This is a genomic window from Cryobacterium sp. TMN-39-2 (assembly GCF_004402745.1).
Lineage (GTDB): Bacteria > Actinomycetota > Actinomycetes > Actinomycetales > Microbacteriaceae > Cryobacterium > Cryobacterium zongtaii.
Genome location: NZ_SOFX01000012.1, coordinates 1 through 56,651 on the forward strand (window position 1 = coordinate 1; position 56,651 = coordinate 56,651).

The window sequence follows — 56,651 nt, forward strand, 5'->3', positions numbered from 1 at the left end:
ATCTCTTTCGCGGTATCCCCTAGAAAGGGACCCTACGACCGAGGTTTTTGGCATTTGACATTGTGCACGCTGTTGAGTTCTCAAGGATCGGACGCACCCAGCCGCCGGCCAATTGACCTTTGCACTGAGGCACTTCGATGTTGTTCTGTTTCCGTCAAGTCCGGCAGTTCGAATGAATTCGCTGCCAACACTTGGAAGTGGTCCCGCTTGAGGCCGGGAAGCTCTTCGGCTTTCCGCACCTGTGGGGTGACAAGAGATGACATTACGCGGGTTCCAAATGCCCCGCAATCCCGGGAGCATCCCGGGCGTGTCGCAGATAGACACCCGCCCGCAATGCGGCCGTAACCTGCCGGTCACACAGCGGGCTGGCGGGGTCTATTCGACGAAAACGCCGGCGAGGGTCTTCTTGCCACGACGGAGCACGGCCACTCCCCCGGGCAGGACCGATCCCTCAACGGTGGCCGTCTCATCGGTGACCTTCACGTTGTTCAGGTAAACGCCGCCCTGGCCGATCGCGCGGCGGGCTTCACCCAGGCTCTTGGTCAGTCCGGTGTCCACGAGTAGCTGCATTACCTGCGCCTGCGGGAACGTCGTGGTGTTCGGCAGCGCCCGAAGCGCCGACTCGAGGGTTTCGGCATCAAGATCGGCGAGCTCACCCTGACCGAAGAGGGCCTGCGTGGCCCGAATGGCCGCATCCGTCGCCGAGACACCGTGCACCAGGCTGGTCACCTCGTAGGCGAGGGTGCGCTGGGCTTCGCGCTTGAACGGCTCGGTGGCCACCAGCTCCTCGAGCGCATCGATCTGCACGCGAGTGAGGAACGTGAAGATCTTGAGCCGGGCGATGACGTCGGCGTCGTCGGTGTTCAGCCAGAACTGGTACATCGCGTACGGGCTCGTGAGAGTGGGATCCAGCCATACCGCGTTCCCCTCGCTCTTGCCGAACTTGGTTCCGTCGGTGTTCGTGATCAGCGGGGTGCCGATCGCGTGCACGCTCGTGCCCTCCGCGCGGTGGATGAGGTCGGTGCCGCTGGTGAGGTTGCCCCACTGGTCGCTGCCCCCGGTCTGCAGCACACAGCCGTGGCTGCGGTAGAGCTCGAGGAAGTCCATGCCCTGCAGCACCTGGTAGCTGAACTCGGTGTAGCTGATGCCCGCGTCGGAATTGAGCCGGGCGCTCACCGCATCCTTCTTGAGCATGGTGCCCACCCGGTAGTACTTGCCGATGTCGCGCAGGAAGTCGATCGCCGACAGCGGCGCCGTCCAGTCGAGGTTGTTCACCAGGGTGACGGCGTTGTCGCCCTCGGCGCTGAGGAAGCGGGTGACCTGAGCCTGCAGGTAGCCGACCCACTCGTTGACGACCTCCGGAGTGTTCAGCGTGCGCTCCGCCGTGGGGCGCGGGTCGCCGATGAGCCCGGTGGACCCGCCGACGAGCCCAAGCGGCCGGTGGCCGGCTAGCTGCAGCCGACGCATCAGCAGGAGTTGAACCAGGTTGCCGAGGTGCAGGCTGGCCGCGGTGGGGTCGAAGCCGCAGTAGTACGTGATCGGGTCTCCGGCGAGCAGGGCGCGCAGCGCCGACTCATCGGTGGAGACGTGGACCAGGCCACGCCAGGAGATTTCCTCCCAGACGTCGGCGAAGGTGGGATCGTTGGCTTGCTGAGCAAGGATGCTGGGGTCTGACACGAAGCCAGATTACCAGCGCAGGCGGCCGGGTTCTCGGGATTCAGCCTCCGACACGGGCCGGATATCAAGCCCTGAAGCTAAATACAGCTGGATTAATGCTTGAACCTTGATTAGGCTGTGATTAGGACGGAGGCTTAACCCATGTTTGTGATTACCGCCGATCAAATCGACAGCCGCCATGATCGTGATCGCGCCAGCGACATGATCGCCGAGCTGGTGCAGCGCCACGCCGAGGCTTTCACGCTGCCCCCCGACCAGACCTCCGGCGACGAGATCCAGCTCCTCGTCGCCACGGCCGCCGACGCGTTCGCTATTGTGCTCGATCTGCACCGCACCGGATTCTGGAGCGTCGGGGTGGGCGTCGGCCCGGTGCGTACCCCGCTGCCGGCCACCACCCGGCAGGCCACGGGTGACGCGTTCATCGCCGCCAGGGCCGCGGTGACCCGGGCCAAACGGGCCGAGGCCCGCTTCGCGCTGGACACCCCGCCCGCCGCGGGCCGGCCCGGAACTTCGACAGCCACGGAAGTGGAGGCACTCGTGACGATGCTGCTCCTGCTGCGCCAGCGTCGCAGCGGTGAGGGGTGGGAGGCGGTAGACCTGCTCGAGAACGGGCTCGCGCAGACCGACATCGCCCGCAGGCTCGGCATCTCCACGGCCGCGGTGAGCCAGCGGGTGAAAAGCGCGCAGTGGAAGGTGGAGCGCGCCGCGCACCCGGCACTGGTTAGGCTGCTAGACAATCTTGACAGTGGCACCCTCACCAGTGACACCCTCGACAACGACACCCACGACAGCGACACCAGTGAAATGGATGGCCTCCGCCGATGAATGCCCTGACTTCCCTCGACGTCGTGCAGTACCTGTACTGGGTGCTCCTGCTCCTGGTCACAATGGCCTCGTTGATCCTGGCCGTCCTCGCCTTCCGGCTGGGAAAGCAGCCGTTCGCGATCGCGTCGGCCGGGGCGTTGGGCGGGGCCCTGCTGCTCGCCGCCCTCCCCCTCGGCGAGGCGCCGGTGGTCTTCGGGGTGGTCATCGGCCTGGCCGCGCTTGCGCTGGCCGTGATCGGCGGCGGTCCGGCCGCCGTACTGGCCCTGCAGCTGGCCACGAAGAACTCGGTGGCGCCCGGCAGCCACGGCGGCATCCTCGTCGGCACCGCGTCCTCCCCCGCCGCCGACACGGCATCCGTCGGCGATGCGGTCCCGTCGACTGCGGTGCACGAGGTGCTGCGCGGCGGTCTCACCATCGGCATCCTGGAGCGTTTGGCCGTCGCCGGCGCGATCCTGGCCGGCTTTCCCGAGGCCCTCGCCGTTGTCGTCGCGATCAAGGGCGTCGGCCGTTTCACCGAGCTGGCATCCTCTGAGGCGCGCGAACGGTTCATCATCGGTACCTTCGCCAGCCTCATCTGGGCGTGCGCCTGCGCCATCCTTGTGAGCCTCGCGCAGTCCTGACGTCGGCTGCGGCCGCCCGCACACCTGAAAACAAGCCCGGCCCGCAGGATCATCCTGCGGGCCGGGCTTGTTGGTTGCGGGGTGCTTAGTCTTCGAGCACCGCGTCGAGGGTGATCTCCACGCCGGTGAGCGCCTTGCTGACCGGGCAGTTCTCCTTCGCGGCCTGCGCCGCGGCGAGGAAGGTCTCACTGTCGATGCCGGAAACCTCGCCGGAGACGGTGAGGTGGATGCCGGTGAGGCGAAAGCCACCGGCGGGGTCGGCACCGAGGGTGACATCCGCGGAGACGTCCAGGGCCTCGATGGTTCCGCCGCTGGCGGCCAGTTCGGCGGAAAGCTGCATGGAGTAGCAGGCGGAGTGGGCGGCGCCGAGCAGTTCCTCAGGGCTGGTGATCCCATTGGCGTCGTCAGCGGCGCGCCGGGGGAACGACACGTCGTGGGTGCCGAGCTGCGAGCTCGTCAGTTCGACCTGGCCTGCGCCGTCGTCGAGAGTTCCGGTCCAGGCTGTGCGGGCGGTACGTGTGGGCATTGATGCTTCCTTCTGTGTCGCTTTTCTGGGGATAGCCAGAGTAACTGGCCGGTAGGTATGAGAATCATTGGGGTGCGTGCGGATGCCGTCGGTACGCGGACACCGTCCGGTCCCCCGGAATCCAGAACCGCCAGGCGTACTCGGTGCCGCCGCCGGGGCCGCTCACTCCGGTCCGCGGGCCGGTCTGCACCGCCGGAGCCTCCTCGGCCAGGCTCAGCTCGAACGGTTCGGCGCCGAGGTCGGCACCGTCCTGGTGCAGCCCGATTCCCAACGCCTGGGTGAGGCGGGCCGGACCGCGCGCCAGGTCCCGCACAGCCACCGTCGGACCGCGACGGGCGCGAGCCGCCTCGTGGCCCGCCACGATCTCGCCGGCCCGCAGCAGCACCGCCGACGCCTCGCCCTCGGGAGAGCAGACGATGTTGGCGCACACGTGCATGCCGTAGCTGAAGTACGCGTACAGGTGACCCGGCGGCCCGAACATGGTGGTGTTTCGATCGGTGCGCCGACGGAAGGCGTGCGAGCCGGGGTCCGTTCCGGCCAGGTACGCCTCCACCTCGGTGATGCGCAGCACGGTGTCGCCGTGCCGGAGCAGGCCGCCCAGCAGCAGCGGAGCCACGTCGACCGCGCCCCGGGCGAACAGGTCAGGGTCGACGGTCATCCGCAGCGTTTTCGTCGGGGCGTGCCGGTGCTCAGCGGTACGCTCAGCGAGCCAACGCCGTGGCCAGGGAATGCACCCGGGCCACCAGGGCGGCGCGCTGCTCGGCGACCCGCACGGGCGCGGTGCCGGCCTGGCCGTCACGGCGGTTGACCGAGCCCTGGATGGTGAGCACCTCGCGCACCTCGGGAACGAGGTGCGGCGAGATCTCCGCGAGTCCGGCGTCGTCGATCTCATGCAGGTCGAGGCCCTGGGCCTCGGCGACCTTCACCAGGGTGCCGGTGATCTCGTGCGCGTCCCGGAAGCTGACGTGCCGTTTCACCAGCCACTCCGCAACATCCGTGGCCAGCGAGAAGCCCTGCGGCGCCAACTCGGCCATGCGCTCGGTGTGGAAGGTAATCGTGGCGATCATGCCCGTGAACGCGGGCAGCAGCACCTCGAGGGTTTCGATGGAATCGAAAACCGGCTCCTTGTCCTCCTGCAGGTCGCGGTTGTACGCCAGCGGCAGGCCCTTGAGAGTGGTGAGCAGCCCGGTGAGGTTGCCGATCAGCCGACCGGACTTGCCGCGCGCGAGCTCGGCGATGTCGGGGTTCTTCTTCTGCGGCATGATCGACGACCCCGTGGAGTACGAGTCGTGCAGCGTGACGAAACCGAACTCGCGGGTGTTCCAGAGGATGATCTCCTCGGCCAGGCGGGACAGGTCGATGCCGATCTGCGCCGTGATGTAGGCGAATTCGGCCACCAGGTCGCGGCTGGCGGTGCCGTCGATGGAGTTCTCCACGACGGCGCCGAACCCGAGTTCGGTGGCGATGAGGGTCGCGTCGAGGCCGAGGGTGTTGCCGGCCAGCGCGCCGGAGCCGTACGGGGAGAAATTCGCCCGCTTGTTCCAGTCGGTGAACCGTTCGAGGTCGCGCACCAGCGGCCAGCAGTGCGCGAAGAGGTGGTGGGCCAGCAGCACCGGTTGCGCGTGCTGCAGGTGCGTGCGGCCGGGCATGATGGCGGTCTCGTTCGCCTCGGCCTGCGCGGCGAGGGCGTCGATGAGGTCAACGACGAGCCGGGCGATGACGGCGGCGTGGTCGCGCAGCAGCATCCGCACCAGGGTGGCGACCTGGTCGTTGCGGCTGCGGCCGGCGCGCAGCTTGCCGCCGAGTTCGGTGCCGACGATGTCGATCAGCCCGCGCTCCAGCGCCGAGTGCACGTCTTCGTCGGTCGCGGCCGGCTGGAACCGGCCATCGTTGACGGCCTCATCGAGGGTGTCCAGGCCGGCGAGCATGCCGGCCAGTTCGTCCTCGGTGAGGTAGCCGGCAGCGGCCAGGGCACGCGCGTGGGCGCGCGACCCGCGGATGTCGTACCCGGCCAGCTGCCAGTCGAAATGGGTGGATTTGCTGAGGCGCGCCAACTCCGGCGACGGTCCGCCGGCGAAGCGGCCGCCCCAGAGGGCGCCCGCCTCACCCGCACGGTTGATGCTCGTGTCGCCGGTCATGCCGGGACCTACTTCGCGGCCTGGTCGCGGCGGGCCGCGATCTTGCTCGGCAGGCTCCACAGCTCGATGAAGCCCTTGGCCATCGACTGGTCGAACGAGTCGCCGGTGTCGTAGGTGGCCAGGTCGAAATCGTACAGGCTCTGCTTGCTCTGACGCCCGGTGACGACGGCGGTGCCGGCGTGCAGCGTCATCCGGATGTCGCCGGAGACGTACTTCTGGGTGTCGTCGATGAAGGCGTCCAGCGACTTCTTCAGGCCGGAGAACCAGAGGCCGTCGTAGACGAGCTCGCTCCACTTGGCTTCGACGCCGCGCTTGTAGCGGGCGACGTCGCGCTCGACGGTGACGTTCTCGAGCTCTTCGTGCGCCGTGATCAGGGCGATTCCGGCCGGGGACTCGTAGACCTCGCGGCTCTTGATGCCCACGAGACGGTCTTCGACGATGTCGATGCGGCCGACACCCTGGTCCCCGGCGAGCTTGTTCAGCAGCACCACGGCCTCGAGCGGGGTGACCGGCTTGCCGTCAACGGCAACGGGAACACCCTGGTCGAAGGTGATGATGACCTCGGTGGCCTCGCGCGGGATGGACGGGTCCTGCGTGTAGGTGTAGAGGTCCTCGATCGGCGCGTTCCACGGGTCCTCCAGGAAGCCGGTCTCGACGGCGCGACCCCAGACGTTCTGGTCGATGGAGTACGGGCTCTTCTTCGACTGCGCGATCGGCAGGTTGTGCAGCGCGGCGTACTCGATGGCTTTGTCGCGGGTCAGCGCGAAGTCGCGCACCGGAGCGAGCGAGGTGAGCTCGGGGGCCAGGGCGGTGACGGCGGCTTCGAAGCGCACCTGGTCGTTGCCCTTGCCGGTGCAGCCGTGCGCGACACTGTCGGCGCCGAGGGCGCGGGCGGTGGCGGCGAGGTGCTTGGCGATCAGCGGGCGGCTGATCGCGGAGACCAGCGGGTACCGCTTCTGGTACAGCGCATTGGCCTTAAGCGCCGGGACGATGTAGTCGTTAGCGAATTCGTCCTTGGCATCGACGACGATCGACTCCACGGCGCCGCAGTCGAGGGCGCGCTGTCGGATGACATCCATGTCCTCGCCCTCTTGTCCGACGTCGACAGCCAGTGCGACGACCTCTTTGCCGGTGGCGTCCTTCAGCCAGCCGATGCCCACCGAGGTGTCAAGGCCCCCGGAATATGCCAGTACAACCCGCTCAGCCATGGTTCTCCTTCATAAGTTTTGCGTGATTCAAGTTTATTGGTGGTGCGTGCGAGCAGGCGGTTAGCGCGCGTTGTGCGCGAGCAGCCAGACGAGCAGCGCCTTCTGGGCGTGCAGGCGGTTTTCCGCCTCGTCCCAGATGATGCTCTGAGGACCGTCGATGACGTCGGCCGTGACTTCGTAACCACGGTCGGCCGGCAGGCAGTGCATGAAGTGCGCGTCGGGTTTGGCCAGGGCCATCAGGTCGGCGTCGACGCGGTAGCTGCCGAGGGAGCCGAGCCGGATGGCCTTTTCCTCTTCCTTGCCCATCGACACCCAGGTGTCGGTGATGACGACATCAACGCCGGCAACGGCCGCGGCCGGGTCGGTGAACAGGGCCACGGAACCGCCGGTCTGGGCGGCGATGGCCTCCGCGTCGGCGACGACCTGCGGGTGGGGGGTGTACCCGGCCGGCGAGGCGATGCGCACGTGCATGCCGGCGGTCGCCCCGGCGAGCAGGTAGGACTGCGCCATGTTGCAAGCGCCGTCGCCGAGGAAGGTCAGGGTCTGACCGGCGAGGTCGCCGCGGTGCTCCCGGATGGTGAGCAGGTCCGCGAGCAACTGGCAGGGGTGGAAGTCGTCGGAGAGCGCATTGACCACGGGCACCGTGGTGTTCAGGGCCATCTCTTCAAGGCCGGCCTGGCCGTAGGTGCGCCACACGATCGCGGCGACCTGACGCTCGAGCACCCGGGCGGTGTCAGCGGCGGTTTCCTTGCCGCCGAGCTGGCTGCTCGCGGTGCTGATGATCAACGGGCTGCCGCCGAGGTCGGCGATGCCGACGGCGAACGAGACCCGGGTGCGGGTGGAGGACTTGTCGAAGATCACGGCGACAGTTTTCGGTCCGGCCAGCGGCTGGACCGAGAATCGGTCTCGCTTCAGTTCCAGGGCCAGATCGAGGATCTCGGCCTGTTCGGCCGGAGAAATGTCGTCGTCGCGCAAGAAATGGCGGGTCACGGGGTCACTTTCGCTGAATTCTGAGGTGTAATGCGGGATTCCTCCACCTTATCTCGTGGCGGGTTACCTAGTGGCGGGCACGAGACCCGAACTGGTCACACGGGCCAGGGCCGCCTGAAAACGCTCGTCGAAGTCGGCCAGCTCGGCATCACCGACGATCAGTGGCGGTGCGATCCGGATGCTGAATTCGTTCGCGGCGTTCACGATCAGGCCTTCAACCAGCGCGGCGGCGGCCAGCTTGAGGGCCACCGGTTCGCTCAGGCCGATGCCCAGCAGCAGCCCGCGGCCACGCACTTCACTGATCAGGGGCGAATCCATGCCGATGAGGAGCTCACGGATCTCCTCGCCGCGACGGGCGGCGTTGCCGACGAGGTCGTCGCGTTCGATGACGCCCAGCACCGCATTGGAGGTGGCCGTGACGAACGGGTTGCCGCCGAAGGTAGAGCCGTGCTGGCCGCGGAGGAACAGGTCGCTGGTGTCGCCGAAGGTGACGAGCGCTCCGATCGGCACTCCCCCACCGATGCCCTTGGCGACCGTGACGGCATCCGGCAGCACGTTGGAGTGTTCGTAGGCGAACCACTTGCCCGTGCGGCCGGCGCCGGTCTGCACCTCGTCGATGATGAGCAGCACGCCGTGCTGGGTGCAGAGCTCGCGGGCACGGTGCAGGTAGCCCTCCGGCAGGTCGATGACGCCGGCCTCACCCTTGACGGGTTCGAGGAACAGTGCGGCGACGGTGTCGTCCAGTTCACGCTCGAGGGCGGCGATGCTGGTCTCGATGTGCTGCACGCCACCGGGAACGGGTTCGAACGGGGCGCGCATCAGCGGCTTGCCGGTGAGGGCGAGCGCGCCCATGGTGCGGCCGTGGAACGAGTCGTTCAGCGCGAGGATCCGGCTGCGGCGACCGCCGGCGGTGTTCAGCCGGGCGAGCTTGAACGCGGCCTCGTTGGCCTCGGCTCCGGAATTGCAGAAATAGACCCGGCCGGCGTCGCCCGCTCCGGTGAGGCGTTTGAGCCGCTCGGCCAGCTCGATCTGCGACGGCGAGGCGAAGTAGTTGGAGATGTGCGCGAGGGTGCCGATCTGCTGCTGGGCGGCGGCGACCATGTCGGGGTGGGCGTGGCCGAGGGAGTTGACGGCGATGCCGGCCAGGAAGTCGAGGTATTTGGTGCCGTTCTCGTCCCAGACGTAGCAGCCCTCACCGCGCACCAGCACGGCCAGCGGGGGCGACAGGGTTTTCATCATTGCGTCTGCGTAGCGTTCGTGCAGGGTCATGCGGGAACCACCTCAGTACCGATACCGCTTCCGGTGAAGATTTCGACCAGGATCGAGTGCGGCACTCGACCATCGATGATCGCCGCTTTGGCGACGCCGCCCTCTACGGCGTCCAGGCAGGCTGTCATCTTGGGGATCATTCCCGATTCGAGATCGGGAAGCAGGGTGCGGAGCGCATCGACGTCGATGACCGATACGAGAGAGTCGCGGTTGGGCCAGTCGCTGTACAGGCCGGCAACGTCGGTGAGGATCACGAGCTTGGCGGCGTTCAAAGACACGGCGAGGGCAGCGGCGGCGGCATCCGCGTTGACGTTGAGCGACTGGCCCGGCACCTCAACGTCCGGCGCGATCGACGAGACCACCGGGATCCGGCCGGCGCTCAGCTGCGCGTGCACGGCCTCCGGATCGACGCCGATCACGTCACCGACCAGGCCGAGGTCCACCTCTTCGCCGTCGATGACGACACCGCGGCGGCGTCCGCGGAACAGGCCGGCGTCTTCGCCGCTGAGGCCGGCGGCGAGGGGGCCGTGCGCGTTGATGTGGCTGACCAGGTCGCGGTTGATCTGTCCGGTGAGCACCATCCGCACCACGTCCATGGCCTCGGGGGTGGTGACCCTGTAGCCACCGCGGAATTCACTCTCGATACCGAGGCGGGCGAGCATCGCGGAGATCTGCGGGCCGCCGCCGTGCACCACGACGGGGCGGATGCCCGCGTAGCGCAGGTACACCATGTCCTCGGCAAACGCGCGCTGCAATTCCTCGCTGACCATGGCGTTGCCGCCGAACTTGACGACGATGATCTGGTCGTGGAACTTCTTCAGCCAGGGCAGAGCCTCGATCAGCGTGGCGGCCTTGACCTTCGCCTCCGCGGGGGTGTTGTCGACGTCGTCGAGGGTGGGAACCTGCGGCGGTGCGGCGGGAGTGGCGGTGCTCATCGGCTCGGTGCTCATCAGCTGGAGTACGCGCTGTTCTCTTCGACGTAGTCGTGGGTGAGGTCGTTGGTCCAGATCGTGGCGCCCGCGGTGCCGGCGTGCAGGTCGATGACCACCGAAACGGCGCGCGGAGTGAGGTCGACCAGCTCGCGCGGCTGGTCCGGCTCGCCCGCCGTGCAGACCTGGATGCCGTTGATGGCCACATCGATGCCATACGGGTCGAATGCCGCGTCGGCCTCGGGGATGGTGCCCACCGCGGCGAGCACCCGGCCCCAGTTGGGGTCGTTGCCGTAGATCGCGGCCTTGAACAGATTGCTGCGCGACACGGCGCGGGCCACCGTGACGGCCTCGGTTTCGGACGCGGCGTTACGCACCGAGATGGCCACATCGTGCGAGGCGCCCTCGGCGTCGCCCTGAAGCTGCAGGGTCAGGTCGCGGCACAGGTTGGTGAGCGCGGTGGTGAATTCTTCGGGGTCCGCGTCGACGCCGCTGGCGCCGGAGGCCAGCAGGCTGACGGTGTCGTTGGTGGACATGCAGCCGTCGGAGTCGAGCCTGTCGAAGGTGACTCTGGTGGCTTCCCGCAACGCGGCATCCAGCTGTGCGGACGACAGGACGGCGTCGGTGGTGATCACCACGAGCATGGTGGCCAGGCCGGGGGCGAGCATCCCGGCGCCCTTGGCCATCCCGCCGATGGTCCAGCCGGCCGGGGACACCTGGGTGGCCTGCTTGGGCCGGGTGTCGGTGGTCATGATCGCCTGCGCGGCGGCGAGGCCGGCGGCGGCAGAGGATGCGGCGGCGTCCTTGAGTGCCACGCCGGCGTCGAAGACGCCCGCGGTGATCTTGCCGAGGTCGAGCTGCTCCCCGATCAGGCCGGTGGAACAGACCAGTACGTCGCCGGAGGAGACCTGGAGCTGTTCGGCGACGGCCTCGGCCGTGGCGTGGGTGGTCTGGAAGCCGATGCTGCCGGTGTAGCAGTTGGCGCCGCCGGAGTTCAAGACGATGGCGCTGACGCGGCTGTCGCTCATCACCTGCTGGCTCCAGATGATCGGGTTGGCCTTGCACCGGTTGCTGGTGAACACCGTCGCGGCGTTGGCGAGCGGGCCGAGGTTGGCGACGATGGCCAGGTCGAGGCCACCGGACTTCTTGAGGCCGGCAGTGACGCCGGCGGCGGCGAATCCGGCGGGGGCGGTGACGCTCACGGGGCAACTCCATTCGTGCTGAGACCCCGGGTTTCGGGCAGCCCCAGGGCAATGTTGGCGGACTGGATGGCGGCGCCGGCGGTGCCCTTGACGAGGTTGTCGACGGCGGTGACCGTGACCACCCGGCCGGCGGCTTCGTCGATCGCGAGGCCGATGAGCGCGGTGTTGGCGCCGAGAACGTCGGCGGTACGCGGGAACTGGCCGGTCGGCAGGACGTGCACGAACGGTTCGTCGGCGTAGAGGGATTCCCAGGCGTGGCGCACGGCGGCGGCGCTGGTGCCGGGTACCAGTCGGGCCGTCGAGGTGGCGAGGATGCCGCGCGACATCGGCACGATCACCGGGGTGAACGACACGGTGGGCCCGGTCGCGCCGGCCCAACGCAGGCTCTGCTGGATCTCGGGGATGTGCCGGTGGCTGCCGCCGACGGCATAGGGGTTGGCGGAGCCGAGGATCTCGGCGGCGAGGTTGGGCACCTTGAGGCTCTTGCCGGCGCCGGAGGGGCCGACGGCGAGCACGGCGACGATGTCGGCCGGTTCGATCACGCCCGCGAGGATGCCGGGGGCCAGGGCGAGCGCGACCGTGCTGGCGTTGCAGCCGGGCGCGGCGATGCGGCGGGCGCCGATCAGCCGGTCACGTTGCCGGCCGCCGGCGACGGGCAGTTCGGGCACACCGTATGCCCAGGCGCCGAAGTAGTCGCCGCCGTAGAACGCGGACCAGTCGGCCTCACTCTCGAGGCGGTGGTCCGCGCCGCAGTCCACCACGAGGGTGTCGGCACTCAGTTGGGCGGTCAGTGCCCCGGATGCGCCGTGCGGGAGGGCGAGGAAGACGACGTCGTGGCCGGCCAGGGTGGTCGCATCCGTGTCGGCCAGCACGAGGTGGGACAGTGAGCGCAGGTGCGGTTGCACGTCGACCAGGCGCTGGCCGGAGTTGCTGTGCGCGGTGACCGTGCGCACCTCGAAATCGGGGTGAGCGGCCAGCAAACGCAGCAGCTCACCGCCCGCATACCCGCTGGCGCCCGCAACCGCTACCGAAAAGACCATGGACCAAACCTACCCGGACGCCAGCACAGCCCGACAATCGCGCATTGCCCGATGAAGCCGTCGCGGCACGCGCAAGTCCCCGCGGCACGCGGTCGCCCCCAAGGCACGCGGTAGCCCCCACGGCACGCGGTAGCCCCCACGGCACGCGTCGGTGCCGGCGGCACGCGCCAGGCCCCGCGGCACCCGCAACAACACGTGCCGCCGCGCCCAAGACATGCCACGACTCTCAACACGTGCCGCGACCCTGACCGACCGCGCTAACCTCCCGCGGCGCGCTAACCTCCCGCGGCACGCGTAAGCTCCGGCGGCACGCGCCAGTCCCCGCGGCACCCGCAACAACACGTGCCGCCGCGCCCAAGACATGCCACGACTCTCAACACGTGCCGCGACCCTGACCGACCGCGCAAGCTCCCGCGGCGCGCTAACCTCCCGCGGCGCGCTAACCTCCCGCGGCACGCGTAAGCTCCGGCGGCACGCGCCAGGCCCCACGGCACCCGCAACAACACGTGCCGCCGCGCCCAAGACTTGCCACGATGGTCAACACGTGCCGCGACCCTGCCCGGCCAGGTCAACCCGGTTGGGCGACAGGAGGCCGGGGCAGGGCCGCGTCGAATCTACTCGCGTAGGTGCGCTCCGTAGCGGGCGGCGGCGAGCTGCACGCCGGCCAGCTTCGCGTCGCTGGCCTCTGCGGCGGTGAGGGTGCGGTCCGGCGCCCGGAACCGCAGCGCGAACGTGAGCGACTTCTGCCCGGCCTCGATGCCCGTTCCGCGGTAGTCGTCGACCAGCTCGATGCTTTCCAGCAACGTGCCGCTGCCCTCGCGCACGGCCGTGAGCACGTCGCTGGCCGGAACCTGCACACCCACCACGAGCGAGAGGTCCTGGGTGGCGGCGGGCTTGGTGCCGATCACGGTGGCCTGCAGCTCCCCGGTGACCTGGGCGAAGACCGCGGACAGGTTCAGCTCGACGACCGCGACCACGGCGGGCAGGTCGGCGCCGCGGGCCACGGCGGGCAGCAGTTCGCCTGCGAAGCCCACCGACAGCTCGCCGGCATCCGTGCCCACGAACAGCTCGGCGGTGCGGCCGGGGTGCATCGCCTTGTGGGCGCCCTGGCGCACGAGGATCGGCAGGCCGACGGCGAGGCCGATCTGCGCGACGGCGGTGAGGGCGTCCTGCCAGGATGCCGCGATGGGTGCCTGGCCGGGCTGGTGGCGCACGGTGTTGCCGAGCAGCACGATGCCGGCGGTGAACGGCTGCGGCGGGATGCCGGCGTTCAGTTTCGCCTCGAGTTCGGCGCTGGGACGCACCGCGGCCGGCGGCACGACGGCGCTGCCGTAGCTGACGCCCTCGACCGGGCGGAAGACCGAGCCGAGCTCGAAGATCGCCAGGTCGGTCGAGCCGCGGGACAGGTTGCGGTGTGCGATCTGCAGCAGGCCGGGCAGCATCGAGGTGCGCATGAACGGGGCCTCGCCGTCGAGCGGGTTGGCGACCTTGATCTGCGGAACCGTGCTGCTGGCGGGGTCGCCGAACAGGTTGTTCGCCTTCTCGGCGACGAACGGGTAGGCCAGCACCTCGGTGTGGCCGGTGGCGGCGAGCACCGTGGCGACCGAGCGCTTGAGCTGCTGGGTGCGGGTGAGGCCGCGGCCGGGCGGGGCGATGGGCAGCACAGACGGGATGCGGTCGTATCCGACGATGCGGGCGACCTCCTCGGCGAGGGTCCACTTGTCGGTGAGGTCCGGACGCCAACTCGGCGCGGTCACGGCCAGACCGGTCGCGGTCTCGGTCATCGAGGCGCCGATCTCGGCCAGCGAGGTGCGCACCTCCTCGCGGGTGTACTCCAAGCCGATCAGGCCGGAGACGAAGCCGGTGGGCAGGTCGATCGGGGCACGCTCCGGGGTGGCGTCGTGCAGCGAGCCGAGTCCGTCGGCCACTCCCCCGGCGAGCTCCTCGAGCAGCTGCACCACGCGGGCGGCGGCCACTGCGGCGACCTCGGGGTCGACCCCACGTTCGACCCGGCGGGACGCTTCGCTGGGCAACTTGTGCCGGCGGGCGGTGCGCGCGATCGACACCGGGTCGAAGTTCGCGGCCTCGATGAGCACATTGGTGGTGCCGTCGCCGATCTCGGTGGTCGCTCCGCCCATCACGCCGGCCAGGCCGATGGGGCCGGAACCGTCGGTGATCAGCAGGTCTTCGGGGTTGAGGGTGCGGGTGACGTCGTCGAGGGTGACGAGCTTCTCGCCGGGCTGCGCGCGACGCACGACGAGCCCGCCGGTGAGCTTGTCGAGGTCGTAGCCGTGGATCGGCTGGCCGAGTTCGATCATCACGTAGTTGGTGATGTCCACGATCAGCGAGATCGAGCGGATGCCGGCCAGCTTGAGCCGGGCGATTAGCCAGGCCGGCGACGGCCGGGTGGGGTCGACGCCGCGCACGACGCGGGTGACGAAGACGCTCGCGCCGATGCGGTCGCGGATCGGGGCGGTGTCCTCGATCGAGACCGGGAAGACCTCGGTGGACGCTGTCGCGGTGACGGCCAGGGCCGGGTCGCGGAAGGTCGCTCCGGTGGCGTGCGAGTACTCGCGAGCCACTCCGCGGATCGAGAAGGCGTAGCCGCGGTCGGGGGTGACGTTGATCTCCACGGCGGAGTCGTCCAGGCCCAGCAGGCTGATCGCATCCGTGCCTACCTCGGGGTCGAGCCCGAGGTCGCCGAGCACCAGGATGCCGGCGTGCTCGTCGCCCAGGCCGAGCTCACGGGCCGACGCGATCATGCCGTCGGAGACGTGGCCGTAGGTCTTGCGCGGCGCGATCGGGAACGGGCCGGGCAGCACGGCGCCGGGCAGGGTCACGACGACCTTGTCGCCGACGACGAAGTTGTGCGCGCCACAGACGATGCCGTGAATGGCGGGGCCGCCGTCGGCGGCGAGTTCGCCGTCCGCGGCGACGCGCACCTGGCACCAGTTGATGGTCTTGCCGTTGGTCTGCACCTCACCGACGAACTCGAGAACCTGGCCGACCACGATGGGTCCGGTCAGTTCGAAGCGGTGGATGTCTTCTTCTTCCAGGCCCACGCTCACCAGGGCGGCGTGCACGGCTTCGGGGGTGGTGCCGGGTTCGAGGTCGACGAATTCGCCGAGCCAGCTCAGGGGAACGCGCATCAGACGGCCATCCCATACTGCTGGCTGAACCGAACGTCGCCTTCGACCATGTCGTGCATATCCTTCACATCGTTGCGGAACATCAGTGCTCGTTCGACGCCGACGCCGAACGCGAATCCGGAGTAGACCTCGGGGTCCAGGCCCGCGGAGCGCAGCACATTGGCGTTGACCATGCCGCAGCCGCCCCACTCGATCCAGCGGGCACCGTCCTTGAAGGTGGGGTGCCAGAGGTCGAGCTCGGCGCTCGGCTCGGTGAACGGGAAGTAGTTGGGGCGCAGGCGCACCTTGGCTTCGTCGCCGAACAGGGCCTTGACGAAGTGGTCGAGGGTGCCGCGCAGGTGCGCCATGGTGAGGCCCTTGTCCACGGCGATGCCCTCGATCTGGTGGAACACCGGAGTGTGGGTCGCGTCGAGCTCGTCGGTGCGGTAGACCCGGCCGGGCGCGATGCGGTACACGGGCGGCTCGGTGCCGAGCAGCGCGCGCAGCTGCACGGGCGAGGTGTGGGTGCGCAGCACCAGGTGCGCCTCGGGCGGGTCGATGAAGAAGGTGTCCTGCATGGCGCGGGCCGGGTGGTCCTCGTCGAAGTTGAGCGCGTCGAAGTTGAACCACTCGCTCTCGAGCTCTGGTCCTTCGGCGACCTCCCAGCCCATGCCCACGAACACGTCAGAGACGCGTTCCTGCAGCAGGGTGAGCGGATGGCGCGCGCCGGCCCGCCAAGTGGAGGCGGCGGCGGTGACGTCCACGGCTTCAGCGGCGAGCTGGGCGGTGGCCTCGGCTTCGACGATGGCGGCTTCGCGGGCGCCCAGCGCTTGGTTCACCCGGGCGCGGGCCTGGCCGACGAGCTTCCCGGCGGCGGCCTTCTGGTCGCCGGGCACGCTGCGCATGAGGGCGTTCAGCGCGGCCAGCGGCGAGGCCTCGCCGACGTGCGCCGAGCGCACGGCCTTGAGGGCGACGGAGTCGGTCGCGGCGTCGATGGCCGCGAGGGCGGCGTCGACGGCCGCGGTGACAACGGGTTCGGAAATTTCAGTGGGGGCAGACACGAGACCCAAGTTTAGTGCCCGGCCGCGGGTGGGCTGCGGCCGGGCACAACGTGGTCGGGTCAGCGGCCGGAGTCTCCGCCGTCGGCACCGGCACCTACACCGGCACCCGCACTCAGTGAGCTATCGGGAATCGGCTCCGGCGCCATGGGGCCGATCAGTTTGCCTGACTTGGGGCCTGAACGCCGGGCGATGAACCGCGCGAACCACGACAGGGACAGGTTCATGGCCAGGTAGATCACGAGGACTACGAGGAAGAAGGAGAAGAAGTACCGGTTACCGAAGTAGTCCGGCAGGTTGCGCGCGCCGACGCGCAACAGTTCGCTGTAGCCGACGACGAAGGCCAGCGAGGTGTCCTTGAGCAGCACCACGAGCTGCGCGATGATGATCGGCAGCATCTGACGGAACGCCTGCGGGAACTCGATGCGGAACCGGGTCGACAACGGGGTCAGGCCGATGGCGAGGCCGGCTTCGCGTTGACCGCGCGGCAGCGACTGGATGCCCGCTCGGAGCGCCTCACCGATGATTGCGCCGTTGTACAGGCCGAGGGCTGCGACACCGGCCCAGTATTGACCGCTGGAAAAGACCAGCAGGATGAAGAGCATCATCAGCAGGACGGGCATCCCGCGGACGAACTCGAGGATGATCGCAGCCGGGATCGCGATGGCCTTGTGGTCGGCCGCGCGGGCGAAGGAGAACACGACGCCAAGCACCAGTGCGATCACGGCGGCGACGCCGGCCATCCGTAACGTGGCGAGCACGCCCTCGCCGATCGATCGCCACACCTGGACGTCGGTGAAGACGTCCCATCGGGTCGGGTCCCAGAGACCGGGCTGCACGGCGCCGTTGGCGTTGGGCTTGGGGGCGCCGAGGGCGAGCACCAGCAGGGCCAGGCCCGCGAGGATGATCACGATACCGACAACGGAAATGACTCTGGAACGGGCGCGGGCCCTGGGCCCCGGAGCGTCGTACAGGACCGAGGTCATCGCAGCACCGCAACTTTCTTTTCCACCCGGGCGGCGATCTGCCCGAGCGTGATCGTGATGATCAGGTAGAAGAACGCCACGGCGAGCAGGATCGCGATGACGGCGTCGCCGCGGTCGTTCACGACCCGGCGGGCTGCCCCGAAGAGCTCGAAGACGAAGAAGGCGCCGGCGACGGAGGTGTTCTTCGTGAGTGCGATGAGAACGTTGATCAGAGGCGGGATCACCATGCGGATGGCCTGGGGCATGATCACGTACGACAACGACTGTCCGAAGGTGAGGCCGACGCTGCGTGCCGCCTCGGCCTGGCCGACCGGGACCCCGTTAATGCCGGAGCGCAGCGCCTCGGCGATGAACGGCGAGGTATAGACCGTCAGCCCGATCACGGCGAGGGGGAAGTAGCCCGGCGAGAATTGCAGGTACGGCAGCATGAAGGCGCAGAAGAACAGCACGAGGGTGAGCGGGGTATTCCGCACGATTTCGGTGTAGACGGTTGCAAATCCGCGGAACGATGCGATGGGCGAGATTCGCAGGGCGGCGACGATGGTTCCGAGCACGAGCGCGCCGATGCCGGAGAGAATCAGCAACCCGAGCGTGTTCCGGAAGCCTTCCAGAAAGAGCGGCAGGTTTTCGATGACTGCGTCCATGACTCACCTCCTCTTCTGTGTTGGTCTTCAGTTGGGTCTGGGTGTTTCAAAAGCGGAAAAACTGCCGATCGGGGTGGCCGGTGCGGCCACCCCGATCGGTCGGTGCGGTGGTGCTAGTAGCGGTCGACCGCCGGCGGCTCAGGCGTTTCGAGCACGGAGCCCGCGGTGGCCTCCCAGGCCTCGGCCCAGGTGCCGTCCTCGTAGGCTTCTTCAAGAACGTCGTTGATGAAGTTGCGGAACTCGGTGTCGTCCTTGGCCAGGCCGATGCCGTAGGGCTCCGCGGTGAACGGGTTGCCGACAACCTCGAACTCACCGGCGTTCTGGTCGGCGAGGCCGGCCAGGATCACGTTGTCGGTGGTGACTGCGTCGACCTCGCCGCTGCGCAGCGGGCCGAGGCAGTTGGAGTAGGTGTCGGTCGCGATGACGTTGGTCGTGTACGCGGCGATGTTCTTCTCCGACGTCGAACCGCTCACGGTGCAAACCTTCTTGTCAGCGAGGTCCTCCGGTCCGGCGATGTCAGCTTCGTTACCCGCGAGAACGAGGAGATCCTGTCCAGCCTCGTAGTACGGGCCGGCGAAGGAGACAACTTCCTTGCGCGCGTCGTTGATCGTGTAGGTGGCGACGACCAGGTCGACGTCACCGTTCTGGATGAACGGCTCGCGGTTAGCGGACACGGTCTCGGTCCAGGTGATGCCCGACGCCTCAATGCCGAGCTTCGATGCGATGAGCTTGCCGATTTCGACGTCGAAGCCGACCGGGTCCCCATCCGGGCCCTTGAGGCCGAAGAGCGGCTGGTCGAACTTGGTACCGATGGTGATCTCGCCGGCCTCGTTCAGCGCCGCCATGGTGGTGCCCTCATCGAAGGTCACCTCTTCCACGGGTGCCGCGGACGGCGTGCTTGCGCCCGAATCGGTGCAGCCGCTCAGCGCGAACGCTCCGGCCAGAGCGATGGCTGAGATCATTAGACCCTTGTTGCGTCTCATGGTTTCCTCCTGTGTGCTGTGTGTCTCGCCGACAGATTAGTGGGCAAGTATTTTGGAGAGGAAGTCCTTCGCTCTCGTGCTCTGGGGGTTGGTGAAGAATTTCTCCGGGGTGGTTTCCTCGACGATGTCACCCTCGGCCATGAAGATGACCCGATCGGCGGCCTTCCGGGCGAAGCCCATCTCGTGCGTGACGACGATCATGGTCATGCCCTCGTTGGCGAGGTTGACCATCACTTCGAGCACCTCATTGATCATCTCGGGGTCGAGCGCGCTGGTGGGCTCGTCGAGCAGGATCACCTTGGGGTCCATGGCCAGGGCCCGGGCGATGGCCACACGCTGCTGCTGGCCACCGGAAAGCTGGGATGGCATCTTCTTGGCCTGGTTGGCAACCCCGACGCGTTCGAGCAACGCCATGGCCTTCTTCTCGGCGTCCGCCTTGCTCATGCCGCGCACCTTGATGGGGCCGAGCGTCACGTTCTCGAGCACGGTCTTGTGCGCGAAGAGGTTGAACGCCTGGAATACCATGCCCACGTCGGCCCGGAGATGGGCGAGGGCCTTGCCCTCGGCGGGCAGTTCCATGCCGTCGATGGTGATCGAGCCGGAGTCAATGGTCTCGAGCCGGTTGATGGCCCGGCACAGGGTGGACTTGCCCGAGCCGCTGGGACCGATGACCACCACGACCTCGCCTCGGGTGACGGTGGCATTGATGTTCTTCAGAACGTGCAGTTCCCCGTAGTGCTTGTTGACGTCCGTCATGACGACCAGGGGTTCGCCCCGGCGCACGGTGATGTTGGACGTCGCCGGTGATGCGTCTGTTGGCTCCATACCCTCCAACTTAGGCCCGTGCTGCCAGACCGACCACCTTTACCGCAGCTTTAACCCGGTCGGTAACCCAAACGTAATAGACGCCCGACCGGGAAAGATGCTAAGGGCGGTGCGAGAACGCGCTTTCGTAGAGACACACCGAAGCGGCCGTCGCCAGGTTCATCGATTCCGCGTGACCGTAGATGGGAACGCTGATCGAACGGTCCGCCATGGCCAGGTCTTCCTCGGTGAGACCGCGGGCCTCATTGCCGAACAACCACGCGGTGGGCCCGGCAAGTAGGCCGCTATTGCGGGCCGCGAGCAGGTCGTCGCCCTTGATGTCGGCGGCGAGGATCTGCATGCCGGCGAACTTCGCCCGCTCACGCACATCGGTGAGAGTGACGCCAACGGCGACGGGCAGGTGGAAGATCGAACCGGTGGAGGAGCGCACCACCTTGGGGTTGTACAGGTCCACGCTGCGGCCGGTGAAGATCACGGCGTCGGCGCCCGCCGCATCCGCTGCCCGGATGATGGTGCCGGCGTTGCCGGGATCGCGCACCTCTTCGAGGATGGCGATGAGCTTGGGCTCGTTGGCGAAGATCTTCTTGATCGAGGTGGGGAACTGGTGGCACACCGCGATGAAGCCCTGCGGGGTGACGGTGTCGGCCATCGTCTCGAGCACCTGTTCGGTGACGAATTCCACGTCCACGCCGGCGGCGACCGCGGCATCGCCGATCTCGGTGTAGCGCTCGAGGGCCGTGGGAGTGGCGTACAACTCCACGACGAGTTCGGGGCGGAAGGTGAGGGCTTCGGAGACGGCCTGCGGACCCTCGAGGAGGAACAGTCCCGTCTCGGAGCGGGCGGCTCGGTTCGCAAGTTTCGCGACGGCACGCACGCGAGGAGATCGGGGGTTATCTAGCATGCACTCAGTTTAGGTGCCGGGCACCCCGGCCATCTAATGCGCCGCCGGGTACGCAAAACGGGAGCGACCATCAGTGATGGTCGCTCCCGTGAAACAAGCAGGTGTGACTACTTGGCAACCTTGGCTGCGGAGGTGTCAGCGGGCAGTGCTGCCTTGGCGCTCTCAACGATGGCCGCGAAGGTGGCGGGCTCGGTGACGGCGAGGTCGGCGAGGATGCGACGGTCAACCTGGATGCCGGCCAGGGCGAGGCCCTGGATGAGGCGGTTGTAGGTCAGGCCGTTCGCACGGGACGCAGCGTTGATGCGCTGGATCCACAGGCGACGGAAGTCACCCTTGCGTGCACGACGGTCACGGTAGCTGTAGACGAGGGAGTGAGTGACCTGCTCCTTGGCCTTGCGGTACAGGCGTGAACGCTGACCGCGGTAACCCTGGGCGCGCTCAAGGATTACGCGACGCTTCTTGTGGGCGTTTACGGCCCTCTTTACTCTTGCCATTTTCTAATTCCTTTAGGGGTACGGGGCCTAGTGGCCGAGAAGCTTCTTGATGGCCTTGACGTCGGCCTTGGCGAGAACCTGGTCCTGGTTCAGGCGGGACTTGCGCTGCGTGCTCTTGACCTCGAGGTTGTGGCGAAGTCCGGCCTGCTGCTTCATGATCTTGCCGGAGCCAGTGACCTTGAAACGCTTCTTTGTCCCAGAGTGGGTCTTCTGCTTAGGCATTCTTTTCCTCCTGTTTGGCTGCTTTATCTGCAGCTCTATGTGCATTGGCCTCTGCCTTGGCCTCTGATTTGTTCTTCAGCGGGCCAATCACCATGACCATGTTTCGACCGTCGATGGTCGGGCTCGATTCCACAGAACCGAATTCCGCGACATCCTCGGCAAATCTCTGAAGCAGACGTACACCCTGATCGGGACGGGACTGTTCACGGCCACGGAACAGAATCATGGCCTTGACCTTGTCGCCGGCCTTCAGGAAGCCTTCGGCGCGCTTGCGCTTGGTCTCGTAGTCGTGCTTATCAATCTTGAGACGGAAACGAACCTCTTTGAGGATCGTGTTCGCCTGGTTGCGCCGGGCTTCTTTCGCCTTCTGCGCAGCTTCGTACTTGAACTTGCCGTAATCCATGATCTTCGCGACCGGCGGCTTGGACGTGGGGGCTACTTCGACCAGATCGAGGTCAGCCTCCTGTGCCAGGCGCAGGGCGACATCAATCGCCACGACCCCAACCTGTTCGCCGTTGGGACCAACGAGACGGACTTCGGGGACGCGGATACGGTCATTTGTACGGGGATCGCTGATGCGTCTCTCCTCTACTCAAGCATCGTGGCTACAGCCTGACAACGGATGTCGTCCGGAGACGAAGAGGAGACAATCGCGCGCGCAATTCCTGGGATCTGGAACATTTCCTTGTTCCGTCACTCATCAACCACGTACGGCACCCTATCTACCGTGCAAGCTGGAAACCAGCGAGCGACGGCGGAGTGCAAACAACCCGGTAACCTTTATGAAGCGGTCAAGCGCGGGTGGGAGATTATCCACTTTCGTACCGAGACTTTCATCTCGGAGCCCGGGTAAGCATAGCAGAGGAAACCAGTGAGCGACAATTACGATCAGGACCAGTCCGGCCAGGCCACGAGAGACATCGCGGATGTGGCGGCGGTGGAGATCATCACGACCGCGGCGGTGCACCTGATGAGCGCCTCGGCGGTCAAGGTGGGCCTCGCCGACGACCCCGACACGCAGATCGACCTGGATGAGGCGCGCAAGTTGATCACGGCCCTCGCCGGCCTGATCACGGCATCCGCCCCCGATATCTCGGACATGCACGCGCGGAGCCTGCGCGACGGGCTGCGGTCGTTGCAGCTGGCGTTCCGCGAGGCGTCGAGCATCCCGGACCCGATCGGCCAGGGCCCCGGCGAGAAGTTCACCGGCCCGGTCAACTAGCTCCCTCCCCCGCAACTGTTGCCGAATCGGACATGTGCGTCCGGTGCGCCGGGCACAATTGTCCGGACGGGCAACAGTTAGCTCAGGTTTGGCAGCGCGGGCACCAGTAGGTGACCCGCTGTTCGAGTTCGCTGCGGCCCAGCCGGCCACTGCGGATGCTTGTGCCGCAGCGCCGGCACGGCTGCCGTTCGCGCCCGTAGACGAAGGTGCGCGCGCCCCGGCGCAGGTTGCCGGTGGTGGTGCGCTCCGAACGGTCCCGGTTGGCCGTGATCAGCCGGTGCGCCAGCGCGACCAGGCCGTCGACATCGGTGACCTCGGCGATCGGCCGGGTGGGCAGCAGCCCGCGCAGGAAACACAGTTCGTTGACGTACACATTGCCGAGCCCGGCGAGGTTGCGCTGGTCGCCGAGGGCGACCGCCACCGGCCGGTCCCCCGCTGCACTGTCTTCGGCAGTGCTGTCTCCGGCCGTGCTGTCACCGGCTGCGCTGTCCCCGGCTGCGCGGAGCCGGCGCACGGCCTCCGCGGCGTCCCAGTTCGGGCCGAGCAAGTCGGGACCGAGATAGCCGAGGTGCTGCTCGTCCTCCGGGGTGGGAAACAGCTCGAGGGTGCCCAGCTCGAATCCCACGGCCACCCAGTCCGCGGTCTCCAGCACGATGCGGGCCTGGAATGCGGGCCGCTGCCATTTGGTGCCGTGCCGGTAGAGGTGCCAGGTGCCCTCCATCTTCAGGTGCGAGTGGATGCTGGTCTCCCCCACGTGCGCCACCAGGTGTTTGCCGCGGCTGATGACCTCGTGCACGGTCTGGCCGGTCAGGTCGACGGTGGCGAAGGCGGGTACCCGGATGTCGCAGCGCGTGAGGGTGGCGCCGTGCAGGGCGTCATCGAGGCTGCGGGCGCTGCGGTAGACGGTGTCACCCTCAGGCACTGAGCCTCAGCCCCCTCGGCGTCTCGGTGAAGCCGGCGGCGCGCAACGCGTCGCCCACGGTGGTGCCGAGCACAAACTCTGCGTTCACGGTTTCCACGGCGAGCTTGGGCACCCGCCCGGCGGTGACGGTCGCGGCCAGCGACCGGGTCGCCGCGAGCACGGTCTCGCATGCCGCCGGTCGTGGGGTGCCCGTTGTGCCCGGTGCCGCGCGGGAGGCAGGTGCCGTCGCCGGAGCCGAACGCGGCGTCGCGGCGGCGGCGGGTGCGGGAGCGTCTTCGGTGGCACCCGCACCGGTCTCGCCGGTCTCGCCGTCAACGGCGGCGGCCGGATCGAACACCAGCATCGACTTGCCGCCGCGCTCCACGTAGAGCACCAGGTGCCCGTCGACGAGTACCACCAGGCCGCCGGCCTTCCGGCCGGGCCGGTGACCGGTGCCCTCGGGCAGGGCCGGCCAGGGCAGCACGGCGCCGTAGGGGTTGGCCGGGTCGGTGGCGGCGAGAGTCACCGCGGCGGATACCGACCTGTCGCCGCGTTCGGCGCGTTCCCGCTGGTCGACGTAGCCGCGCATCCGGTCGATGGTGCCGGCGGTGGCGAACTGGGAGGCGCCGAGGCCCTCCACGAAGTAGCCCCGGCGGCAGCGGCCCATCTCCTCGAAGCCGCTGAGGGTCTTATAGACCAGGGCGAAGCCGCCGAGCACGTTCTCGCCCATCACGGCGCCGCGGGTGACCACGCCGTAGCGTTCGAGCATGGTCTCGCCCAACGCGTGTGCGCGACGGGTGGCCGAGGTGTCGGCGACGGGCACGATCGACCAGCGGCCGGAGACCGTGGGCGGGCCCTGCCGGCTGGGCAGGCTGGGCCGGGGCAGGGCGCGGCCGCGGTGCAGCCGGGCGCGCGGTGCGGCCCGGCGGGTGGAGTGCGCGGTCTTGCCGCCGGAGACCAGCGAGCGCACCGGGGCGAAGGTGTCGTTGCTCACCAGTCCGGACCAGACCAGGTCCCACAGCGCGTCGACGAGGGCACCGTCGTCCTGGCTGCCGACCGAATCGGCCAGCTGCCGGAAGAAGTAACCACCGCCACCGCCCAGCGTGGCGAGGATCTCCCGCTGCAGCGCCGTGGTGTCCAGCTCGGTGGGCACCGGCAGGGTGAGCGGGGCGGTGTCGGCCAGATGCAGGCTCACCCAACCGTCGTTGCCGGCGAGCGTTCCGGCGCCGGCCCAGAGCACCTCGCCGGCGTTGGTGAGTTCGTCGAGCATGCCCGGGTTGTAGTCGCTCACCCGGGCGGGCAGGATCAGGGTCTCCCAGGCGGAGGCCGGGATGCGAGCGCCCTCGAGCTGTTCGATCACGGAGACCACGCCGTCGACACCACGCAACTTACCACCCACGTGCTGCCAGGCCGGCAGGAATCGACCGAGGGTGGCCTGGTCGACAGGCTCCACCTCGTGTCGGAGCGCGGCGAGCGAGCGTCGCCGCAGGCGCCGCAGCACCTCGGCGTCGCACCATTCGCTGCCGCTGCCGTGCGGGCGGAACTCGCCCTCGACGATCCTGCGGGCATCCGCCAGGCGGCGCAGGGCGCCCAAGGCGATGGCCGTGCCGAACCCGAATCTGGCGGCGACATCGGCGGTGGTGAACGGGCCGTGGGTGCGGGCGTACCGGCTGACCAGGTCGCCGAGCGGGTCTTTCACACTTTCGGTGAAGGCCTCCGGGATGCCCGGTGCCAGCGGAACGCCGAGGGCGTCACGCAGCCGGCCGGCGTCCTCGATCACCGCCCAGCGCTCCTCGCCGGCGATGCCCACCCTGAGGGCGCGGCGCGCGGCGGTGAGCGCATCCAGGTGTGCACGCGCCTCGGCCTCGCCGGCTGCGGGCGGGGCGGAGGCGCCGTCGGACTCCGACTCACCGACCGCATCCGCCGGCTCGCTCCGTTCGGCCACGCCGGTCGCGGCTTGCAGTCGGGCGGCGACCTCGGCCACGGTGAGCGGGCCGAGCCCGCGGAGCAGGTCGGCCACGCCCTCCAGGCCCTTGGCCCGGCGGTCGGGGGCCACGCGCTGCAGCTCCGCGTCGGTACGGTCGATCACGACGGGATCGAGCAGCTCCCGCAGTTCCACCCGCCCGAGCAGTTCGGCGAGCAGGCCGGAGTCGATCGAGAGGGCGGTGGCCCGGCGTTCGGCCAGCGGCGAGTCGCCCTCGTACATGAACGCCGCGACGTAACCGAAGAGCAGGGCGTTGGCGAACGGGCTGGCCGAGTCGGTGCTGGTCTCCACCAGGCGGATGGCGCGGCTGGCCACCTGCTTGGCCAGGGCCACGAGGGCGGGCAGGTCGTAGACATCCTGCAGGCATTCGCGGATGGTTTCGAGGATGATCGGGAACGACGGGTATTCGCGCGCCACGTCGAGCAGCTGGGCGGCTTTCTGGCGTTGCTGCCAGAGCGGTGAGCGGCTGCCCGGCCGGTACCGGGGCAGCAGCAGCGCCCGGGCGGCGCACTCCCTGAACCTGGAGGCGAACAGGGCGGAGCCGCCGACCTCGTCGGTGACCAATTGCTCGAGTTCGTCGGGGTCGAAGACGAAGAGGTCGGCGCCGGGCGGTTCGGCCTCGGTGTCGGGGATGCGCACGACGATGCCGTCGTCGCTGGCGACGCAGGCGCCGTCGATGCCGAAGCGTTCCCGCACCCGCGCGCCGACCGCCAGGGCCCACGGGGCGTGCACGGTGAGGCCGAACGGTGAGTGCAGGATGACTCTCCAGTCGCCGAGCTCGTCGCGGAACCTCTCGACGACCAGGGTCTGGTCAGTGGGCAGGTAGCGGGTGGCTGCACGCTGCTCGTCGAGGAAGACCAGCAGGTTGGTGACCGCCCGTTCGTCGAGGCCGACGGCCAGGCAGCGGGCTCGGGCCTTCGCGGGCGTGAGCGCGGACACCTCGCGGAGGAACGCGCCGATGGCCGCGCCAAGCTCGGCGGGCCGGCCCAGGCCGTCGCCCTTCCAGAACGGCAGCCGGCCCGGTTCGCCGAACGCGGGCAGCACGAGCACCCTGTCGTGGGTGATCTCCTGGATGCGCCAACTCGTGGCGCCGAGCGCGAAGACGTCACCGACGCGGGACTCGTAGACCATCTCCTCATCGAGCTCGCCGACCCGGCGGCCGGTGGGCTGGTCGCCGCCGACCATGAAGACTCCGAACAGGCCACGGTCGGGGATGGTGCCGCCGCTGGTGACGGCCAGGCGCTGTGCGCCGGGCCGGCCGGTGAGCAGGCCGGTGTCGCGGTCCCAGATGATCCGTGGGCGCAGTTCGGCGAACTGATCGGACGGGTAGCGTCCGGCGAGCAGGTCGAGGGTGGCCTCGTAGGCGGAGCGGGGCAGGGTGGCGAACGGGGCGCTGCGCCGTACGGCGTCGAACCATTCCTCGGCGTCGATGGGTTCGAGCGCGACGGCGGCGATGGTCTGCTGGGCGAGGATGTCGAGGGGGTTCGCGGGCACCTGCAGCGACTCGATCATGCCCGACACCATCCGCTCGGCGGCGACGGTGGCGTGGATGAGGTCGGCCCGGTGCTTGGGGAAGATGATGCCCCTGGACACCTCGCCGACCTGGTGGCCGGCCCGGCCCACGCGTTGCAGGCCGCTGGCCACCGACGGCGGCGATTCCACCTGCACGACCAGGTCGACCTCGCCCATGTCGATGCCGAGTTCCAGGCTCGACGTGGCCACCACGCAACGCAGCCGGCCGGACTTGAGGTCGTCCTCGATCATGGCCCGCTGTTCCTTGCTGACCGAGCCGTGGTGGGCGCGGGCGAGGAGCAGCTCGGCACCTTCGGTCTGGCCGCTGCCGCCCATCAGCTCGGCGGGCGGCCGCGGTGGCGGTGCGGTGGCGGTCGTTCGGGCAGCGGATGCTGCGCCGGCCTGGGCACCGGCCGCTCCCCCGGCGTCCGGGCCGCCCGCGAGCACCAGCTCGGCCTCCTCGGCCGCGGCGAGCCGCTCACTGTAGATCTCGTTGAACCGGGCGGTGAGCCGTTCGGCCAGGCGGCGGGAGTTGGCGAACACGATCGAGGAGGAGTGCGCGAGCACGGCGTCCACGATGGCTTCTTCCACGTGCGGCCAGATCGACCCGGTCTGCGGGGCCGCGGCGGAGGTGGCGCCCTCCGAGGCGGGCACGGCGCCGAGCTGGGTCATGTCGTCCACGGGCACCACGACGCGCAGGTCGAACCGCTTCTCGTTCTTGGGCGCCACGATCTCCACGGGTGCTTGACCGCCGAGGAACCGGGCCACCTCAGACGCCGGCCGCACCGTGGCGGACAGGCCGATCCGCTGCGCGGGGGTGGCCAGGAGCGCGTCGAGGCGTTCGAGGGACACGGCGAGGTGGGCGCCGCGCTTGCTGGCCGCGACGGCGTGGATCTCGTCGATGATGACGGTGTCGACGCCGCGCAGGGACTCGCGGGCGGCGGACGTGAGCATCAGGAAGAGCGATTCGGGGGTGGTGATGAGGATCTCTGGCGGTGTCTTCACGAGCGCCCGGCGGTCCGCGGCGGGGGTGTCGCCGCTGCGCACGCCAACGGTCACCCGCACCGGCGCCAGGCCCAGCCGTTCGGCGGCCTGGCCGATGCCCACCAACGGGGCGCGCAGGTTGCGTTCCACGTCAACGCCGAGAGCCTTCAGCGGCGAGATGTACAGCACCCGGGTGCCAGTGGGCGCGGCGGCCGCATCCTGTTCAACCGGTGTCGTGGAGGTCGAGTACAGCTTGTCGAGGGCCCAGAGGAACGCGGCCAGGGTCTTGCCCGACCCGGTGGGGGCGACGACGAGGGTGTGCGATCCGCGGGAGATGGCGTCCCAGGCGCCGAGCTGGGCCTCGGTGGGCGCATCGAACGCGCCGGAGAACCAGGTGCGGGTGGCCGGTGAGAGGCGCTGGAGGATCTCCGTCATCTACCCATCCTTACCGATACCCCCGACATCGGCTCGGAAGCCGCTCTTATCTGTTGTTTCTGCGGGTGACGGATGGGCCGGGCGGGCGGCGGGCGTGGAGGGTCAGGCCGAGGCGACGAGCTGCACCCGCAGGGAGTCCACCCCGGTGGCGATCACATCGTTGGCCGCCCAGCGCGCCGCGAGGCGGGCCAGGGTGGCGTCCAGGACGGCACGGTTGAGCCCGTCGACGAGTTCGAGGCGCACGATCAGTTCGGGCCCCGCCAGCCGCGACTGCGGGTCGCCCGCGGTCAGGCTCACGGAGAGCACTGACAGCTCGGTCGCGATGGACTCCTCGAACGCCACGGCGACGGAGCGGCTGGCGTAGCTGGGGGTCCAGGGCGCGCCCTGGGCGATCGCCCAGAGCGCCGGTCGGCGCACCGCGAACTCGGTGTCGGCGGTGGGGTCGAGCACCACGAGGTCGGTGCTCTCCTGGGCCGCCGCCAGTGCCACCCGCACGGCGTCGGCGGGCACCGGGCGCGCCTGGGCGTTCCACTGGTGCATGGCTGCGGCCGAGGAGAACACCGGGAACACCGCGCGGCCGTCCGGGCCGGCCACGGTGATGATCGACAGTTCCTGGGTCTTGTCCACCCGCAGCCCGTGCGGGCCGGCGGCTCCGTCTGAAACGGTGCCGGCCTCATCCGCGCCGAGGGCGGTGACCAGAGGGATCAGCAGGCGCGCCGAACGGAAGGCGTCGACGACGTCCTCCTCGCCGGTCTCGCGGGCCTGGAAGCGGCGGAGCGCACGCAGCAGGGCGGGCGGCGCGAGGCCGTCGTCGTCGGCGAACGCGGTGTCCTCCAGCGACCGGTTCGCCCAGGGCTGGCCGGCCGAATCCGCGGACGTGTCACCGGCAGCCCCACCGGCGGAGCCGCCGGCGGGGTCAGGCCGACCGGTCGAGCCGAGGTTACGCGCCGGAGACATCCAGCGCCTCGGCGAGGGTGAAGGCGCCCGCGTAGAGGGCCTTGCCCACGATCGCGCCTTCCAGGCCGAGGGGTACCAGTTCGCGCAGCGCGGCGATGTCGTCGAGGCTGGAGATACCTCCGGAGGCGATCACGGGGCGGTGGGTGCGCTCCATCACTTCGCGCAGCAGTTCGATGTTCGGCCCCTTGAGGGTGCCGTCCTTGGTGACGTCGGTGACGACGTAGCGGGTGCAGCGGGCCTCTTCGAGGCGCTCCAGCACCTGCCACAGGTCGCCGCCGTCCTTGGTCCAGCCGCGGGCGGCAAGGGTGGTGCCGCGCACATCCAGTCCCACCGCGATGGCGTCGCCGTACTGGGCGATCACGTTGGCGGCCCACTCGGGGTTCTCCAGTGCGGCGGTGCCCAGGTTGATTCGCTTGACGCCGGTGTTCAGCGCCGCTTCGAGCGACTTGTCGTCGCGGATGCCGCCGGAGAGCTCCACATTCACGCCGCGGAGCTGCTTGATGACCTTCTTGAGCACAGCGGTGTTGTTACCGCGCCCGAATGCGGCGTCGAGGTCGACGAGGTGGATCCACTCCGCGCCCTGGTTCGCCCAGTCGAGGGCGGCATCCATCGGGTCGCCGTAGTTGGTCTCGGTACCGGCCTCACCCTGGGTGAGACGGACGGCCTTGCCGTCGGCGACGTCGACGGCGGGCAGGAGGACCAGCTTCGGGGTCTTGTTGAACTCGCTCATGATGTGCTGTGGTGACCTTTTCGTGTTGGTGCGGCCGCGATGGAGCGACCGACGGGGGAATGTCTAGTCGCGGAGCGTGCCGAGCCAGTTCTTCAGCAGCCGGATGCCCGCGTCGCCGCTTTTCTCGGGGTGGAACTGGGTGGCCGACAACGGACCGTTCTCCACGGCGGCGAGGAACGGGGCGCCGTGCTCGGCCCAGGTGAGGCGGGGAACCGGGAACGGCGGCATCACGTCGAGGCTCCATTCCTGGGCGGCATAGGAGTGCACGAAGTAGAACCGTTCCTCTTCCAGTCCGCGGAACAGCACGGTGTCGGGGTCGGGCGTGACGGTGTTCCAGCCCATGTGCGGCAGTACCGGTGCCGGCAGGGCGGTGACGGTTCCCGGCCACTCGCCGAGGCCCGCGGTGTCGATGCCGCGCTCGACGCCGTGTTCGAACATGACCTGCATGCCCACGCAGATGCCCATCACCGGCCGCCCGCCGGAGAGGCGCTTGTCGATGATGTCGCCGCCGTGGGCGTCGTTCAGCGCCGCCATCACGGCGCTGAACGCGCCGACGCCGGGGACCAGGAGTCCGTCGGCCTCGAGCGCGAGCTTGCGGTCGCCGGTGAGGGTGACGTCGGCGCCGGCGAGTTCGAGCGCCTTAACGGCCGAGTGCACATTGCCCGTGCCGTAGTCCAGGACGACGACCGAGGTCACAGTGCGCCCTTGGTGGACGGGATGCCGGAGACCAGCGGGTCGTAGGCCTTGGCCTGGCGGAAGGCTCGGGCGAAGGCCTTGAACTCGGCTTCGGCGATGTGGTGGGGGTCGCGGCCGCCGAGGACGGTGACGTGCACGGTCAACGCGGCGTTGAAGGAGATGGCCTCGAAAACGTGCCGCACCATTGAGCCGGTGAAGTGCCCGCCGATGAGGTGGAATTCGAATCCGGCGGGCTCGCCGGTGTGCACGAGGTACGGCCGACCGGAGATGTCCACGACGGCCTGCACGAGGGCTTCGTCCAGCGGCACCAGGGCGTCGCCGTAGCGGGAGATGCCGGCCTTGTCACCGAGGGCCTGCTTGATGGCCTGGCCCAGCACGATGCCGATGTCCTCGACGGTGTGGTGCACATCGATCTCGATGTCGCCCTTGGCGTGCACGGTCAGATCGGTCAGCGAGTGCTTCGCGAACGCCGTGAGCAGGTGGTCGTAGAACGGCACGCTGGTGTGGATGTCGCTCACCCCGGTGCCGTCGAGGTTGATCGAGAGGTCGATGCTCGATTCGCTCGTTTCGCGCTGCAGGTGGGCACGGCGAGGCGAGGGCGTGACGTTGCTCATGGCGTTAGTTTATTCGGCTATCGGGCGGAGCCGTGCGATGGCGGCCAGGAACGCGCTCGTCTCGGCTTCGGTGCCGGCCGAGACCCGGAGGTGGCCGGGGATACCGACGTCGCGGATCAGGATGCCTTCGGCCAGGAGTGCCTGGAAGATCGCGTGCGGGTCGGAGACTCCGCCGAACAACACGAAGTTGCTTCCGCTGCGCAGTGGGCTGAAGCCGAGCTTCGTCAGTTCGGTCACCAGGCGATCGCGTTGCACCCGGATGTCGTCGACCATGGCGAGCATCTCACCGGTGTGGGCGAGCGCGGCCACGGCCGCCGCCTGGGTGAGGGCGGACAGGTGGTAGGGCAGCCGGACCAGGCGCAGCGCGTCCGTGACAGCCGGGTCGGCGGCCAGGTAGCCCAGCCGCACGCCGGCGAAAGCGAAGGCCTTGCTCATGGTCCGGGACACGAGCAAGCGCTCCCGGCCGGGCAGCAGGGTGAGGGCGCTGTCGGTGCCGTCCGGTGCGAACTCGGCGTAGGCCTCGTCGACGACAACGATGCCGGGGGTGGCGTCGTAGACGGCCGCGATGGCCTCCAGCGACAACGGGGTGCCGGTCGGGTTGTTCGGTGAGCAGAGGAAGACGATGTCGGGCGAGGTTTCCTCCACCCAGCGGGCGGCGGTCTCCGGCGAAAGTTCGTAGTCGGCGTCGCGGCCGCCGGGGATCCAGCGGGTATCGGTGCCGGAGGCGAGGATCGAGTACATCGAGTAGGTCGGCGCGTAGCCGAGCAGCGACCGGCCCGGCCCGCCGAAGGCCTGCAGAACCTGCTGCAGAACCTCGTTGGAACCGTTGGCGGCCCAGATGTTGTCGCGGGTGAGACCGTGACCGAGGTAGCCGGCGAGGGCGTCGCGCAGCTGGCCGAATTCCCGGTCGGGGTACCTGTTGACGGTGAGGATGGCCTCGGCCAGGGCCTCCGCGATGTCGGCGGCGACCGCGGGCGGGATCGGGTGGGTGTTCTCGTTGACGTTCAACGCCACCGGCACGTGCAGCTGGGGTGCTCCGTAAGGGATTTGTCCGCGGAGGTTGGCACGCAGGGGCAGGTCGTCGAGGCTGGTCACCCGAACAAGCTTAGTTGCGCCCGCGGCCGACCCCTCGTATCCGAGGCAGGGCGGGGCGGGGCGAGCGGCTCCGGGCTGAGCGGCACCGGGTTGAGCGGCTCGGGCTGAGCGGCTCGGGCTGAGCTGGGCGGCTCAGTAGTCGGCGGGAAGGGCGAGGCGCTGGCCGGGCTGCACGGCCTCGGAGGACAGCTGGTTGAGGTTGACGATGTCAATGATCACGTCGCGCGGGTCTTGTCCGGGGGCGACAGACTCGGCCAGCTGCCAGAGCGACTGGCCGGCCTCAATGGTGACGTAGTCGAACGCGGCCGCGCCGATACCCGCGCTACCCTCTGCCGCGGCCATGCCGCCGTTGACGGCGATGCCGATGACGCCGAGTACCAGGGGCACTGCGGCGAGGGCCGTGAAAACGGCCCGCCCGCGGCGGGTCAGCCGCAGGTGTGTGGTGGGCGGGGTGGCCGGGCTGTGGTTGTCCGGTGCTGCAGATGCTGCGCTCATGTCAAACCTCCTGGTAACGCATCTGACCCTCGGCCGGGAGGGCCAGATGCGAATCTATGTTCCGAATATATCTTCGAGTGTTCGAACAATCAACCCTGTTTCCGGATATTATGGAGACAGATTCCGCAACACACTCGAATGCATGTCTACGAACCGCTGCTCTGTGGCTACAGTTTCGATCGGGTAGCTGTACTCAAACAGACACCACCGACATTGCTGCCCGAGCCCGAGAAGTATGAGCCCGACGAGCATCAGCCCGGCGAGCACGAGCCCCACCAGCACCAGCCCGAACCGACTAACCAGAGGAGCGTCAACGTGGCACAACAGAGCACACCTCGGGACAAGGGCGGCACGCGACGCCGCAAGAGCCTGAGCGACAAACAGCGCGCTGTGATGGACGTCATCCAGCGTTCGGTGCGCGACCGCGGTTACCCGCCGAGCATGCGCGAGATCGGCGATGCCGTTGGTCTGTCCTCGTTGTCGAGCGTGACCCACCAGCTGCACCAGCTCGAGCTGAGCGGGTACCTGCGGCGCGACCCGCACCGGCCGCGCGCGCTCGAGGTGCTTATCGAGCTGCCTCAGTCCTCAGAGGAAGTCACGCCCGGCGCCGCCGATGACTACCAGTCCGGCATCCAGGTGGGTGATGCGGCGATGGTGCCGCTCGTCGGCCGCATCGCCGCCGGTATCCCGATCATGGCCGACCAGCAGATCGACGAGATCTTCCCGCTCCCCCGCCAACTGGTGGGCAAGGGCGAGCTGTTCATGCTCAAGGTCGTCGGTGATTCGATGATCGACGCCGCCATCTGCGATGGCGACTGGGTGGTCATCCGCCAGCAGAAGACCGCGGAGAACGGCGAGATCGTCGCCGCCATGCTCGACGGCGAAGCCACGGTGAAGGTGCTGCGACAGCGCGACGGCCACACCTGGCTGCTCCCCCGCAACACCAACTTCGAGCCGATTCTGGGTGACTTCGCCGAGGTCCTCGGCAAGGTCGTCGCGGTGTTGCGTTCGGTCTAGATCCGCACCGCTCCAGGCACACAACAGGCCCGACCCCGCAAGGGGTCGGGCCTTCGTGTTGTGCCGGCGTAGTCAGAGCGAGCGAGGTCAGACCAGCGTCGCCCGAACCGCGCGGGTGGCATCGACGACGTTGCGCAGGGACTCCACGGTCTCCGCATACCCGCGGGTCTTCAGCCCGCAGTCCGGGTTCACCCAGACCTGGCGAGCGGGGATCGATTGCAAGGCCCGCTCGAGAAGTTCGGTGATCTCGGCCACACCGGGCACCCGCGGCGAGTGGATGTCGTAGACGCCCGGGCCGATGCCGTGGTCGAAGCCACTGGTCTGCAGGTCGGCGACGACCTCCATCTTCGACCGGGCGGCCTCGATGCTGGTCACGTCGGCGTCCAGGTTGCGTATCGCGTCGATGACGACCCCGAACTCCGAGTAGCAGAGGTGGGTGTGGATCTGGGTCTGGTCGGCGACCCCCGCGGTAGCGAGCCTGAACGACCCGACCGACCAGTCCAGGTAGTCGGCGTGGTCCTTCTTCTTCAGGGGCAGAAGCTCGCGCAGCGCGGGCTCGTCGACCTGCACCACCCGGATACCGGCCGCCTCGAGGTCACCGATCTCGTCGCGCAGCGCGAGCGCCACTTGCCGGGCGGTCTCCCCCAGCGGCTGATCGTCGCGCACGAACGACCAGGCCAGGATGGTGACCGGTCCGGTGAGCATCCCCTTGACCGGCTTCTCGGTGAGGGTCTGGGTGTAGCTGGACCACTCCACGGTGATGGGCGCCGGCCGCCGGACGTCGCCCCACAGGATCGACGGACGGGTGCACCGGCTGCCGTAGGACTGCACCCAGCCGTTCTCGGTGACGGTGAAGCCATCGAGGTTCTCGGCGAAGTACTGCACCATGTCGTTGCGCTCGGGTTCACCGTGGACGAGAACGTCGAGGCCGAGGTCTTCCTGCAGCTGCACGACCCGGCCGATCTCGGCGCGCATGAGCTCCTGGTAGTCGGCGGATGCGAGTTCACCCGAGACCAGGCGGGCGCGAGCGCGGCGGATATCACTCGTCTGCGGGAACGAGCCGATGGTCGTGGTCGGCAGCGGGGGCAGGTCGAGCACGGCATCCTGAGCGGCCAAGCGGGCCTCGTAGTCGCCGCGGCTGAAGTCGGCCGGGGTGAGGGTGTCGAGGCGGGCGCGTACGGCGCCGTCACGCACGCCGGGCGAGACCCGGCGCGCCTCCAGCGACGCGGTGGCCGCGTCGAGATCGGCCTGCACGGCAGCCTGCCCCTCGGAGAGGCCGCGAGCGAGGGTGGCGACCTGACCGATCTTCTGGTCGGCGAACGCCAGCCAGCCGGTGAGGTCGGCGCCGAGCTTGGTCTCGTCGGTGACGTCGTGCGGCAGGTGCAGCAGCGAGGTGGAGCTGGAGACCGCGATCCGGTCGCTCAGCGCGCCCAGCTGGGCCACCTTGTCGAACGCCGCCGCGAGGTCGCCGCGCCAGATGTTGTGACCGTCGATCACGCCGGCCACGAGGGTGGTGCCGGCCAGGCCGGGCACGTCGGCGGGCACCGTGCCGCGCACGAGGTCCAGGCCGATGGCCTCGACCGGGGTCTTGGCCAGAACGGGTAGGGCGTCGTCGAGGCTGCCGTAGGGCGCGGCCACGAACAGTCCGGGCCGCCTGTCGAGGCCGCCGAGGGCGTCGTAGGCCCGGGCGAGGGCGGCGAGGGCACGGTCGCGCGGGATGTCGATGCTCTCGCTGACGAGGGCCGGTTCGTCCAGCTGTACCCACTCTGCACCCGCGGCGGCGAGGCGCTCGATCAGGGTGGCGTAGACCGGCAGCAGGTCGTCGAGGCGATCGAGCGGGTGAAAGCCGGCCGGGGCCGTTTCGCTCGGCTTGGCCAGGAGCAGGAAGGTGACCGGACCGACGATGACGGGTCGGGTGAGGAAGCCGGCGGCGACGGCCTCGTCGAACTCCCGCACGATGCGGTCGCTGGCGAGGTGGAAGTTCGTCTCCGGGCCGATTTCCGGCACCAGATAGTGGTAATTGGAATCGAACCACTTGGTCATTTCGAGCGGCAGGTTCTCGCCGGCGCCGCGGGCCAGGGTGAAGTAGCCGGCGAGGTCGAGGTGACCGTCGGCGTCGACGAGACCGGCGAAGCGGGTGGGGATGGCGCCGACGGTCACCGCCGCATCCAGCACCTGGTCATAGAAGGAGAAGCTCTCCGGGATCGACGAGTCGCTGCGGCCGAGCCCGAGGCCGACGAGCCGCTCCCGGGTGGTGTTGCGCAGGGCTGCCGCGGTGGCTTCGAGTTGAGCGGCGTCGATCCGACCGGCCCAGAAGGCTTCGACGGCCTTCTTCAGTTCGCGGCGGCGGCCGATCCGCGGGTAGCCGAGGATCGTTCCGGTGGGGAATGCGGGGACGGTGATGGTCATCAGTAGTGGTCCTTCGTGGAGTGGATTCCGGCACGGGTGTCGGCAGGGCTGGTCGAGGGATGGGTCGGAGGTGGGTTGTGAGCGGAGACGACCGGTTGTGCCGGTGCGAGCGCGCCGGCGCGGTCGAGCACGGCGAGCACGGTCTCGTGCTGGTTGAAGGCGTAGAGGTGCAGGCCGGGAGCCCCGCCGGCGATGAGCTTCTCGGCGAGGGCGGCGGCGTGGCTGACGCCGATCTCGCGCTGGCCCTCGAGGGTGGGTTCCACTTCGAGCTGGATCGAGAGTTCGGCGGGCAATTCCTCCCCGGAGAGCTCGAGGATGCGCCGCAGCCGGCCGGGGCTGGTGACGGGCATGATGCCGGGCAGGATCGGGAACTCCACTCCGGCTTCCCTGGCTCGCTGGATGAAGCTGAGGTAGTGGTCGGCGTGGAAGAAGAGTTGGGTGATGGCGAGGTTGGCGCCCGCCGCCTGCTTGGCCAGCAGGGTGTCGATGTCCTGCGCGGTGGATCGTGAGCGCGGGTGCCCGTTGGGGAACGCGGCCACGGCGATGCGCACGTGCTCACGTTCGGTCTTCACGGCGCGGGCGCGAGGGAGTCCGGGGATGGGGGTCTCCTGGTACGGCACTCGCTCGGCCTGTACCCGATGGATCAGTTGCACCAGCTCGCCGGCGCTGTGCAGGTCGCCGAGGAAGGCGTCGTTCTCGGTCAGGCCCTCGGGCGGGTCACCGCGGAGGGCGAGGAAGCTGCTCACGCCGGCATCGAGGAACTCGCGGATCAGGCTGCTCGCCTCGGCATGTGAGGAACCGACGCAGGTGAGGTGCGCCATCGGGTCCACGATGGTGGCCCGGCGGATGTAGCGCAGCACGTCCAGGGACGAGGTGCGGGAGGAACCGCTGGCGCCGTAGGTCACCGAGATGAACTTCGGACGGGCCGCAGCCAGGGCGTCGATGGTGGCATGCAGGGCCGTCGTCGCGGCATCCGTCTTGGGCGGGTACAGCTCAAACGAGAACGGGATGCTCGACCGACAGTCGGGGTCCGCCGGTGGGGTCGTGGGGGTCGCTGTCATGGTTCCTCATTCGGCATGGTGGGTTCAGTTCGAAGGGCCTGGCGGCCGCGGACCGCCACGGATACCGGGCGGCTGCTCGCGGGCGGGTGCCGGGCTCGGCTGTCGCTCCATGCCGGGCAGAGTATCCCGCCGGCAACGAATGTGATGACTCTAACAACGCACCTTCGGGCGCGCTGCTGCGTGGCCGATTGTTACGTTCGCGGCCGATCGGGGGCGTTAACGGCCAAAGGCGGCACCCGTTCCTGGCTCAGGAGCGGGTGCCGCCTTCGGGCGGATCGGGGTCAGCCGGAGATGGCCGGTGCCACCACGAACGGGGTGAACTGGGCCTCGATACCGGGCGACACAAGGGCCGTGACCTGGGTGCCGGTCTCGGAGTAGTCCAACGCCAGAACCTTGCCCTGCTCGTGCAGGATCGGGATGAGGTCACCGCGGTCGTAGGGGATCAGCAGTTCCAGGCGGATTTCCGGACGGGGAAGCATGGTCTCGAGAACCCGCAGCACCTCGTCGATGCCCTCGCCGCTGCGCGCCGACACGAAGATCGCCTGGGGGGCGAGGCCCCGCAGCACGAGCCGGTCGTCGTCGCTGACCAGGTCGCTCTTGTTGAACAGCACCAGCTCGGGGATGTCACTGGCACCGACCTCGCCGATGACCTCGCGCACCGTGGCAAGCTGGCTGGCCGGGTCGGGGTGGGACGCGTCGACGACGTGGATGATGACATCGGAGTCCGCGACCTCCTCGAGGGTGGAGCGGAACGCCTCCACCAGCTGGTGGGGCAGGTTGCGCACAAAACCGACGGTGTCGGTGAAGGTGTACAGCCGACCGTCGTCCGTGGTGGACTTCCGCACAGTGGCGTCCAGGGTGGCGAAGAGGGAGTTCTCCACGAGCACGCCGGCCTTGGTGATGCGGTTGAGCAGGCTGGACTTGCCGGCGTTGGTGTACCCGACGATCGCGACCGACGGCACCGCGTTGCGCTTGCGGTTGGCGCGCTTGGCCTCGCGGGCGGGCTTCATCTCCAGCATCTGCTTGCGCAGTCGCGACATCCGGGTGTGGATGCGGCGCCGGTCGAGTTCGATCTTCGTCTCACCGGGTCCACGCGAGCCCATACCGGCACCGGCGCCACCGACCTGGCCACCGGCCTGGCGGGACATCGAGTCACCCCAGCCGCGCAGTCGGGGCAGCAGGTAGGCGAGCTGGGCGAGTTCGACCTGCGCCTTACCCTCCCTGCTCTTGGCGTGCTGGCTGAAGATGTCCAGGATCACGGCGGTGCGGTCGATGACCTTAACCTTGACCACGTCTTCCAGGGCTCGCCGCTGGCTGGGCGCGAGTTCGGTGTCGGCGATCACGGTGTCGGCGCCGAGCGCCGCCACGATGGACGCGAGCTCGAGGGCCTTGCCCTTGCCGAGGTAGGTGCTGGGGTCCGGGGTGGCGCGGCGCTGCAGCAGACCGTCCAGCACCGTGGCGCCGGCGGTTTCGGCCAGGGCGGCGAGCTCGCGCATGGAGTTCTCGGCGTCGAGCAGGCTACGGGCGGAGTAGACGCCGATCAGGACGACGTTTTCCAGGCGCAGCTGGCGGTATTCAACCTCGGTGACGTCCTGCAGTTCGGTGGAGAGCCCACCGACGCGGCGCAGGGCGTTGCGGTCTTCACGTTCGGTCTGTTCGCCGTCGTGGTCGCCGCCGTCGAAACCGCCGTTGGCCGGGCGTGCCGAGAGGGCCTGCGCCGATCCGCTCGCGAACAGCGAGTAGCCGGAGGACCGGCTCTCGGCGCTGGCCAGCACGCGCGCAACTACATCGTCATCGCCATCGTGTGGAGCGTTTATATCAGTCATTGCTTTAACTCTAGTTCCTCTTTTTTCGATAAGTTCGCTGTATGGCTTCCGAACACTATTTCTCGTCGACTCCGGGCAGCGACCTGAAATTGCGGCAGATCACCGTGAAGATCGCCGGTCAAATCCGTGCGGTCACCACCGCGAACGCGATTTTCTCCCCCGAGCACATCGACACCGGTACCAAGGTGCTGATGCGTGAGGCTCCGCTGCCCTCCGGCGGCGGGGATGTGCTGGACCTCGGTTGTGGCTGGGGACCGATCAGCCTGCATCTGGCGCTGGCCGATCCCACGGCCACGGTGTGGGCCGTCGACGTCAACGAGAGAGCCCTCGAGTTGGTGCGGATGAACGCCGCCAGCCTGGGGCTCACCAACATCAACGCGGTCCTGCCGGCGGATGTTCCCGATTCCGTCGTGTTCGCCGGCATCTGGTCGAACCCGCCGATCCGGGTGGGCAAGGCCGAGCTGCACACGATGCTCGAGCACTGGCTGCCGCGTCTGAAGCCCGGCTCGGATGCCTGGCTCGTCGTGCAGCGCAACCTCGGCTCCGATTCGTTGCACCGCTGGCTCGCCGAGGAGTTCGCCGGGCAACCCGGCGCCCTCGAGGTTTCCCGCTACGCCACCGACAAGGGCTTCCGCATCCTGCAGGCGCACAAACCCGCCTGACGCTCCCCCGCGAACTGTGAGATAGGCCCCACAACCCAGGGGCCTAAGTCACGGTTCGCGGCAGGGTTAGGCGAGGGCGAGGGTGCCGTCGAAGACCAGGGTGGCGGGGCCGGACAGGGAGACGTGCTCGCCGTCTTCGGTGGGGAACATCCGCACGCCCAGAACGCCGCCGGGGACCTCGACACGCCACTGGTTCGGCGCGCCCTGGCCGGCCCAGTGCCGGGTGGCCAGGGCCGCCGCGACGGCACCGGTGCCGCAGGAGAGGGTCTCTCCGCTGCCGCGTTCGTGCACGCGCATACGGATGCGGCCGACGCCGTCGACGACGAGCGGATCATGCGGCAGCACGAACTCCACGTTGGCGCCCTCGGCGGGCTCGGGGTCCAGCTGCGGAATGAAGGTCAGGTCGGCGCTCTCGAGCTCGTTTTCGTCGGCGAGGGCCACCACCACGTGCGGGTTGCCCACGTTGATGCCCAGCCCCGGGCGGGCAACGGCGAGGTTCTTGGCACGCACCAGGGTCTCCCCCGGTTCAAGCCGCCACCGGCCGAGGTCCACCTGGAACCCGGTGGCGTTCTGCTGCACGTCGCGCACGCCGCTGCGGGTGCCGATGGCCAGGGTGTCGCCGGGGCCGAGGTCGACGAGGCCCTGTTCGAGGAGGAATCGGGTGTACACCCGGATGCCGTTGCCGCACATCTCCGACACCGTTCCGTCGGCGTTCCAGTAGTCCATGAACCACTCGGCGCCGTCGTCTTCGGCGAGGGCCGCGGCACCCGCATCGAGGTTGGCCGACCGCACCGCGCGGATGATGCCGTCGGCGCCGACGCCGAACTGGCGGTCGCAGATGCCCTGGATCTGCTCCGGGGTGAGGTCGAGTCGGCCGTCGGGGTCGGCGAACAGCACGAAGTCGTTGCCGGTGCCGTGGCCCTTGGTGAAGTGGAGATCGATGCCCATGTGTTCAGTTTAGGGACTCGGGCTACGGTATTCGGCGTCAGGGCAGGTGGCTGACGGCCTGGTCGACCCGGTCCGCGTCGTCGGCGTCGATCCAGTGCGTGTGCGGGTCACGTTTGAACCAGCTCACCTGACGGCGGGCGTATCGCCGGGTCAGCTGCTGGGTCGCTTCGACGGCATCCGCCTGCGACATTGTGCCGTGCACCTGGCCGAGGGCCTGGGCGTAGCCGATGGCCCGGCTGGCCGTGACGCCGCCTTCCAGGCCGGCGGGGATGAGGGCGCGCACCTCCTCGACGAGTCCGGCCGTCCACATGCGGTCCACTCGGGCGTCCAGGCGCGGGGTGAGCACCTCGCGGGGCAGGCGCAGCCCGAGCGTCACGGCGGGCATCCAGTAGACCGGATCGCCGGGCAGCACCGCGGTGTGCGGGGCGCCGGTGAGTTCGACGACCTCGAGGGCGCGCACGAGCCGGCGGCCGTTGCTGGCGCCGATGCGGGCCGCGGAGCCGGGGTCGACGACCTTGAGCCGATCGTACATCAGGCCGGGGCCCTGCTCCACGAGCTCGGCCTCGAGTCGGGCGCGGAGCACCGGGTCGGTGCCGGGGAACTGGAAGTCGTAGACGACGGAGGACACGTAGAGCCCGGACCCGCCCACGAGGATGGGCACGGCGCCGCGGTCGATGATGCCGGTGATGGCGGCGCGTGCCTCCACCTGGTAGCGGGCGACGGTGGCCTCGTCGGCCACGTCGAGCACGTCGAGCAGGTGGTGCGGCACCCCGCGGCGCTCGGCGGGGGCGAGCTTGGCGGTGCCGATGTCCATGCCCCGGTAGAGCTGCATGGCGTCCGCGTTCACGATCTCGGCCGGCTGTCCGGCCGTGATCAGCCGTTCGGCGACGTCCAGGGACAGCTCGGATTTGCCGGTACCGGTCGGCCCGACGATGACAACGAGCACCGGGTCCTAACGTTCCGCGTCGTCGACCGGGTAGATCGGGATCGTCGTGGCGCCACCGTGCAGGGTCAGGCTGGGCCCGCCCACCCGCAGGGTCGGCAGACCCAACGAAACCGCGCCGCCGGTGGACGCCGCCGGGGCGGGCACACCGCAGGACTCGGCCTGCTCCCGGTCCCAGGCGTCGCCGGCGATAGTGCGGCGGATACGGAGCGGCGTGCCGTCGAGGGAGTCGGCGATGAGGTGGAACGGTGCGGCCTGGGTGACGGTCACGGTGACCATGTCGCCGGGCCGGGGCAGGTCGGAGCCGGCGGGCACGTCGAAGTGCACGAGCCGGCTGTCGGGGGCCCGTCCGCTGAGCCGGTGGGTGTCGGCGTCCTTGCGGCCCTCACCGTTGGCGACGAGCAGTTCGACCTCACGGCCGATGATGGCGCGGTTCTCCTCCCAGGAGATCCGTTCCTGCAGGGCGATGAGCCGTTCGTAGCGGTCCTGCACGACGGCCTTGGGCACCTGGTCAGCCATGGTGGCTGCGGGGGTGCCCGGCCGGATGGAGTACTGGAAGGTGAACGCCGTGGCGAACCTGGACTCTTCGACGACCCGCATGGTCTCGAGGAAGTCCTCCTCGGTCTCGCCGGGGAAGCCGACGATGATGTCGGTGCTGATCGCCGCGTCGGGCATCTGCGCGCGTACGCGCTCGAGGATGCCGAGGAACTTGGTGGACCGGTAGGACCGGCGCATGGCTTTGAGCACCCGGTCGGAGCCGGACTGCAGCGGCATGTGCAGCTGCGGCATCACGGCGGGGGTGTCCGCCATGGCGTCGATGACGTCATCGGTGAAGGCGGCAGGGTGCGGGCTGGTGAAGCGGATGCGTTCGAGTCCCGGGATCTGGCCGGCGGCGCGCAGCAGCTTGCCGAACGCCAACCTGTCACCGAACTCCACCCCGTAGGAGTTGACGTTCTGGCCGAGCAGGGTCACCTCGATGGCGCCGTCGTCGACGAGCGCCTGGATCTCGGCGAGGATCTCGCCGGGGCGGCGATCCTTCTCCTTGCCGCGGAGGGCGGGCACGATGCAGAAGGTGCAGGTGTTGTTGCAGCCGACCGAGATCGAGACCCAGCCGCTGTAGCTCGAGTCGCGCTTGGTCGGCAGGGTGGACGGGAAGGTTTCCAGGGATTCGAGGATCTCCAGCTGGGCCTCACCGTTGTGCCTGGCGCGTTCGAGCAGGCTCGGAAGGGACCCCATGTTGTGGGTGCCGAACACCACGTCCACCCACGGCGCCTTGGCCAGGATGGTGGCCTTGTCCTTCTGCGCCAGGCAACCGCCGACGGCGATCTGCATGCCCGCGTGCTTGCGCTTGACCGAGGCGAGGTAGCCGAGGTTGCCGTAGAGCTTGTTGTCGGCGTTCTCCCGCACCGCGCAGGTGTTGATCACCACGATGTCGGCCTCGGCGCCCGCCGCCGACACGTAGCCGGCCGCCTCGAGGGAGCCGCTGAGCCGCTCGGAGTCGTGCACGTTCATCTGGCAGCCGAAGGTGCGCACCTCATAGGTGCGCGCCCGGCCCTCGTCATCCCTCGCCGCCGAGGACGGCGCGATCACGGTCGCGCTGTGCGGCGACGGGTCGAGGGATGACGGGGTGGCGAGGGGTGGTGCGGTGACGCTGCTCATAGTTCCCCCAGCTTACGCGTGCCGTCGTGAACAGACCTCAGCGGAACCGCACCGTGGAGGTGCGGCCGGAACCCCGCCGGGACGCGAGAGCGGCCTTGACGGCGTCGCGCACCACGGAGGAGGCGTATCCCTTGCGCATCAGGAAGCCGGTGAGCCGACGATCGATGGTGGCATCGTCGAACCTGTCCAGCTGCTGCACCCGCTTGAGCGCCAGTTCGGTGGCCCGTTCGGCTTCGTCGTCCGGCATCTCCTCAAGCTTCTCGGCGATCAGTTCGGCGTCGAGCCCGCGCTGGCGCATTTCGGCACCGACGCCGCTGCGGCCCAGGCCCTTGCGTTCGTGGTGGCTGTGCATGATCTGGTCGGCGAGCTTCTCCTCGTCGAGGTAGTGCAGCTCGGTGAAGCGTTCGAGGATGTCCTGCACGGACTCCTCGTCGATCTCGGTGGACCGCAGCAGCTTCTGGGCCTCGACGATCGACAGAGACCGGCCGCGCAGGCGCTGCAGCAGTAGCTTCTCCGCGTGCTCGCGTTCCTCGGCCGCCTCGTCCTCGGCGTCATCGGCCTGATCGGCCGGGCTCGCCCCGGGCAGGTATGTCACCGGGGCGAGGCCCTCCCGGCCGGCCGAGGAGCCGGCGTCGGTCTTGCCTCGGGAGGGTTCGAAGTGAACCATGGCGGCTAGGCGCCCTTGCGTGCGGCGGCCTTGGCCGCGATGGACGGAACCTTGGCGCCATCCGTGCCCGTGGCGGCACCCGTTGCCGCGGCGGCCGCTGCGGCGGTGGCGGCGTCGTCTGCGGCCTTCTTGGCCGCCTTGCCCTCCGCGCCCACACCGAGCTTGTTGAGGATCTTGGTTTCGATCTCGTTGGCCATGTCCGGGTTGCGCAGCAGGAACTTGCGGGAGTTCTCCTTGCCCTGGCCGAGCTGGTCGCCGTCGTAGGTGTACCAGGCGCCGGACTTCTTGACGATGCCCTGGTCGACACCGAAGTCGATCAGGCTGCCCTCGCGGGAGATGCCGATGCCGTAGATGATGTCGAATTCGGCCTGCTTGAAGGGCGGTGCCATCTTGTTCTTGACGACCTTGACCCTGGTGCGGTTACCGACGGCCTCTGTTCCGTCCTTGAGAGTCTCGATTCGACGGATGTCCAGACGCACAGACGCGTAGAACTTGAGCGCCTTTCCGCCGGAGGTGGTCTCCGGGCTGCCGAACATCACGCCGATCTTCTCGCGCAGCTGGTTGATGAAGATCATGGTGGTGTTGGTCTGGCTCAGACCACCGTTGAGCTTGCGCAGCGCCTGCGACATCAGGCGGGCCTGCAGGCCCACGTGGGAGTCACCCATCTCGCCCTCGATCTCGGCGCGCGGAACCAGGGCTGCGACGGAGTCGACGACGATGAGGTCGATGGAGCCGCTTCGCACGAGCATGTCGGCGATTTCCAGCGCTTGCTCACCCGTGTCGGGCTGGGAGACGAGGAGGGCGTCGATGTCGACACCGAGCTTCTTCGCGTAGTCGGGGTCGAGGGCGTGCTCGGCGTCGATGAACGCGGCAATGCCGCCGTTCTTCTGGGCGTTGGCGATGGCGTGCAGGGTGAGGGTGGTCTTACCCGAGGACTCCGGGCCGTAGATCTCCACGATGCGACCCCGGGGCAGGCCACCTATGCCGAGCGCGACGTCCAGGGCGATCGACCCAGTGGAGATGACCTCGACGGGCGCGCGATCGTCGCTGCCGAGACGCATGACCGAGCCCTTGCCGAACTGGCGGTCAATCTGGGCGAGGGCGGTGTCGAGTGCCTTCTCGCGGTCTGCTGCTGATGCCATGGTGTGCTCCTTTGGGTCGTGCGCGTGGCGCCTATAGGCTGTCGTTTCGACCAGCGGGAGGATCCCGGTGACCGCCCTCGACAAGGCAAGTGCGCGGTTGTCGTTGACGAATCCGACTGTACGCAGCACCACCGACACCGGCCGGCAGGCACTGCGACGGTGGACAATCCGTCTTCGACTTCTACTGTGGAGGAGCCTACCAAGAACCGAACAGACATTCGACGCTGGCGTGGTGTGTCGGAATCTTCTCGCGAAACGAGGAACGGCCCGGCTGGAGGGCCGGGCCGGTGGTGGCTCATGGTTCGCTGCTGTCTGGGTGCTGCCGGCGTGACCGGATCAGCTGCGGGCCGGAGGAAGCCCGGCGCCGTGGCGGCGGGCCGGCGGAACATCCGTTTCGGCGCAGAGGGCCAACCAGACGTCGCGGGCGGGAACTCCGCCCGCGAGGGCCTGGTCGGCGGTCCGTCCGAGCGGACCCAGCACCAGATCCCGGGTGAGCACCCTGCCGTAGCTCTCGCCGAATTCGTCTTTCAGGGCCTGGCGGAACTCACTCAATCGCATGCGGTACTCACTCGGTTGATGCTCACTCGGTTGACGCGCACTCGGTTCGAAACGTGGAGAAGACCGATTAGCGCATCATCATGCTGGCGTCGAACTTGGCAACCAGCTCGTCGGGTACGGTGTCGGGGAAACGATCGATTCCCTCGATGACGGCCAGCCGATCGCCGACCTCGCGCATGATCACCGAGATCGGTGTGTCCAGCGCGTCTGCGACCGAAGCAAGAATCTCGGAAGACGCTTCCTTCTGACCGCGTTCAACTTCAGACAGGTAGCCGAGGGCCACACTTGCCTTGCTCGCAACCTGACGCAGGGTGCGACCCTTCTGCAGGCGGAAGTCCCTGAGCACATCGCCGATTTCCTGACGAACAAGAATCATCGGAACCTCCTTCTTCGTGCTGTCTAGTCTGCTGGGGCCCACTCAACCGGTCAGTTTTGTGTGGCGGATGGCCAACAGTACTCTATCCATCCGACACCTCAGATTACCGAGGATGACTGGACTTTACTTGTGAATATGTGTTCTGTAACCCACCGGTAACAGGAACTATTCCGCGATCTGAAGCTTTGTGGATTCAATCAGCTGACACACAGCTTCGATCGCGTGCGCAACGGTTTGCATCCGGATCGCTGCCCGGTCTCCGGTGAGACTAATCGCTATGGCCCGCACCTTATCCCCGAAAGACACTCCCAGGTAGACCGTGCCGACGCTCTGGCCGTCTTGTTCGTCGGGGCCGGCGACCCCGGTGGTCGAGATGCCGATGTCGGCCGGCCGCCCGTCGATCGCCAGCGCGGTGCGCACACCGGTGGCCATCTGTCTGGCGACCTCGGGGTGCACGGCACCGTGCTCGGCCAGCAGCAGGGCGTCCACGCCAAGCAGGGTGTGCTTGAGCGGGGTCTGGTACGCCACGACTCCCCCGGCCACGACGACGGATGCGCCGGGGATGCGCACGAGCTCGGCCACGAGCAGTCCGCCGGTCAGGGATTCGGCTACGGCGATGGTGAGGTGCCTGGCGGTGAGGGCGGCGACGAGGGCGGCCGCGGCATCCGGGCCCGACGTCGGTTCAGCACCGGACGGGTCAGGCATTGCTGGTCGGCTTGGCCTGCTTGTTCTCCCGGCGCGCGGCGACGAGGTATTCGACGCCGGTGTACACGGTGAGCACCAGTGCGATGGTCATGGCGATGGTGTTGACCCAGTGGATCCAGTCGCCGAAGACCAGCCAGAGCGGCAGCAGGGCCAGCGAGATCGCCACGGACTGCGCGATGGTCTTGAGCTTCCCGCCGCGGGACGCCGGGATGACCCTGTCGCGCAGCATGGCGAACCTGAAGACGGTGATGCCGATCTCGCGCACCAGGATGACCAGGGTGACCCACCAGGGCAGCTCGGCGAGAATGGACAGGCCGATCAGCGCGGCGCCGGTGAGGATCTTGTCGGCGATCGGGTCGAGCAGTTTGCCGAGGTCGGTGACCAGGTTGTACCGGCGAGCGATGGCCCCGTCGACGCCGTCGGTGGCGATGGCCACGATGAAGAGCACGGCGGCCCACCAGCGGAGGGCCTCGTCGGCGCCGTTGTCGGCCAGCAGCATCCAGAAGAACACCGGTGCCAGCAGGATGCGCACGATGGTGATGATGTTCGGCAGGTTCCAATTGGACGGCGGGGCCGCAGGTGTCGGTGTAGCCATGGGGTCATTCCCTGTCGGTGAGTTGCCAGGCGTCTTCGTCCGAGTCGCCGTCTTCCTCAGCGTACCCTTCGCTCATCTTCGCCACCGGGTCGTCGGCGTAGCGCGGGTCGGGGGTGGCCTGCTCGTGCGCCTGCGACCGCTGGGACTCTTCGAATTGCGATCGGGCAGTGGCGGCGTGGTGCTCGGCGTCGGAGCCGCGCAGCTTGGCCAGGACGCTGGGCAGCTGTTCGGCGGTGACGAGCACGTCGCGGGCCTTGGAACCTTCGGACGGGCCGACGATCTCGCGGGATTCGAGCAGGTCCATCAGGCGGCCCGCCTTGGCGAAGCCCACCCGCAGCTTCCGCTGCAGCATCGAGGTGGAACCGAACTGGGTGGACACCACCAGTTCGGCGGCGGCGAGCAGCACCTCGAGGTCGTCACCGATGTCGGAGTCGATCTCCTTGCGCGGCGCCTCGGCGGAGACGTCGGGCCGGTAGTCCGGCCGGGCCTGCTGGGTGACGTGCTTGACGACCCGTTCGATCTCGGCCTCGTTCACCCAGGCGCCCTGCACCCGCAGGGCCTTGGAAGCACCCATCGGCAAGAACAGGGCGTCGCCCTGCCCGATCAGCTTGTCGGCGCCGGGCTGGTCGAGGATGACCCTGGAGTCGGTGACGCTGGTGACGGCGAAGGCCAGTCTGGAGGGCACGTTGGCCTTGATCAGGCCGGTGACCACGTCGACGCTGGGCCGCTGGGTGGCCAGCACCAGGTGGATGCCGGAGGCCCTGGCGAGCTGGGTGATGCGCACGATGGAATCTTCGACGTCGCGCGGGGCGACCATCATCAGGTCGGCCAGCTCGTCCACCACCACGAGCAGGTAGGGGTATGGCTTGAGTTTGCGGGCGCTGCCGGCCGGCAGCACGATCTCGTTGTTGACGACGGCCTTGTTGAAGTCATCGATGTGCCGGAACCCGAAGCTGGCCAGGTCGTCGTAACGCATGTCCATCTCCTTCACGACCCACTGCAGCGCTTCGGCGGCTTTCTTGGGGTTCGTGATGATGGGAGTGATCAGGTGCGGTACGCCGGCGTATGCGGCGAGTTCGACGCGCTTGGGGTCGATGAGGACCATGCGCACGTCGCTGGGCTTGGCCCGCATCAACAGGCTGGTGATCATCGAGTTCACGAAGCTGGACTTACCCGAGCCGGTGGATCCGGCCACGAGCAGGTGGGGCATCTTGGCGAGGTTGGCGATGACGAAGCCGCCGCCGACGTCCTTGCCGACACCGATGGTCATCGGATGGGTGCTGTTGGTGGCCGTGCCGGAGCGCAGTACGTCGCCGAGGGTGACGATCTCGCGGTCGGTGTTGGGGATCTCGATGCCGATGGCGCTCTTGCCGGGGATCGGCGAGAGGATGCGCACCTCGTTGGAGGCGACGGCGTAGGACAGGTTCTTGCTCAGCGCGGTGACCCGCTCGACCTTGACGCCGGGGCCGAGTTCGATCTCGTACTGGGTGACGGTCGGGCCGCGGGAGAAACCGGTGACCCTCGCATCCACCGAGAACTGGCTGAGCACCTCGGTGATGGACTTGACGATCTCGTCGTTGGCGGCGGAGCGCGCCTTGGCCGGCGGACCGGCGATGAGGGTCGTGGACGACGGCAGCACGTAGGGCAGGTTCGGCTGCTCGCCGAAGCCCAGCTCGGTCGCGGACCGGTCCACCGCCGAGGCGGCCTCGTCGAGGTCGTCCAGTCCCGGCAATACCTCGGTGAGGCCGACCGGGTCGTCGGCCTGCAGTCCCGTCGCGTGCGGCACCGCGGCGACTTCGCCGGTGAAGCGTTTGATGGCTTCCTCGGCCTTGAGCAGGTCTTCGAGCACCTCGGTGCCGTAGTGGTCGGTGTGAACCGGGGGAACGTGGGCTTGGGGAGACTCGAGCGCCGTCTCGAAGCCGCCCTTGGCGGCATCCGCCCCGCCGTTGAGCAGCGTGCTGAGCGGGTCGGCAGCGGGAGGCCGGGCCTCGTCGGACTCCGACGACATGGCGCTGGAGAAGTCGGGGTCCTCTTCGCGTTTGCTGGTGTTACGTCGCCACCAGGGCAGGGCGCCCTCGTCGGTGTCGTCGTCGTGGGCCGGGTCGAGGCCGTCGAGTTCGATCTGCTTGGTCTTGAGGGCCTGGATGCGCTCCTGGCGGATCTCCTTGGCGGCCGCGCGCTCCTCTGGGGCCGGCAGCGGGGTGCCGAAGAGCCAGGCGTAGAGCTCACGGCTGCGTTCGCCGATCTTGTTCGGCGGGGTCTTGGTGATGATGAAGAGGCTGAGGATCAGCAGCAGGATCACGACGATGGCCGCGCCGACGGTGGTGATCAGGAAGATCAGCGGAGCCGCGATCATCCAGCCGAGGACACCGCCGGACAGGGCGAGCACCTCCACGCCCTGGGTGGGTGTGGGCTGCCCGCCGAAGATGTGGCAGAGGCCGGAGACCGTGACCAGGAGCAGCGAGAGGCCGATACCGATGCGGCCGTTGTCGTGCACGGAGCTCGGATTGCGGAACAGCCAGATGGCGAAGAGCAGCAGGATCACCGGCAGGGCGAAGGCCAGCCGGCCGAAGAGGGCGCCGAAGGTCCAAGCATCCAGGGTCTGGGCCACCGGGTCGTTGATCAGGAACCACTCGATCACGGCGCCGGCGACGGCCAGCAGCACGAGGAAGAAGGGCAGGCCGTCGCGGCGCTCCTCTTTGGAGAGCTGCTCGGGGCCGAGCGCGCGGGCGGCGCCGCCGGCGACGTGGGCCAGACCCATCCACATGCGCACGGCGATGGCCGGCTTGGGCTCGGTCGGGGCGAATTTGACGGTCTTCTGGGTCGCGGTGCTGCCGGCTTTGGTGCGCGCGGTCGTTCCGGTGCCGCGCGCAGGTGTGCTGCGGGCACGCCCGGTCGACTTAGTGCTCGTAGCCATGTGTTCCACGGTACCGCCGACGGCCGACATCGGTGTGAGCCCACGCCCAATTACCCGGTCGTGGAAGGTCCCTCGGCTCGCGAAAGCGGCTGTATGGCTGCTTCGAGAGGGCCGTGGTGACCACGCGGCCGCTTTCGCGAATGGTCAATAGCGGATGGCGTCGATGACCTTGACGCGCACCGCCACCAGCGCGGGCAGCAGGCCCGCGAGGGCGCCCACGACGGTGGCGCAGACCAGGCCGAGGATGGCGGCTTCCACGGGGAACGGCGGGAAATCGGTGACCATGCCCTGGCTGATGAACTCCTGCAGCATGGGATTGGTGACGATGAGCACGGCTCCGATCACCCCCACCACGCCGGCCACCAGGGTCGCCACGATGCTCTCCATCATCACCGAGAAGAACACCCGGCCGGCGGTGGCGCCGAAGCTGCGCCGCACCCCGATCTCCCGGATGCGCTGCTTGAGCGTGACCAGGGCGATGTTCACCAGACCCAGCGCGCCGAGCAGCAGCACCAGGCCGGCCACTCCCCCGACGAGCAGCTTGATCGACGCGAACGGGTCCTCGTTGTAGGCGGCGTAGTCCTGTCGGCTCACCGACACGTTCGTTCCGGCGCCGAGCGCCCCTTGGGCATCCCGCTGCAGCGCAACGATCAGGTCTTCGCTGATTTCCGGCGGCACCCACAGTTCGTAATTGGGGGTGCTGCCGCTGGCCGCGAGCTGGTCGGCGGGAGTGAGAGCGGTGATGGTGTCCATGAGCAGGTACATGGCCGGCTCGGTCTCCCAGACGCTTACCGGGTAGACCCCGGTGATCACCGCGGTGGTCGGGGTGGCGCCCAGCAGCGTGGTGGTGGGGTGCGTGGCCAGGTCGGGCCGGCCGAGTCGGTCCCAGAAGATCTGGTTGACCAACACCGCCGGTGCGAGGCGCTCGGCGTCGTCAACGCTGAACCACTCCCCCTCGGTGAGCGTCACGCGGTGCATGGTGCCGTACGGCTGGTCGACGCCGATCGCCTGCACGGGCACCGCGCCATCCGTGAACTGCACGGTCTGGGTGGTGTAGAGCACCCGGCTGGCGTAGTCGATGCTGTAGCGCTCGAGCGAGGTGTCCCAGAACTCCTGCATGACATCTGGGTCGATGGCGGTGCCGTCGTTCGATCCGGCGTAGAGCGAGAGGGTGGCGCTGCGGCCGCCGCTGCGTTCGTTCTGTTCCACGATGGACTGCTGGGCCACCGCGCCGAGGCCGACGACGGTGGTGATGGCGCAGACCGCGACGGCCACGCCGATGAGGGAGAGCATCACACGGGTCTTGTGGATGCGCAGTTCCTGCCAGGCCTCCACGAAGGAGCCGACAACGTTGCTGAGCAGCCGGTTCATGCCGGCACCGTCGCCAACTCGTCGTCGCGTACGACCGGGGCCACCGGGCCCCCGACCACGGTGAGCACACCGTGGTCCAGGCGCAGATGCCGGCTGGCCAGCGCCGCGATGGCGGGGTCGTGGGTGATGGTGATCAGGGCCGCGCCGGAGCCGGTGGCGACCTCGTCGAGTAGCGCCATCACATCCGCCCCGGTCTCGAGGTCCAGGGCGCCGGTGGGTTCATCGGCCAGGATCAACCGCGGACCGCGCACGAGCGAGCGGGCGATGGCCACCCGCTGCTGTTCACCGCCGGAGAGCTTGTCGGGCATCGCGCCCAGCCGGTGGCCGAGGCCGACCCGTTCCAGCATCGCCGTGGCGATGCGGGCCCGCTGCCAGAATTGTTTGCCCTGCGCGTAGAGCAGCGGGGTCATCACGTTCTCGAGCGCCGTGCGGCCCTGGAGCAGGTTGAATTGCTGGAAGATGAAGCCCACGTCGCGGCCGCGCACCCTGTCGCGCTCCCCCGAGGAGAACGATTTCACCGGTCGACCGTCGAACTCGAGGTCACCCGACGTGGGGTTGTCGAGCAGGCCGAGCAGATTGAGCAGGGTGGACTTGCCGGAGCCGCTGCGGCCCACGATGGAGACCCTGTCGCCCACCTCCACGTCGAGGTCGACGCCGGAGAGGATCGTCAGCGGTGGGGCGTCGACGAGCTGGACGGTGCGGGTGACGCCGGCCAGGTGCAGGAGCGTCAATGGAGGGTCATTCCGGGCTCGGGGCAGACTTCGCTGCCGTCCGGGGCGGTGCTGCAGCCGCTCACGGCGGTGGCGCCGGGTACGAACTGGTTGATCAGGTCGCCCTCGGCCAGCCCCTCGACGATCTGCACCGAGGTGCCGTCGTTCATCCCGAGTGTCACCGGGCGTTCCTCGGTTGTGCCGTCGGGCAGCACGAACCAGACGACCCCGGTTTCGGCAGAGCCCTTCACAGCCGTGGTGGGCACGACGAGCACGTTCTCGGCCTTGCCGCCGGCGATGGTGATCTGGGCGGCGAGGCCGGGGAAGACCGTGACCTCGGCCGGGATGGCGCAGCTGACGGTGGTGCCGCCCGCCCCGCCGGCGCCCGTGCCGGTGCCCGACGCCGGATCGGTGCCGCCGCCGGAGCCGCCGGCATCCGCCCCGGCCAGCGGGGTGGTGATGCGCAGGCCCGTGCAGGTGAACGGGGCCGGACCGTTGGTGATGGCGATGGACGCCTCGGTGGGCTGCGTGACGAGACGGTATTGCTGCTCGGGGCTGAGCGATCCGCTCACCGAGTAGCTGGGCGGCGCGACCTGGCCGGTGGTGTCGCCGATGGCGACGGACTGGCCGTGGATGACGGTGAGGGCGCTGAGCACGCCGTCGGCGGGGGCGAACACTTTCTCGAAGGTGACCGCCGGCTTGGGCTGGGTGATGGCGATCATCCCGGTGGCGGGGTCCGTCGTCTCAACGGGGTCGCGCACGGTTTCGACCTTGATGTCGTAGATCTTGTCGCCGGCGGCGACGGTCGCTCCGGCGGCGAAGAAGATCTCGTCGACGGTGCCGGCCGCGACGGCCTTGACGGGCACTGCGGCATCCGCCGACACGGTTCCGGACAGCGTCACATCGTTGGTGATCGTGCCCAGGGCAACCGGGATCTGCGGTTCCACGACCTGGCCGGTCGGCTGGGCCGGGTCCTGGGCCTCCGCGGCGTCGGCAAAGAATGCCAGCTTCACCAGGGCCACCGCGATGGCCGCGACGACGAGCAATCGGAGGATCGGAAAGACCCATTTGCGCATCACATTCACTGATTTCCCCCATGCTCGCATCGCACCTGACGGTGTCGACTGGCACGAGCCTAGGGGCTGTTCCGGCCCGTCGAGGCGGCTTTCGGGCAAAATCCTCCTGAAGGATGACCCCCGGTGTGCGGGGTACCCAAGAACGCGTCAACCCCCGGCGCCGAGGGCGGCCGGGGGTTGACAGTGGTGCTGTGCAGCGGGCGGTTACGCCTCGATGATCATCGGAACGATCATCGGGCGGCGGCGGAACGACGCCTGTACCCAGCGGCCGACGGTGCGGCGCACGACCTGCGTGAGCGCGTAGGTGTCGTGGGTGCCGTTCTGCGCGGCCTCGGCCAGGGCGGCCTCGATCTTGGGCCGGACGGAGTCGAAGACCGAATCGTCTTCAGCGAAGCCCTTGGCGTGGATCTCCGGGCCGACGATGACCTTGCCGGTGGACTTGTCCACCACGACGATGATCGAGATGAAGCCTTCCTCGGACAGGGTGCGCCGGTCGGTGAGGTCGGCTTCGGTGATCTCACCGACGGTGGAACCGTCGACGTAGACGTAGCCGAGGTCGAGCTGGCCGACCTTCGTGACGTTTCCGTCGCGCAGGTCGAGAACGGTGCCGTCCTCGGCGAGGATGGCCCGTTCGACGGGCACCCCGCTCTGCACGGCGAGCTTGGCGTTGGCCACCAGGTGGCGGTATTCGCCGTGCACGGGCAGCACGTTCTTCGGGCGGAGCACGTTGTAGACGTAGAGCAGCTCGCCGGCGGCGGCGTGTCCGGAGACGTGCACCTTGGCGTTGCCCTTGTGCACGACGTTCGCGCCGAGCTTGGTCAGGCCGTCGATGATGCGGTAGACCGCGTTCTCGTTGCCCGGGATCAGGCTGGAGGCCAGGATGACGGTGTCGCCGGGGCCGACCTCGATCTGGTGTTCCTTGTTGACGATGCGGCTGAGCACCGCCATCGGCTCGCCCTGCGAACCGGTGGACATGTAGACGATCTTGTTGTCCGGGATGTTCCCGGCCTTCTTGAAGTCGATGAGCACACCGTCGGGCACCTTGAGGTAGCCGAGGTCGGCGGCGATGGTCATGTTGCGCACCATCGAGCGGCCCAGCAGGGCCACGCGGCGGCCGTTGGCGTGAGCGGCGTCGAGCACCTGCTGCACCCGGTGCACGTGGCTGGAGAAGCTGGCGATGACCACCCGGCGCGGGGCGCGGGCGATGACGTCTTCCAGGACCGGGCCGATGGCGCGCTCGGACGGCGTGAAGCCGGGAACGTCGGCGTTGGTGGAGTCCACCAGGAACAGGTCGATGCCCTCTTCGCCCAGGCGGGCGAAGTCGCGGAGGTCGGTGATGCGGTTGTCCAGCGGCAGCTGGTCCATCTTGAAGTCACCGGTGTGCAGCACGCTGCCACCCTCGGTCTTGATGGCGACGGCGAGGGCGTCGGGGATCGAGTGGTTGACCGCGACGAACTCGAGGTTGAACGGGCCGAGGCGTTCCTTCTGGCCTTCCTTCACCTGCAGGGTGTAAGGGGTGATGCGGTGTTCCTTGAGCTTGGCCTCGATGAACGCCAGCGTCAGGCCGGAGCCGATCAGCGGGATGTCCTGGCGCAGCTTGAGCAGGTACGGCACCGCGCCGATGTGGTCTTCGTGGCCGTGGGTGAGCACGACGCCGACGATGTCTTTCAGGCGGTCCTTGATCGGGGTGAAGTCCGGCAGGATCAGGTCGACACCGGGCTGGTGCTCCTCGGGGAACAGCACGCCGCAGTCGACGATCAGGATTTTGCCGTTGATCTCGAAGGTGGTCATGTTCCGGCCGATTTCGCCGAGTCCGCCGATGGGCGTGACGCGGAGTGTTCCCTTGGGGAGCGCGGGCGGTGCGTATACGTCGTTGGGCATAAGCCCTCCTATTGTGGAGTTGGTGGTGCGTGAAGTTAGTGGTGGGTGGAGTTGGTGCTGCTGTTGATCCGTGGTGCGTTTATCTTTTAGCGTGTGGTTCCGGCGACCTTGGGCAGCGCCCCGCCGGCGGCGGCGTTGCGGTCGGGGCGGAAGTTGGTGAAGTCGACGCCGGGGATGTTCCGGACGAGGTCGATTTCGTCTTCGATCATGGCGGCTTCGGATTCCTCCGGGCCGACCAGGGGCAGGCGCACGCGCGGGCTGCTGATGCGACCCAGCCCGTGCAGGATGTACTTGGCCGCGACGGTGCCCGGCACGTGGGTCATCACGGCGCGCACGAGGGGTTCAAGCTGCTGGTGCGCGAGCGTGGCCGCCTTGAGGTCACCCGCGTTGACGGCATCCACCATCTGGCGGTACGGCTTGGCTGCGATGTTCGCGGTGACGCCGATCAGGCCGGTGGCGCCGATCGACAGGTGCGGCAGCACGTTGGGGTCGTCGCCGGAGAAGTAGAGCAGGTCGGTCTGGTTGAGCACCCGGCTGACCTGGGCCAGGTCGCCCTTGGCGTCCTTGACGGCGAGGATGTTCGGGTGCTTCGCGGCGCGCAGGATGGTCTCGTAGGTGATCGGGATGCCCGTGCGTCCCGGGATGTCGTACAGGATCACCGGCAGGTCGGTGGCATCCGCGATCATGCGGAAGTGCGTGAGAACACCGGCCTGGGTGGGCTTGTTGTAGTACGGCGTGACGATCATGTTGCCGTCGGCGCCGGCCTTCTCGCTCTGCTTGGCGAGTTGCATGGCGTGGGCGGTCTCGTTCGAGCCGCCGCCGGTGATGATCTTGGCGC

51 protein-coding genes (1 of these 51 running past the window's edge) are annotated in these 56,651 nt (G+C 68.5%); 5 read left to right on the forward strand and 46 right to left on the reverse strand.

The features are described from left to right. Positions 1 to 375 precede the first annotated feature (375 nt). On the reverse strand, positions 376 to 1,677 hold the full coding sequence (tyrS, locus tag E3O57_RS04365; RefSeq protein ID WP_088455759.1) for a tyrosine--tRNA ligase: 1,302 nt from the start codon (positions 1,675 to 1,677) through the stop codon (positions 376 to 378). Between the two features lie 141 nt (positions 1,678 to 1,818). Here tyrS and E3O57_RS04370 point away from each other — a divergent pair, with 141 nt between their 5' ends. Both E3O57_RS04370 and E3O57_RS04375 read left to right on the forward strand, forming a co-directional pair. Then, positions 1,819 to 2,502, forward strand: coding sequence for a DNA-binding protein (locus tag E3O57_RS04370; protein WP_198416797.1), 684 nt, complete (start codon positions 1,819 to 1,821; stop codon positions 2,500 to 2,502). Continuing rightward, positions 2,499 to 3,122, forward strand: coding sequence for a hypothetical protein (locus tag E3O57_RS04375; protein WP_103480076.1), 624 nt, complete (start codon positions 2,499 to 2,501; stop codon positions 3,120 to 3,122). The genes E3O57_RS04370 and E3O57_RS04375 overlap by 4 nt, the downstream gene beginning before the upstream one ends. An 85-nt stretch (positions 3,123 to 3,207) precedes the next feature. Here the strand turns inward: E3O57_RS04375 and E3O57_RS04380 are convergent, their stop codons facing one another. The 19 genes from E3O57_RS04380 to infC all read right to left on the reverse strand — a co-directional run bounded on the left by E3O57_RS04380 (position 3,208) and on the right by infC (position 22,242). After that, complete coding sequence (locus E3O57_RS04380) at positions 3,208 to 3,648, reverse strand: OsmC family peroxiredoxin (RefSeq protein ID WP_088455757.1); 441 nt, start codon at positions 3,646 to 3,648, stop codon at positions 3,208 to 3,210. 64 nt (positions 3,649 to 3,712) lie between these two features. After that, the gene (locus E3O57_RS04385; protein WP_103480077.1) at positions 3,713 to 4,306 is read right to left on the reverse strand and encodes a DNA-3-methyladenine glycosylase; all 594 of its coding nucleotides are present in this window, start codon (positions 4,304 to 4,306) and stop codon (positions 3,713 to 3,715) included. Between the two features lie 43 nt (positions 4,307 to 4,349). After that, the gene (gene argH, locus E3O57_RS04390) at positions 4,350 to 5,786 is read right to left on the reverse strand and encodes an argininosuccinate lyase (RefSeq protein WP_103480078.1); all 1,437 of its coding nucleotides are present in this window, start codon (positions 5,784 to 5,786) and stop codon (positions 4,350 to 4,352) included. 8 nt (positions 5,787 to 5,794) lie between these two features. Next, positions 5,795 to 6,994 (reverse strand): argininosuccinate synthase, encoded by a 1,200-nt coding sequence (locus tag E3O57_RS04395; RefSeq protein ID WP_088455754.1) that lies wholly within the window; start codon positions 6,992 to 6,994, stop codon positions 5,795 to 5,797. Between the two features lie 60 nt (positions 6,995 to 7,054). Beyond that, on the reverse strand, positions 7,055 to 7,984 hold the full coding sequence (argF, locus tag E3O57_RS04400) for an ornithine carbamoyltransferase (RefSeq protein ID WP_103459411.1): 930 nt from the start codon (positions 7,982 to 7,984) through the stop codon (positions 7,055 to 7,057). A 63-nt stretch (positions 7,985 to 8,047) separates the two neighbouring features. Continuing rightward, positions 8,048 to 9,253 carry an acetylornithine transaminase gene (locus E3O57_RS04405; protein ID WP_103480079.1) on the reverse strand — a complete coding sequence of 402 codons (1,206 nt, stop codon included), beginning with the start codon at positions 9,251 to 9,253 and terminating at the stop codon, positions 8,048 to 8,050. Continuing rightward, positions 9,250 to 10,188, reverse strand: a complete 939-nt coding sequence (gene argB / locus E3O57_RS04410; RefSeq protein ID WP_103459640.1) for an acetylglutamate kinase — start codon at positions 10,186 to 10,188, stop codon at positions 9,250 to 9,252. The genes E3O57_RS04405 and argB overlap by 4 nt, the downstream gene beginning before the upstream one ends. Positions 10,189 to 10,202: 14 nt before the next feature. Further along, positions 10,203 to 11,384, reverse strand: coding sequence for a bifunctional glutamate N-acetyltransferase/amino-acid acetyltransferase ArgJ (gene argJ, locus E3O57_RS04415; protein ID WP_103480080.1), 1,182 nt, complete (start codon positions 11,382 to 11,384; stop codon positions 10,203 to 10,205). Beyond that, positions 11,381 to 12,424, reverse strand: a complete 1,044-nt coding sequence (argC, locus tag E3O57_RS04420) for an N-acetyl-gamma-glutamyl-phosphate reductase (protein ID WP_103459414.1) — start codon at positions 12,422 to 12,424, stop codon at positions 11,381 to 11,383. The genes argJ and argC overlap by 4 nt, the downstream gene beginning before the upstream one ends. A gap of 614 nt (positions 12,425 to 13,038) precedes the next feature. Further along, positions 13,039 to 15,573 (reverse strand): phenylalanine--tRNA ligase subunit beta, encoded by a 2,535-nt coding sequence (pheT, locus tag E3O57_RS04425; RefSeq protein ID WP_103480081.1) that lies wholly within the window; start codon positions 15,571 to 15,573, stop codon positions 13,039 to 13,041. After that, positions 15,573 to 16,613: a phenylalanine--tRNA ligase subunit alpha gene (gene pheS / locus E3O57_RS04430; RefSeq protein WP_088455748.1), complete on the reverse strand. Its 1,041-nt coding sequence runs from the start codon at positions 16,611 to 16,613 to the stop codon at positions 15,573 to 15,575. The genes pheT and pheS overlap by 1 nt, the downstream gene beginning before the upstream one ends. A gap of 59 nt (positions 16,614 to 16,672) precedes the next feature. Next, on the reverse strand, positions 16,673 to 17,596 hold the full coding sequence (locus E3O57_RS04435) for an amino acid ABC transporter permease (protein WP_103480082.1): 924 nt from the start codon (positions 17,594 to 17,596) through the stop codon (positions 16,673 to 16,675). Continuing rightward, the gene (locus E3O57_RS04440) at positions 17,593 to 18,240 is read right to left on the reverse strand and encodes an amino acid ABC transporter permease (protein ID WP_088455746.1); all 648 of its coding nucleotides are present in this window, start codon (positions 18,238 to 18,240) and stop codon (positions 17,593 to 17,595) included. The genes E3O57_RS04435 and E3O57_RS04440 overlap by 4 nt, the downstream gene beginning before the upstream one ends. A gap of 113 nt (positions 18,241 to 18,353) precedes the next feature. Further along, entirely contained in the window at positions 18,354 to 19,202 is an 849-nt protein-coding gene (locus E3O57_RS04445) for a glutamate ABC transporter substrate-binding protein (protein WP_241980196.1), read from the reverse strand. 57 nt (positions 19,203 to 19,259) lie between these two features. Continuing rightward, positions 19,260 to 19,988: an amino acid ABC transporter ATP-binding protein gene (locus tag E3O57_RS04450; protein WP_174776253.1), complete on the reverse strand. Its 729-nt coding sequence runs from the start codon at positions 19,986 to 19,988 to the stop codon at positions 19,260 to 19,262. A gap of 160 nt (positions 19,989 to 20,148) precedes the next feature. Beyond that, the gene (locus E3O57_RS04455) at positions 20,149 to 20,949 is read right to left on the reverse strand and encodes an RNA methyltransferase (RefSeq protein ID WP_103480083.1); all 801 of its coding nucleotides are present in this window, start codon (positions 20,947 to 20,949) and stop codon (positions 20,149 to 20,151) included. A gap of 107 nt (positions 20,950 to 21,056) precedes the next feature. After that, entirely contained in the window at positions 21,057 to 21,443 is a 387-nt protein-coding gene (rplT, locus tag E3O57_RS04460) for a 50S ribosomal protein L20 (protein WP_088455742.1), read from the reverse strand. A 27-nt stretch (positions 21,444 to 21,470) separates the two neighbouring features. Beyond that, positions 21,471 to 21,665 carry a 50S ribosomal protein L35 gene (gene rpmI / locus E3O57_RS04465; protein ID WP_066594389.1) on the reverse strand — a complete coding sequence of 65 codons (195 nt, stop codon included), beginning with the start codon at positions 21,663 to 21,665 and terminating at the stop codon, positions 21,471 to 21,473. Beyond that, positions 21,658 to 22,242 (reverse strand): translation initiation factor IF-3, encoded by a 585-nt coding sequence (infC, locus tag E3O57_RS04470; RefSeq protein WP_084020755.1) that lies wholly within the window; start codon positions 22,240 to 22,242, stop codon positions 21,658 to 21,660. Before infC ends, rpmI begins: the two co-directional genes overlap by 8 nt. Before the next feature lie 294 nt (positions 22,243 to 22,536). On the opposite strand from infC, the gene E3O57_RS04475 reads away from it, so the two are divergent. After that, a complete protein-coding gene (locus tag E3O57_RS04475; RefSeq protein ID WP_103429550.1) occupies positions 22,537 to 22,887 on the forward strand; it encodes a DUF1844 domain-containing protein in 351 nt (116 codons plus the stop codon). Positions 22,888 to 22,969: 82 nt separating this feature from the next. On the opposite strand, the gene E3O57_RS04480 is transcribed toward E3O57_RS04475, so the two are convergent. The 8 genes from E3O57_RS04480 to E3O57_RS04515 all read right to left on the reverse strand — a co-directional run bounded on the left by E3O57_RS04480 (position 22,970) and on the right by E3O57_RS04515 (position 33,290). Next, on the reverse strand, positions 22,970 to 23,809 hold the full coding sequence (locus E3O57_RS04480; protein WP_103480084.1) for a DNA-formamidopyrimidine glycosylase family protein: 840 nt from the start codon (positions 23,807 to 23,809) through the stop codon (positions 22,970 to 22,972). Beyond that, on the reverse strand, positions 23,802 to 28,703 hold the full coding sequence (locus E3O57_RS04485; RefSeq protein WP_103480085.1) for a DEAD/DEAH box helicase: 4,902 nt from the start codon (positions 28,701 to 28,703) through the stop codon (positions 23,802 to 23,804). Before E3O57_RS04485 ends, E3O57_RS04480 begins: the two co-directional genes overlap by 8 nt. 102 nt (positions 28,704 to 28,805) lie before the next feature. Further along, positions 28,806 to 29,660 (reverse strand): SseB family protein, encoded by an 855-nt coding sequence (locus tag E3O57_RS04490; RefSeq protein WP_103480086.1) that lies wholly within the window; start codon positions 29,658 to 29,660, stop codon positions 28,806 to 28,808. Continuing rightward, positions 29,644 to 30,390 (reverse strand): bifunctional 1-(5-phosphoribosyl)-5-((5-phosphoribosylamino)methylideneamino)imidazole-4-carboxamide isomerase/phosphoribosylanthranilate isomerase PriA, encoded by a 747-nt coding sequence (gene priA, locus E3O57_RS04495; RefSeq protein WP_103459423.1) that lies wholly within the window; start codon positions 30,388 to 30,390, stop codon positions 29,644 to 29,646. Before priA ends, E3O57_RS04490 begins: the two co-directional genes overlap by 17 nt. Positions 30,391 to 30,453: 63 nt before the next feature. Further along, on the reverse strand, positions 30,454 to 31,086 hold the full coding sequence (hisH, locus tag E3O57_RS04500) for an imidazole glycerol phosphate synthase subunit HisH (RefSeq protein ID WP_088455736.1): 633 nt from the start codon (positions 31,084 to 31,086) through the stop codon (positions 30,454 to 30,456). Continuing rightward, positions 31,083 to 31,700, reverse strand: coding sequence for an imidazoleglycerol-phosphate dehydratase HisB (hisB, locus tag E3O57_RS04505; protein ID WP_088455735.1), 618 nt, complete (start codon positions 31,698 to 31,700; stop codon positions 31,083 to 31,085). The genes hisH and hisB overlap by 4 nt, the downstream gene beginning before the upstream one ends. A 9-nt stretch (positions 31,701 to 31,709) precedes the next feature. Continuing rightward, positions 31,710 to 32,795, reverse strand: a complete 1,086-nt coding sequence (locus tag E3O57_RS04510) for a histidinol-phosphate transaminase (RefSeq protein WP_103480087.1) — start codon at positions 32,793 to 32,795, stop codon at positions 31,710 to 31,712. Between the two features lie 132 nt (positions 32,796 to 32,927). Then, entirely contained in the window at positions 32,928 to 33,290 is a 363-nt protein-coding gene (locus E3O57_RS04515) for a LysM peptidoglycan-binding domain-containing protein (protein ID WP_103480088.1), read from the reverse strand. A gap of 393 nt (positions 33,291 to 33,683) precedes the next feature. On the opposite strand from E3O57_RS04515, the gene lexA reads away from it, so the two are divergent. Then, positions 33,684 to 34,307 (forward strand): transcriptional repressor LexA, encoded by a 624-nt coding sequence (gene lexA / locus E3O57_RS04520; RefSeq protein WP_240632483.1) that lies wholly within the window; start codon positions 33,684 to 33,686, stop codon positions 34,305 to 34,307. 87 nt (positions 34,308 to 34,394) lie between these two features. Here lexA and metE read toward each other — a convergent pair whose 3' ends face one another. From metE to hflX, 3 genes are all read right to left on the reverse strand, one after another. After that, a complete protein-coding gene (metE, locus tag E3O57_RS04525) occupies positions 34,395 to 36,716 on the reverse strand; it encodes a 5-methyltetrahydropteroyltriglutamate--homocysteine S-methyltransferase (RefSeq protein WP_103480089.1) in 2,322 nt (773 codons plus the stop codon). Further along, on the reverse strand, positions 36,716 to 37,777 hold the full coding sequence (locus E3O57_RS04530; RefSeq protein ID WP_103459428.1) for a methylenetetrahydrofolate reductase: 1,062 nt from the start codon (positions 37,775 to 37,777) through the stop codon (positions 36,716 to 36,718). Before E3O57_RS04530 ends, metE begins: the two co-directional genes overlap by 1 nt. A gap of 281 nt (positions 37,778 to 38,058) precedes the next feature. After that, on the reverse strand, positions 38,059 to 39,603 hold the full coding sequence (gene hflX / locus E3O57_RS04535) for a GTPase HflX (RefSeq protein WP_088455730.1): 1,545 nt from the start codon (positions 39,601 to 39,603) through the stop codon (positions 38,059 to 38,061). A gap of 41 nt (positions 39,604 to 39,644) precedes the next feature. Here hflX and E3O57_RS04540 point away from each other — a divergent pair, with 41 nt between their 5' ends. Further along, positions 39,645 to 40,265, forward strand: a complete 621-nt coding sequence (locus E3O57_RS04540; protein ID WP_103459429.1) for a class I SAM-dependent methyltransferase — start codon at positions 39,645 to 39,647, stop codon at positions 40,263 to 40,265. A gap of 66 nt (positions 40,266 to 40,331) precedes the next feature. Here the strand turns inward: E3O57_RS04540 and dapF are convergent, their stop codons facing one another. The 15 genes from dapF to dapA form a co-directional block, all read right to left on the reverse strand. Beyond that, positions 40,332 to 41,213, reverse strand: coding sequence for a diaminopimelate epimerase (dapF, locus tag E3O57_RS04545; protein WP_088455728.1), 882 nt, complete (start codon positions 41,211 to 41,213; stop codon positions 40,332 to 40,334). 37 nt (positions 41,214 to 41,250) lie between these two features. Next, a complete protein-coding gene (miaA, locus tag E3O57_RS04550) occupies positions 41,251 to 42,159 on the reverse strand; it encodes a tRNA (adenosine(37)-N6)-dimethylallyltransferase MiaA (RefSeq protein ID WP_103480090.1) in 909 nt (302 codons plus the stop codon). 6 nt (positions 42,160 to 42,165) lie between these two features. Further along, the gene (gene miaB, locus E3O57_RS04555; RefSeq protein WP_088455726.1) at positions 42,166 to 43,815 is read right to left on the reverse strand and encodes a tRNA (N6-isopentenyl adenosine(37)-C2)-methylthiotransferase MiaB; all 1,650 of its coding nucleotides are present in this window, start codon (positions 43,813 to 43,815) and stop codon (positions 42,166 to 42,168) included. 37 nt (positions 43,816 to 43,852) lie between these two features. Continuing rightward, positions 43,853 to 44,482, reverse strand: coding sequence for a regulatory protein RecX (locus tag E3O57_RS04560; protein ID WP_088455725.1), 630 nt, complete (start codon positions 44,480 to 44,482; stop codon positions 43,853 to 43,855). A gap of 5 nt (positions 44,483 to 44,487) precedes the next feature. Next, a complete protein-coding gene (recA, locus tag E3O57_RS04565) occupies positions 44,488 to 45,624 on the reverse strand; it encodes a recombinase RecA (protein WP_103459431.1) in 1,137 nt (378 codons plus the stop codon). A 336-nt stretch (positions 45,625 to 45,960) separates the two neighbouring features. Next, complete coding sequence (locus E3O57_RS04570) at positions 45,961 to 46,182, reverse strand: DUF3046 domain-containing protein (protein WP_088455723.1); 222 nt, start codon at positions 46,180 to 46,182, stop codon at positions 45,961 to 45,963. Positions 46,183 to 46,249: 67 nt separating this feature from the next. Further along, positions 46,250 to 46,558 carry a helix-turn-helix domain-containing protein gene (locus E3O57_RS04575; RefSeq protein WP_088455722.1) on the reverse strand — a complete coding sequence of 103 codons (309 nt, stop codon included), beginning with the start codon at positions 46,556 to 46,558 and terminating at the stop codon, positions 46,250 to 46,252. A gap of 165 nt (positions 46,559 to 46,723) precedes the next feature. Continuing rightward, positions 46,724 to 47,263 (reverse strand): CinA family protein, encoded by a 540-nt coding sequence (locus E3O57_RS04580; protein ID WP_103459432.1) that lies wholly within the window; start codon positions 47,261 to 47,263, stop codon positions 46,724 to 46,726. Beyond that, positions 47,256 to 47,858, reverse strand: coding sequence for a CDP-diacylglycerol--glycerol-3-phosphate 3-phosphatidyltransferase (gene pgsA / locus E3O57_RS04585; RefSeq protein ID WP_088455720.1), 603 nt, complete (start codon positions 47,856 to 47,858; stop codon positions 47,256 to 47,258). The genes E3O57_RS04580 and pgsA overlap by 8 nt, the downstream gene beginning before the upstream one ends. 4 nt (positions 47,859 to 47,862) lie before the next feature. Then, the gene (locus E3O57_RS04590; RefSeq protein ID WP_103480188.1) at positions 47,863 to 50,775 is read right to left on the reverse strand and encodes a DNA translocase FtsK; all 2,913 of its coding nucleotides are present in this window, start codon (positions 50,773 to 50,775) and stop codon (positions 47,863 to 47,865) included. Between the two features lie 144 nt (positions 50,776 to 50,919). Continuing rightward, positions 50,920 to 52,146 carry an ABC transporter permease gene (locus tag E3O57_RS04595; protein WP_103459433.1) on the reverse strand — a complete coding sequence of 409 codons (1,227 nt, stop codon included), beginning with the start codon at positions 52,144 to 52,146 and terminating at the stop codon, positions 50,920 to 50,922. Continuing rightward, positions 52,143 to 52,877, reverse strand: a complete 735-nt coding sequence (locus tag E3O57_RS04600; RefSeq protein ID WP_103459434.1) for an ABC transporter ATP-binding protein — start codon at positions 52,875 to 52,877, stop codon at positions 52,143 to 52,145. Before E3O57_RS04600 ends, E3O57_RS04595 begins: the two co-directional genes overlap by 4 nt. Then, complete coding sequence (locus tag E3O57_RS04605) at positions 52,874 to 53,932, reverse strand: hypothetical protein (RefSeq protein WP_174776307.1); 1,059 nt, start codon at positions 53,930 to 53,932, stop codon at positions 52,874 to 52,876. Before E3O57_RS04605 ends, E3O57_RS04600 begins: the two co-directional genes overlap by 4 nt. 204 nt (positions 53,933 to 54,136) lie before the next feature. Beyond that, the gene (locus E3O57_RS04610) at positions 54,137 to 55,813 is read right to left on the reverse strand and encodes a ribonuclease J (protein ID WP_088455717.1); all 1,677 of its coding nucleotides are present in this window, start codon (positions 55,811 to 55,813) and stop codon (positions 54,137 to 54,139) included. 86 nt (positions 55,814 to 55,899) lie between these two features. Continuing rightward, positions 55,900 to 56,651 carry the 3' portion of a 4-hydroxy-tetrahydrodipicolinate synthase gene (dapA, locus tag E3O57_RS04615; protein WP_088455716.1) on the reverse strand. It continues 226 nt past the right edge of the window, so the window shows 752 of its 978 coding nt (coding positions 227-978); the start codon falls outside the window, past its right edge; it ends in the stop codon at positions 55,900 to 55,902.

Bases quoted from the DNA above. Each gene is read 5' to 3' on its own strand.
- E3O57_RS04370 (WP_198416797.1), top strand. From the start codon at position 1,819: ATGTTTGTGATTACCGCCGATCAAATCGACAGCCGCCATGATCGTGAT.
- E3O57_RS04375 (WP_103480076.1), top strand. From the start codon at position 2,499: ATGAATGCCCTGACTTCCCTCGACGTCGTGCAGTACCTGTACTGGGTG.
- E3O57_RS04380 (WP_088455757.1), bottom strand. From the start codon at position 3,648: ATGCCCACACGTACCGCCCGCACAGCCTGGACCGGAACTCTCGACGAC.
- E3O57_RS04385 (WP_103480077.1), bottom strand. From the start codon at position 4,306: ATGACCGTCGACCCTGACCTGTTCGCCCGGGGCGCGGTCGACGTGGCT.
- argH (WP_103480078.1), bottom strand. From the start codon at position 5,786: ATGACCGGCGACACGAGCATCAACCGTGCGGGTGAGGCGGGCGCCCTC.
- E3O57_RS04395 (WP_088455754.1), bottom strand. From the start codon at position 6,994: ATGGCTGAGCGGGTTGTACTGGCATATTCCGGGGGCCTTGACACCTCG.
- E3O57_RS04405 (WP_103480079.1), bottom strand. From the start codon at position 9,253: ATGACCCTGCACGAACGCTACGCAGACGCAATGATGAAAACCCTGTCG.
- argB (WP_103459640.1), bottom strand. From the start codon at position 10,188: ATGAGCACCGCCACTCCCGCCGCACCGCCGCAGGTTCCCACCCTCGAC.
- argC (WP_103459414.1), bottom strand. From the start codon at position 12,424: ATGGTCTTTTCGGTAGCGGTTGCGGGCGCCAGCGGGTATGCGGGCGGT.
- pheT (WP_103480081.1), bottom strand. From the start codon at position 15,573: ATGCGCGTTCCCCTGAGCTGGCTCGGCGAATTCGTCGACCTCGAACCC.
- E3O57_RS04435 (WP_103480082.1), bottom strand. From the start codon at position 17,596: ATGACCTCGGTCCTGTACGACGCTCCGGGGCCCAGGGCCCGCGCCCGT.
- E3O57_RS04440 (WP_088455746.1), bottom strand. From the start codon at position 18,240: ATGGACGCAGTCATCGAAAACCTGCCGCTCTTTCTGGAAGGCTTCCGG.
- E3O57_RS04445 (WP_241980196.1), bottom strand. From the start codon at position 19,202: ATGATCTCAGCCATCGCTCTGGCCGGAGCGTTCGCGCTGAGCGGCTGC.
- E3O57_RS04455 (WP_103480083.1), bottom strand. From the start codon at position 20,949: ATGCTAGATAACCCCCGATCTCCTCGCGTGCGTGCCGTCGCGAAACTT.
- rplT (WP_088455742.1), bottom strand. From the start codon at position 21,443: ATGGCAAGAGTAAAGAGGGCCGTAAACGCCCACAAGAAGCGTCGCGTA.
- rpmI (WP_066594389.1), bottom strand. From the start codon at position 21,665: ATGCCTAAGCAGAAGACCCACTCTGGGACAAAGAAGCGTTTCAAGGTC.
- E3O57_RS04485 (WP_103480085.1), bottom strand. From the start codon at position 28,703: ATGACGGAGATCCTCCAGCGCCTCTCACCGGCCACCCGCACCTGGTTC.
- E3O57_RS04490 (WP_103480086.1), bottom strand. From the start codon at position 29,660: ATGTCTCCGGCGCGTAACCTCGGCTCGACCGGTCGGCCTGACCCCGCC.
- priA (WP_103459423.1), bottom strand. From the start codon at position 30,390: ATGAGCGAGTTCAACAAGACCCCGAAGCTGGTCCTCCTGCCCGCCGTC.
- hisB (WP_088455735.1), bottom strand. From the start codon at position 31,700: ATGAGCAACGTCACGCCCTCGCCTCGCCGTGCCCACCTGCAGCGCGAA.
- E3O57_RS04515 (WP_103480088.1), bottom strand. From the start codon at position 33,290: ATGAGCGCAGCATCTGCAGCACCGGACAACCACAGCCCGGCCACCCCG.
- lexA (WP_240632483.1), top strand. From the start codon at position 33,684: ATGGACGTCATCCAGCGTTCGGTGCGCGACCGCGGTTACCCGCCGAGC.
- metE (WP_103480089.1), bottom strand. From the start codon at position 36,716: ATGACCATCACCGTCCCCGCATTCCCCACCGGAACGATCCTCGGCTAC.
- E3O57_RS04530 (WP_103459428.1), bottom strand. From the start codon at position 37,777: ATGACAGCGACCCCCACGACCCCACCGGCGGACCCCGACTGTCGGTCG.
- hflX (WP_088455730.1), bottom strand. From the start codon at position 39,603: ATGACTGATATAAACGCTCCACACGATGGCGATGACGATGTAGTTGCG.
- E3O57_RS04540 (WP_103459429.1), top strand. From the start codon at position 39,645: ATGGCTTCCGAACACTATTTCTCGTCGACTCCGGGCAGCGACCTGAAA.
- dapF (WP_088455728.1), bottom strand. From the start codon at position 41,213: ATGGGCATCGATCTCCACTTCACCAAGGGCCACGGCACCGGCAACGAC.
- miaB (WP_088455726.1), bottom strand. From the start codon at position 43,815: ATGAGCAGCGTCACCGCACCACCCCTCGCCACCCCGTCATCCCTCGAC.
- E3O57_RS04560 (WP_088455725.1), bottom strand. From the start codon at position 44,482: ATGGTTCACTTCGAACCCTCCCGAGGCAAGACCGACGCCGGCTCCTCG.
- recA (WP_103459431.1), bottom strand. From the start codon at position 45,624: ATGGCATCAGCAGCAGACCGCGAGAAGGCACTCGACACCGCCCTCGCC.
- E3O57_RS04570 (WP_088455723.1), bottom strand. From the start codon at position 46,182: ATGCGATTGAGTGAGTTCCGCCAGGCCCTGAAAGACGAATTCGGCGAG.
- E3O57_RS04575 (WP_088455722.1), bottom strand. From the start codon at position 46,558: ATGATTCTTGTTCGTCAGGAAATCGGCGATGTGCTCAGGGACTTCCGC.
- E3O57_RS04580 (WP_103459432.1), bottom strand. From the start codon at position 47,263: ATGCCTGACCCGTCCGGTGCTGAACCGACGTCGGGCCCGGATGCCGCG.
- pgsA (WP_088455720.1), bottom strand. From the start codon at position 47,858: ATGGCTACACCGACACCTGCGGCCCCGCCGTCCAATTGGAACCTGCCG.
- E3O57_RS04590 (WP_103480188.1), bottom strand. From the start codon at position 50,775: ATGGCTACGAGCACTAAGTCGACCGGGCGTGCCCGCAGCACACCTGCG.
- E3O57_RS04595 (WP_103459433.1), bottom strand. From the start codon at position 52,146: ATGAACCGGCTGCTCAGCAACGTTGTCGGCTCCTTCGTGGAGGCCTGG.
- E3O57_RS04605 (WP_174776307.1), bottom strand. From the start codon at position 53,932: ATGCGCAAATGGGTCTTTCCGATCCTCCGATTGCTCGTCGTCGCGGCC.
- E3O57_RS04610 (WP_088455717.1), bottom strand. From the start codon at position 55,813: ATGCCCAACGACGTATACGCACCGCCCGCGCTCCCCAAGGGAACACTC.